Consider the following 57671-nt stretch of genomic DNA (forward strand, 5'->3'; position numbering starts at 1 on the left):
CTCCCTCCATCGCGGGCCGGGGGATTCCGGCCCCTCTGGGGTTGCCTACCCGGATTCGCGCCTCAGGACTCAGCGCAACGCGTTGCGCTGAGTCCTGAGGCTGTTGCAGTGAACATGAGAATCAAGGGCAGAAAATACTTTTGTGTGGTAAAGCGCAATCAGCGCCGAAAGTTTTTGCCGAGTGCCTATAATGAATACCGCATGTTACGTGCATAGAAGGAGGAATGGGAGGAAACGTGGCTGAGAACCTAAGCAACCAGTCTGTACCCGAAGCCGCGGCGCGCGTCGCTGCCGTGGTCAACCGCCTCGTTAACCGAATCGGCTCGAATGCCGAGTCCAGGGAGCGTCTCGCCGAGATCGAGATCCCCGAGGAGCTGCGCGACAACTTGGCGCTGTTCCTGCGCCTGGAGCGCCGTGTGCTTAGCGAGTATGATCCCGAGATCGCGGACCTGTTCGACAAGATCCTGACGGCCGAGATTGTGGCCAATGCCGGAAACCCCGGCGCCCGTGCTGCCGACGAGTCCGTCGACGAGCAGGGCGTGCCCACCGCCGACGAGCCCACCGCCGTGGCGTTTCGCGAGGTCGTCGATCTGATTGACAGTCTGCCGCTCGATAAGCAACAGGTCATCGTTCGCGCCTTTACGAGCTTCTTCCATCTGGCAAACCTGTCGGAGGAGAACTACCGCGTGGCGCAGCTGCGCGAGCGCGAGGCAGGTGCGTCGACCGATACCGAGGTCGATCCCGCCAACGAACTCACCGTCGCCTATCACCAGTTGATAAACGAGATGGGTGTCGAGGGCGCCAACGAGCTGCTCGACAAGCTCGAGTTCCACCCTGTCTTTACCGCACATCCCACCGAGGCCCGTCGTAAGGCCGTCGAGGGCAAGATTCGCCGTATCTCCAACCTGCTGGAGGAGCGTCCGCGCCTGGGCGGCTCCGACCTGGTGGAGAACGAGCGCCATATGCTGCAGGAGATCGACGCCCTGGTGCGTACGAGTCCCATCGCGCTCAAGAAGCCCACGCCGGTCGAGGAAGCCGATACCATCATCGACATCTTCGATAACACACTGTTCGACGTCATCCCCGTCATCTATCGTCGTTTTGACAACTGGGTGCTGGGCGACAAGGCCGGTACCGTGCCGCCGCTGTGCCCGGCGTTCTTCCATCCCGGCAGCTGGATCGGTTCCGACCGCGACGGCAACCCCAACGTTACCGCCAAGGTGAGCCGCGAGGTCGCCGCCAAGTACTTCACGCACATGGTGCTCAAGCTCGAGGACAAGTGCCGCCGCATCGGCCGCAACCTTACGCTCGAGGCCGCCTACAGCAAGCCGTCGGCAGAGCTCATGAACCTGTGGAACCATCAGGTCGAGATGAGCGCTCAGTACACGGCTCGCGCCGAGCTGATTTCCGAGCACGAGCCGCATCGCGCCGTCATGCTCGTCATGGCCGATCGTCTGAACGCCACCGTGCGTCGCATCACCGACACTATGTACCACAGCGCCGATGAGTTCTTGGAGGACCTGCGCGTCGTCCAGCGCTCGCTGGCCGCCTGCGGTGCCGTCCGTGCCGCCTACGGTCCGGTGCAGACCATCATCTGGCAGGTCGAGTCCTTCGGCTTCCATATGGTCGAGATGGAGTTCCGTCAGCACTCCGTGGTGCATGCCCGCGCCCTTAAGGATATCCACGAGAACGGTATCCATGGCGATCTGCAGCCCATGACACGCGAGGTCATCGACACCTTCCGTGCTATCGGCTCCATCCAAAAGCGCTACGGCAAGAAGATGGCGCACCGCTACATCATTTCGTTCACCAAGAGCGCCCAGCATGTGGCCGACGTCTTTGAGCTTGCCCACCTGTCCTTTGCGCACGAGGAGGATGTCCCCGAGCTCGACGTGATCCCGCTGTTCGAGCAGCTCGAGGACCTCGAGGGCTGCGTCGACGTGCTCGATCAGATGCTCACGCTGCCCGTGGTGCAGAAGCGCCTTGCCCAGACCAACCGCCGCATGGAGGTCATGCTGGGCTATTCCGACTCCTCCAAGGATGCCGGTCCTACCACGGCCATGCTCGCGCTGCACTCCGCGCAGGAGCGCATTGCCAAGTGGGCCGAGAAGAACGATATCGACCTGGTGCTCATGCACGGTCGCGGCGGTGCCGTGGGCCGTGGCGGCGGCCCGGCCAACAAGGCCGTGCTGGCGCAGCCCAAGGGTTCGGTCAACTGCTTCTTTAAGCTCACCGAGCAGGGCGAGGTCATCTTTGCCCGTTACGGCAACCGCACGCTGGCTCAGCGCCATGTTGAGTCCGTTGCCGCCGCAACGCTTTTGCAGTCGGCCCCGAGTGTCGAGAAGACCAACACCGAGACCACGCAGAAGTTCTGGGATATGGCCGAGAAGCTCAACGCCGCAAGCCACGAGCGCTATCTGGACCTGCTGAACACCGAGGACTTTACACCGTGGTTCTCGACCGTGACGCCGCTGACCGAGGTCGGTCTGCTGCCGATCGGCTCGCGTCCCGCCAAGCGCGGCTTGGGCGCCAAGTCGCTCGACGACCTGCGTACCATTCCGTGGATCTTTAGCTGGAGCCAGGCGCGCATCAATCTGGCCGCTTGGTACGGCCTGGGCACCGCCTGCGAGCAGCTGGGCGACCTTGACCAGCTCAAGGCTGCCTATCAGGAGTGGCCGTTCTTCCGCACGTTCATCGACAATATTGAGATGTCGATCGCTAAGACCGATCAGCGCATCGCCAAGATGTATCTGCACCTGGGCGATCGCCAGGATCTGTCCAAGAAGGTCTTCACCGAGATGCAGCTCACGCGTAAGTGGGTCCTTGCCATCGTCGGTGACGAGTGGCCGCTGCAGCGCCGCCGCGTGCTCGGCTGCGCCGTTCGCGTGCGTAACCCCTATGTCGACGCCCTGTCCATCGCTCAGGTCCGCGCCCTTCGCGAGGTGCGTATGAACCAGGACGAGATGGCCGAGGAGAAGAAGGCCGAGTACATGAGCCTGATTCTTTCGACTGTGACTGGCGTCTCGGCAGGATTGCAAAACACGGGGTAATCGATAGCCCTGTGGCTCTCACCGGGACCCGACGGGTTTCCCCCTGAATGCGTCCTCGCACTTGAAGCCCCCTTATCCTGCTCCTTCGGAGCTGCGGATAAGGGGGCTTCGTGCTGCGGAATGCATTCAGAGGGAAGCCCGTCGGGTCCCTTCGTCCTCGGTCTTCAGGGATTGGAGCTGATGAGAATAAAGTACGCTTCGCGCCTTACGACTGTTGCGGCCGCGGTCTCGTTTGGGATCGCGGCCGTTTTGTTGTGGGTCAAATATGAACGTTGTGTTAATGAGTCGGTAGACGGTGGTGTTTTTCGGTGAGCGGCGTATCCTTCCAACGGTTTATCTAGTGTGTCAGTTGAAAGGAAGAGGGCGCTCGTCATTGTTTGAATGTGAACTGCCGTTTGACCACAAGACGTTGCATTTGGAGCTCGAGGATAAGAACTTCGCGGGTGTGATGGAAGGTCATCAAAACGAGTTTATGACCACGAAATCGCAGGAGGAGCTAGTAGAGGAGTCGCTTGCCAACCCTTATGGCTCGCCTTCGCTCGAGGAGCTTTGTGCTGGCAAGAAGGATATTGTCATCATTAGCTCCGATCATACGCGTCCCGTTCCCTCGCGTGTGACGATGCCTATTCTGCTGCATCACATCCACTCCGCTGCGCCTGAGGCGCGCGTTCGCATTCTGGTTGCTACGGGTATGCACCGTCCGTCGACGCACGAGGAGCTCGTCAACAAGTATGGCGAGGAGATCGTTGCCAACGAGGAAATCGTCATGCACGTCGCGACTGACGACAGCATGATGAAAAAGATCGGCACCCTGCCTTCTGGTGGCGAGTGCATCATCAGCAAGATTGCTGCCGATTGCGATCTGCTGCTTGCCGAGGGCTTCATTGAGCCGCACTTCTTTGCCGGTTTCTCTGGCAGCCGCAAGTCCGTCCTGCCTGGCATCGCCAGCTACAAGACCATCATGTACAACCACAACGGCCAGTTTGTGAACGATTCCCATTCGCGCGCCGGCAACCTGTGCCACAACCACGTGAGCGAGGACATGTTTGCCGCTGCCGAGATGGCTCACCTTGCCTTTGTGCTCAACGTGGTGCTCAACGGCAAGCACGAGGTCATTGGCTCCTTTGCCGGCGACATCCACAAGGCGCACGAGGCTGGTTGCGAGTTCGTGAAGAGCCTTGCCGGCGTTGAGCCCGTCGAGTGCGAGATTGCCATCACCACCAACGGCGGCTACCCGCTCGACCAGAACATCTACCAGGCTGTGAAGGGCATGTGCGCTGCCGAGGCTACACTTCCCGAGGGCGGCGTGATCATCGATGTCGCCGGTTGTGCCGATGGTCACGGCGGCGAGGGCTTCTATCACAACATCGCCGACAACGATCCGGCGGAGTTTGAGCGCGCCTGCATCGACCGTCCCAAGGACGAGACCCTGCCCGATCAGTGGACGAGCCAGATCTTTGCCCGCATCCTAGCGCATCACCCTGTGATCATGGTCACCGACCTTTGCGATCACCAGATGCTCAAAGATATGCACATGACGCCGGTCAACACTATCGAGGAGGCGCTCAAGCTCGCCTTTGAGATGAAGGGTGCCGATGCCAAGGTGGCCGTCATTCCCGATGGCCTGGGCGTTGTCGTCGCGCAGCACTAGTGCGTGGCCCAAACGAATCGTTTATAACCGACAAGAAAGATAAGGTTTTATGCTTACCAAACTCCTCTGCGAATTCGGTGCGACGGCCCTCATGATCGTCTTTGGCGTGGGCGTGCACTGCGATACCGTGCTCAAGGGCACCAAGTATCAGGGCTCTGGCCACATGTTTGCCATCACCACCTGGTCTTTTGGCATCTCGGTCTGCCTGTTTGTCTTTGGCGGCGCCGTGTGCATGAACCCGGCTATGGTGCTTGCCCAGTGCATCGTGGGCCTGGTGCCGTGGAGCAGCTGCATCCCCTTCATGATTGCCGATATGCTCGGCGGCTTTGTGGGCGCCGTAATCGCTTGGTTTATGTATGCCGATGAGTTCAAGGCTTCCGATGGTGTCGTCGACCCCATTGCCCAGCGCAACATCTTCTCGACCAACCCCACCACCGAGGGCACGAACTATGCTCGTAACTTCTTCTGTGAGGCTATCTGCACCTTCGTGTTCATCAGCGCCATCCTTGCTGCCGCTAGCCGCGCCGGCGAGAACGTTCTGATGCTCGCTATCTGCGTTGGCCTGATCGTTTGGGCCGTTGGCATGGGCATGGGCGGCATCACCGGCTTCGCCATGAACCAGGCACGTGACCTTGGTCCTCGCATGGCCTATCAGGTGCTGCCGATCAAGAACAAGGCTGACAACAACTGGAAGTATGGTCTGCTTGTTCCTGGCATCGCTCCGTTTGTCGGTGCCGCTCTGGCCGCGCTGTTTGTGCATGGTTTCTTGGGCATGTTCTAGTCTGAGGCTACATAGTTGTTCGCTGGCCGCATGGGGTAACTTCCCAGCGCGTCCTCGGACATGAAAGAGCCCCCGCTGCGCACTTCGTGCGGCGGGGGCTCTTTTGTCCTGCGGAATGCGCTGGGAAGTTACCCCATGCGGCCAGCTGCGGGATCTTTGCTGCGCTCGAGCAAGCAACCCAACATATAAATCTGAATTTGGATGGGAGGGGCTTGTTGCTGTTGGGGGCGTTGAAGTGCGAGTGACGCTTTTGGGATGCGTGGCGCCCTGGGTTGGGGCGATGCTTTGGGATGAGCTTCTTACTTAGTTGAAGAGGGGTTTTATGGCTGATAGGTAGTCTTTGGCTACGTCCTCTTTTGGGGCTTGGAAGTTGTGCCAGGCCCACCATTGGACCATTCCTACGAAGCTTGAGGCTATGTGGTGTAGTAGGAAGCTTCGGTCCATGGTGGCGGCGGGGCCGTTTGGGTCGGTAGGGACGGTTTCGGCTGCTCGGGCCATGATGGTCTTGCGTAAGCAGTCGGCGAAGACGCGTGAGCCGGCGCCGGCTACGAGGGCTCGTACGCCCTGACGGCGTTCCCAGAGGTTGTTGAGGATATGCTCGACTTGTACGAGCGGATCATCGAGCGGTGTGCCATCGTCGTCGAGGGCGTGGGTGCAAATGTCGCTCACGAGTTCGGACAGTAGGTCATCTTTGCTCTTGAAGAGGCCGTAGAACGTGGCCCGACCAACATGGGCGCGAGCGATGATGTCGCCGACGGTGATCTTGCCGTAGTCCTCCTCGCGCAGGAGCTCGGAGAATGCTGCGACGATGGCGGTGCGGCTTTTTGCCTTGCGGGCGTCCATGGCTATGCGTCCGCGTGAACGAGCAGGCAACGGAGCGTGCCGGAGCAGCCCTCGTAGGGGCGCTTACCGGCGCCGTAGCCGACGGCCTCGATGCGGTAGCGGACCGGCAGGTGCTCGGACGTGCGCAGTGCGGCGACGATGGCAGCGCCCGTGGGCGTCACGAGCTCGCCGGCGACCGGTGCGGGCGTGAGGGCGATATTGCCCGCCTGGCACAGGTTGACGACAGCGGGGACGGGGATGGGCATAAGGCCGTGGGCACAGTGGATGGTGCCGTGACCCTCGGAGAGCGACTCGACCACGATGTCCTCGATGCCCAGGTCATCGAGGCAGATGGCGACGGAGCAGACGTCGACGATGGAGTCGACGGCGCCCACCTCGTGGAACATGACGGTCTCGGGCGTTTTGCCGTGGGCCTTGGCCTCGGCGGCGGCGAGCGCGGTAAAGATGGCGAGCGCTCGACGCTTGGCGCCATCACTTAGCTGTGAGCAATCGATGATGGCGGTGACGTCCGCCAAAGAACGGTGGTGATGGTGGTGGGCGTGATGGTGACCCTCGTGGCCATGACCGTGGGCCTCATGGTCATGCTCGTGGCAGTGCTCGTGTTCATGCTCGCCATGATCATGATGGTGGTGCTCATGCTCGTGCGTGTGCTCGGTGCCCGCTTCGTTGCCGTAGAGCCAGGCCATGTCGTGGTCGTGGTTCTCGAGCTCCTCTGCCAGCTGAACGTCAAAGTCGCAGGCGTCGATGCCATGCTTGTTTACGCGCGTCACGGCAATCTCAAAGCCGCTGACCGGAAGCGTGGCGAGCTGATCGCGCAGATGCTCCTCGCTGGCGCCCAGGTCGAGCAGGGCCGCGACGGTCATGTCGCCGCTGATGCCCGAGGTGCCGTCGATGATAAGCGTGTGCTGATGGTTTGACATGAAATGCTCCTTAGCGGGCGCAGGACGCGCCGGCGCTCAGATGATTGATAAGACTTGCCTGGTAGGCGGCACCAAAGCCATTGTCGATATTGACGACCGAAACGCCGCTGGCGCAGGAGTTGAGCATGGCGAGCAGCGCGGCTACGCCGCCAAAGCTCGCGCCGTAGCCCACGCTGGTGGGAACGGCGATGACCGGGCAGCTCACCAGACCGCCGATAACGCTCGCCAGGGCGCCCTCCATGCCGGCGATGGCGATGACCACCTCCGCCTGGGCAAGTTCCTCGGCATGTGCGAGCAGGCGGTGCAGGCCGGCGACACCTACGTCGTAGAGGCGGTCGACCTCGTTGCCATAGAATTCGGCCGTCAACGCGGCTTCCTCGGCGACGGGTAAGTCGCTCGTGCCGGCGCAGGCGACGACAACGCGTCCGTTGCCGGTGGGGGAGGGCTTGCCGCCCACGAGGGCGAGCTGTGCGTCCGGGACATATCCCAGGTCGATGCCGTTGCCGAGAAGCTCCGAGGTGCGGGCTGCTTTTTCGCTGTCCAAGCGCGTGACCAGGATGCGCTCCTGGCCAGCATCGCGCAGTGCTTCGATAATGGCGGCAATCTGCTCGGCGGTTTTACCGGCCCCGTAGACAACCTCGCCGGCTCCCTGGCGCACCCCGCGCGAAAGATCGAGCTGTGCAAAACCCAGATCGGCGGTCGGAGCCGTCTGGATACGCGTGAGGGCGTCGGCAGGGGCGACTGCTCCGTCGGCAACATCGCTCAGCAATTGCTCAAGATCTCGCTTATCCATATATGTTCCCTTCGACGGCGCAAAGTCTAACACTCAAAGGGTATGTTTCCGAACACTAAGACAAAATTGTTCGGAAACTATAGGACAGACTGATTCAATTGTTAGACGGATCGGCTAGTCGCGCAGGATGATGTCCATGGCGAGCATCAGGTTGCGCTCGTCGATGGCAAACGGGGCGGCTTCGCGCGTCTTGGGCTTGGCGCAAAACGCGATGCCCGTGCCCGCGGCCTGGATCATGGGGATGTCGTTTGCCCCGTCGCCAATAGCGACCGTGTGGGCCATGTCGACGCCGCACTCAACTGCCCAGTCCAGCAGCTGGATGAGCTTGGACTCCTTGGTCACAATGTCGGCAGCCAACTTACCGGTGAGCTTGCCGTCCACGACCTCCAGACGATTGGCCAGGCAAAAGTCGATACCCGCGGCAGCCACGATCTTATCGGCGACCTCGTGGAAGCCGCCGCTCACCACGCCGACCTTCCAGCCCTTGCTGTGTGCCGAGCGCACAAGCTCCAACGCGCCGGGGGTAAATGTCACGCGCTCAAAGGTGCGCTCGAACACGCTCTCGTCCAAGCCGGCAAGCAGCCCCACGCGCTCCTCGAGCGTCTGCTTAAAGTCGAGCTCGCCGCGCATGGCGCGTTCGGTGATCTGCGCTACCTGCTCGCCCACGCCGGCCTCCTCGCCCAACAGGTCGATGACCTCCTGGTTGATGAGCGTGGAGTCGATATCCATAACGATGAGGCGTGCAGTCATGGCGGGCCTTTCCGAGTGCAGTTGTATTAGGGCACATTGTCGCACGTGGCGCGCGTTGGCGACGGTCACGGTGCGTCAATTGTTTCGTCTCCGTCAAGTCTTTGGGCAAGAGTTACTTTTTCGCGGCACATCGTCGCGGGTGCGATAATATAGAACGCCATGTCTGGCTGCGCGGTTTACGCAGGCTGGGCAAATCTGTACGACGCCGCCCGGAACGACACGGGGCGGCACAGATCCATAAAGGAGGATCACTGGTATGAGCCAGACCCGTCCCATCGATGAGCATTCCATGCACACCCGTACCTGCGGCGAGCTTCGCTTCGAGAACGTGGGCGAAGAGGTCACCCTCACCGGTTGGGTGAGCCGTCGCCGCGACCACGGCGGCCTTATTTTCTGCGACCTTCGCGACCGCGAGGGCATCACGCAGCTCACCTTCGACCCCGAGCACTCCGACGGCGATGCCTTTAAAATCGCCGAGACCATGCGTCCCGAGTGGCCCATCAAGATCCACGGCGTCGTGCGCGCCCGTGGCGAGGAGACCACCAACACCAAGCTCGCGACCGGCGAGATCGAGGTCCTGACCGACCACGCCGAGGTACTCAATACGTCCGTCACCCCGCCGTTCCAGATCGAGGACGGCATCGAGACCAGCGAGGACACCCGTCTGCGCTATCGTTATCTGGACCTCCGTCGTCCCGAGATGATGGCCAACCTCAAACTGCGCTCCGACTTCACCTTTGCCATTCGCGAAGCGCTGCACAACCGTGAGTTCATGGAGGTCGAGACGCCCTCCCTGTTCAAGTCCACGCCCGAGGGCGCCCGCGACTTCATCGTTCCCAGCCGTATTCAGCCGGGCAACTTCTACGCTCTGCCGCAGTCCCCGCAGCTCCTGAAGCAGCTGCTTATGGTCGGTGGCGTCGAGCGCTACTACCAGGTTGCCAAGTGCTTCCGCGACGAGGACCTGCGTGCCGACCGTCAGCCCGAGTTCACCCAGGTCGATATCGAGATGTCCTTCGTGGACCAGAATGATGTCATGAGCGCGCTCGAAGAGGTCTTGGCCGACGCCTTCGGCCGCATGGGTGTCGAGATGCCCACGCCGCTGCGTCGCATGAACTACTGGGAGGCCATGGACACCTATGGCTCCGACAAGCCCGATACCCGCTATGGCATGCACTTGGTCGACCTGACCGACATCTTTGCCAACTCCAAGTTCAAGGTCTTTGCGACTGCTGCAAACGAGGAGGGCTCTGTCGTCAAGGCCATCAACGCCAAGGGCGCCGGTGCCTGGGCACGTGCCAAGATCGATAAGCTTGCCGGCGTGGCCTCCACGTTTGGCGCCAAGGGCCTGGCCTGGATCGCCTTCCGCGAGGACGGCTCCATCAACAGCCCCATCGTCAAGTTCTTCTCGGACGAGGAGATGGCGGCTCTGCGCGAGCGCATGGACGTCGAGCCCGGCGACCTTGTGATGTTCGCCGCCGGTCCGCGCCTGCTCTCTGACGAGATCCTGGGCGGCATGCGCTCCCACATGGCCAACGCGCTCGAGATCAAGCGCGAGGGTCACGATTTCCTGTGGGTCGTCAACTTCCCGCTGTTCCACTGGGACGAGGACCGCAAGGCCTATGCAGCCGAGCACCAGCCGTTCACCCTGCCGACCGAGACCGACATCGCCAAGATCGAGGCCGATCCGCTGGCAGCCGGTTCTTGCACCTACGACTTTGTCATGGACGGCTTTGAGGCTGGCGGCGGCGGTATGCGTATCCACAACGCCGAGATGCAGATGTCCATGCTCAAGCTCCTGGGCTTTACCGAGGAGCGCGCCGAGTCGCAGTTCGGCTTCCTCATGGAGGCGCTCAAGTTTGGTGCGCCCCCGATGGGCGGTTTCGCTCTGGGTCTGGACCGCGTGTGCATGCTGCTCACCGGCTCCGACTCCATCCGCGACGTCATGGCGTTCCCCAAGACGGCCAGCGGCTCCGACCTCATGTCGGGCGCCCCGAGTGCCGTTTCTGGCGCCCAGCTCAAGGACGTCAGCCTGCGCCTGATGTAGGCGAGTGGCTACATATTGCCTGCAACGAGGGAAGGACGCGTGCCTTCCCTCGTTTTTTATGCGCCGAGGTTGTGAGGGCATGGGGTGACCGGACGTCGCGGAAAGCCCTGCCAAGGTTTCTTATAGCGAGTCTCTCTGAACGAGCTGCATGTGCATGACAGTGGTGGTGGGCGCGGCGCCGTTGATCATATCGAGCGCAATGTCTGCGGCCATGCGGCCTTCCTCGCGAAGCGGCTGACGAATGGTCGTCAACGCGGGGACGCTGCGAGCTGCGACCTCGTGGTCATCGAAGCCCACAATCGAAACGTCCTTGGGTACGCTAATTCCCGCTTCGTTGAATGCGGCGATAACGCCGGTTGCGATACGGTCCGATCCGCATAGCACGCCGTCGGCATGTATTTCGCGCGCGAGCAGCCGCCGCGTGGCTTGGTAGCCGTCTCCGCTGCTCCATCCGGTATAGATGACATTTTCATCCGGAAGGCTTTCGCCCAAAATTGCACGGTAGCCGCGAAGGCGGTCGACGACGGCGGGGTTATCCTGCGGCCCCAGCACGGCAACGATGTCCTTGCGTCCGCGATCTTTCATGGCGAGCGCCGCAAAGCGTCCGCCCTCTTCGTCGTCGGAGTAGACCGTCGAGAACACGTCGCGATAGGGATGGCCCTCGAGCTGGCCGCATAACACAGTGGGCACGCCCAGCTCGCGTAGCACCTCGAGCAGCTCACTGCCCTTGTAGGGCGAGACATCGATGACGGCGTCAAACGAGCGGCGCTCAAAATGCTCGCGTGCGCGATTGCGCTCATGCGAGGAAGATGCCTGCAAGATCACGGGTAGGTAAGACGACTCCGAAAGTTCCTCGGTAATACCGCTTAAAAACTCACTGTAGGTGGGATCGCTAAACAGCTCGCTCAAAGGCTCGGTCACGAGCACGGCGATGATTTCCGTGCGCCCGACAGCGAGCGCTCGGCCGCGAGCGTTGGGGACAAAATTGACTTTCTTGGCCGCCGCACGGACGCGCTTTTTGGTTTCTTCGCTAATGCGGGGCGAATCGTTGAGGGCGCGCGATGCCGTGGAGCGCGACACGCCGGCAGCTGCGGCAACCTCGGCAAGCGTAGGTGCGGTGCGAACTGGCTGGGTCATGGCGTCTCCTGGAAAATGCGGTCGATGTTGTCACTGATACGGGCTGGTGCGGATACAGCTTACTATAGTGCACCTGAACAGCGTTCATGATATCCGGAGACCGGTGTCGTTTTGCAACCAAGCCGCAATCGAATACGTCTCGTGTGGCTGAGATATCAGCGGGCGTGGCGGTTGCCTACGAGCTTAAGAACGATGTTTTGCGTTGAGTTTCGATATTCAGGGTGACATAAGTGTCGCGGTTGTACAACCGGTTGCACCGTTAATCCGGCCAAATCGACCGTTCAGCGGACAACCGGTTGCACAGTTTTTTGCATCGCCCGCAAGATAAGGACAACCGGTTGCACAAGAATCACTACGATGACGAAGGAGCATCACCATGGACTCCATTAACGATTGGGAAAACCAAGCGCTCACCCACAGGAACCGCCTGGCACCCCATGCGTACTTTATGGGTTATGAGACCGCCGATCTCGCCGCTACGTACAGCCGCGAGCTGTCGCGCGGGTTTGTCCAGCTGTCTGGCTCGTGGCAGTTCCGCCTCTTTGAGGGGCCTGCTGCCGTCTCCAACGAGGAGCTCTCCACGTACAAGTCCGAGTGGGATCACGTGGAGGTTCCGCACCTGTGGCAGGTAGACGGCTATGGCAACCTTGCCTACACCGACGAGGGTTTCCCGTTTCCGGTGGATCAGCCGTTCGTTCCCTCCGACGACCCCACGGGCGTCTACCAGCGCATCGTCAACCTTCCCGCCGTTCCTGCCGGCGCCCGCGAGATCATTCGCTTCGACGGCATCGAGAGCTATGGCGAGCTGTACGTCAACGGCCAGTTTATCGGCATGACCAAGGGTTCGCGCCTGTCTGCCGAGTTCGACGTGACCGACGCGCTCGTCGAGGGCGACAACCTGTTTGCGGTCAAGGTCCTGCAGTACAGCGATGGCAGCTATATCGAAGATCAGGACATGTGGTGGGCTTCGGGCATTTTCCGCGATGTGTACCTTATGCAGCGTCCCGCCGCGCACCTGGTCGACTTTAGGTTCCGCACGCACCGCGAGGGCGATGCCGCTCTGATCACGCTCGATACGGTGGCCGAGGGCGCTACCCGCGTCGTGTTTACGCTCAGCGATGGCGAGAACGTGGTGGCTACGGGCGAGTGCGTCGACGGCCATGCCGAGTGCAGCGTTGCCGATGCCCACTTCTGGAACCCCGAGGACCCCTTCCTCTATGACCTTACGTTTGAGGTCTACGACGGTGACGAGGTCAGCGAGTACGTTCCGCATCGCCAGGGCCTTGCCGAGGTGACGGTCGAGGGCAATCATATCTACCTCAACGGCACCTACTTTAAGATGCATGGCGTCAACCGCCACGATCACGACGATCACAAGGGTCGCGCTGTGGGCCTCGATCGCATGCGCCGCGACCTGGAGCTCATGAAGCGACACAACATCAACGCGGTGCGCACCTCTCACTATGCCAATGACCCGCGCTTCTACGAGCTGTGCGATGAGTATGGCATCATGCTGGTCGCCGAGACCGATATGGAGAGCCACGGTTTCGAGAATATCGGCAACATCGCTCTGGTCACCGACGACCCGGCATGGGAGTCGGCCTACGTCGACCGCGTCGAGCGCCTGGTGATGCAGGAGCGCAATCACGCCTGCATCATTATGTGGTCGATGGGCAACGAGAGCGGCTACGGCTGCAACATCCGCGCGATGTATGCCAAGGCTCATGAGCTCGACGGTCGTCCGGTTCACTACGAGGAGGACCGCAACGCCGATACCGTCGACGTCATTTCGACGATGTACTCCCGCGTGTCGCAGATGAACGACTTTGGCGAGCATCCGTTCCCCAAGCCGCGCATCAACTGCGAGTACGGTCACTCCATGGGCAACGGCCCCGGAGGCCTGTCCGAGTACCAGGAGGTCTTCGATCGTTGGGATTGCATCCAGGGCCAGTTCATTTGGGAATGGTGCGACCACGGTCTGGCCGCTGTGACCGAGGACGGCGTTGCCTACGATATGTATGGCGGCGACAACGGCGATTACCCCAACAACAGCAACTTCTGCATCGATGGCATGGTGTTCCCTTGGCAGCAGCCGAGCCCGGGCCTCACTGAGTATGGCCAGGTCATCTGCCCGGTTCGCATGGCTTATGACACCGAGGCGGGCGAGCTGACCGTCACGAACAAGCGCTGGTTTACTGCCCTCGAGGATGTCTGCCTGTCGGCGGAGACCCTGGTAGACGGCGATGTAGTGTGCCGCAAGACGCTTATGCCCGGCGCGGTGGCTCCCGGCGAATCCGTCCAGCTGCCACTGGTGATTCGCGAGGCCGCGGTAGGCGAGACCCTGCTGACCGTGCGCGCCTACACCATGGCGGCTCACGCCTGGTGCGAGCCGATGCTCCAGCTGGGCGCAAGCCAGTTTGCCATCGCAAACCATCCGGCGCCGGCCATCGCCGCTCCCGCTCGTCCTGAGCTTACGGTCGAGGAGACCGAGCAGGAGATTCGCATTCACTCCCTCAACGGTGAGCTGACCTTCAGCAAAGTCAACGGTACCGTGAGCGAGTGGAAGGCATCCGGCCGCGACGTCATGGCCTCCGGTCCCCAGGTTGGTTTTTGGCATCCGCTCGTCGACAACCACGCTCAGGAGTATGACTCCCTGTGGAAGGACAACTTCATCGATGTGATGCAGACGTCTACCCGCAAGGTTTCTTGGAAGCAGGACGGCAATGCGGTCGTCGTTACCGTGAGCCAGCGTATCGCTCCTCCCGTCCGCGCGTTCGGCATGCGCGTCGAGCTCGTCTACACCGTGCTTCCGAGCGGTCGCGTCGACCTCAAGGTTTCCGGCGAGTCCTACGGCGATTACTCGGATATCATCCCGCGCATCGGCATCTCCTTCGAGGTCCCCGGTTGCAATCGTGCCGTCGAGTGGTATGGCCACGGCCCGGGCGAGAACTATCCGGACTCGCTGCGCGCCAACCCGGTCGGTCATTATCGCACTACGGTCGACGACATGTTCACGCCCTACGTTATGCCTCAGGACTGCGCCAACCGCGAGGGTACCCGCTGGGTTGCCCTGCGCTCCAGTCACGGTGACGGCGTGTTGGTGACTCGTCCGGCTGACGCCGCCTCCAATCCGTTCTCGTTCTCGGCATGGCCCTATAGCTGCGAGGCAATCGATAACGCCAAGCACGTCTACGACCTTGTCAAGGGCGATACGGTCACGGTCAACATCAACGACCAGCTGCTCGGCCTTGGCTCGAACTCTTGGGGTTCCGAGGTACTCGATTCCTACCGCACCCGTTTTGAGAGCTTCAGCTTTGAGGTGTCCCTGCGACCGCTGACGTCTGCCGATCTGGCTCAGGCGCTGGCACCCATTAAGGAGGCATAAGTCATGCATGTCTTTAACTCGCGCGCCGATTTCGACGCTCAGATGAAGTCCGTCAAGAAGTGGATGCGCACCGGCCAGGCGCTCGATGGTGTTGCCGACCTGCAGCACGACGTGGCGTACTCCATCGGCGACTCGTTGGTGTACTGGTGGGTGAACGCCCACGAGGCAGCTACCGCCGATCTGGTCGGTCACCGTCGCTACCATGCCGTGCTCGCCCCGCTCGACGGCGACCTGACTGTCGAGGTTGCCCCCAAGGCAGGCCTCACCTGCACCCGCGCATACAGCGATATCGACGATCGTGAGCGCTTTGAGGGTACGGGGGAGACCGTGACGATTCCCGCCGGCGGCGTTGCCGTCGTCGAGATCGACGAGGCCTACCGTGTCGTGGCCGATGCCGCGGATCCCCGCGTCGTGGTACTGCACGTGACGGTTGAAGGTTATTCCTTCCCCAACAAGTAGTATTCGTCCGTTTGGACGTTTGCTTCGCGCCGTTAAGGGGGATGGCTTTGTTGACTCCCTTTTCCCCATTCCCCTTAGCAGGTGCGCCGTCCACGATTGCGCTTGCAGTCCGGACGGTTTTAGATGAGATATAACGGATGATTGGGAGGGCTTATGAGCTCTGAAAAACGAGGAACGATTGGTTCGTTCGCTCTGCTGGGCATGACGGTCGCCGCCGTGTTCGGTATCAAGAACATCATCAACAACAACGCGGCCATCGGCTTGGCAGCTGCGCCGTCGTTCTTCTTCGCCACGCTTTTGTACTTTGTCCCCTATACCCTGGTTACCGCTGAGTTCGTCGGCCTCAACAGGGACTCCGAGTCTGGCGTGTACGCATGGGTTAAGACCTCGATGGGTGGTCGCTGGGCGTTCCTGACGGCATTTAGCTACTGGTTCGTTAACCTGTTCTACTTTGCGTCCGTCCTGCCCAACGTCATCATCTACGCGAGCTACGTGTTCTTTGGTGCCAATGCCGAGCTCTCACAGCTGTGGATCACCATTATCGAGATCGTTGTCTTTGCTATCGCCACGTGGGTGTCGACTAAGGGCGCTAAGTGGATCGGATCCATTTCGTCTTTTGGCTCGACAGCGGCTCTCGGCCTGACTGCCGTGTTCATCTTGCTGTCCCTGGCTGCTGCCTTTGGCGGCGTCGAGTTCGCTACGGCTCCTACCCCCGCTAACATGGCTCCCGACATGAGCAACTTCGCAACTATGTGGGGCTTCTTCGGTACGCTTGCCTGGATCATCCAGGGCGTTGGCGGCGCTGAGTCTGTCGGCGTGTTCCTTAACGACCTTAAGGGTGGCGTCAAGGCCTTCGTGCGCACCGTCGTTATCGCCGGCCTGACCATCGGCCTTCTGTATGCAGGCGCTTCGCTGCTGGTCAACCTGTTCATCCCCGAGGGCGGCGTTGCCATCTCCACCGGCATCTTCGACGTGTTCGGTGCTGTCTTTGCCCACTTTGGCATTCCCATGGAAGTGTCCACGCGCGTCATTGGCCTGATCCTTCTCGCTGCCACGCTGGGCTCCCTCATGATGTGGACTTCTGCTCCCATCAAGGTCTTCTTCACCGAGATCCCCAAGGGCGTCTTTGGTAGCAAGATTGTCGAGCTCAACGAGCACGGCATTCCCGCCCGCGCCGCTTGGCTGCAGTTCGCCATCGTCGTCCCCATCCTGATCATCCCGGCCTTGGGCTCTGGTAACCTCGACGACCTGCTCATGATCGTCACCAACATGACGGCTGCCACCGCTCTGCTCCCGCCGCTGCTGATCCTGCTTGCCTACTTTATGCTGCGCAAGAACTTCGACGCTGCTCCCCGTGGCTTCCGCATGGGTTCGCGTACCTTTGGCCTGGCCATTGCTGCATTCCTGCTTGTGGTTTTCTGCTTCGTGCTTATCTGCGGCACCGTTCCGCTCGATCAGCCTTTGTGGCTGACGCTGGTCTACAACGTCGGCGGCGTGGTTGTCTTCCTGGGCCTTGCCGTGATGTGGTACAACCGCTACATCAACCGCCTGCGCGAGACCGATCCCGAGGCCGCCGAGAACGAGCTTCGCCCCTCCGTCCTCGACATGATGGAGTAGCGGTTAGGATTAATCTACGGCTGTGGAATAAATCGATTCCTTTTCCTAAGGAGGGGCCTTACGAGGCCCCTCCTTTTGTGTTTTGGGGCATGGTTTTGGACCCCGTGGTCAAAAAATGCCAAATATGAGTACTGTTGCAAAAGAGGTGTCATATTTTTCGGCCTGTTCTGAGCAAAAACGGGCTCAAAATCAATTTATATAACCCCCTTTAAAGGGCGTTTGACGGCTTTCAACATCTTCGAATCGCTCAAAGTAGGCATTTTGCTCTCGATTTTGCTGCTACTAAATTGGTGACAGTACTCATATTTGCCACTTTTTGCCCCCGAGGTGTTCAGAGGAGCTCTCGACAAGCATCTAACGCTACAATAACTATCACGTGGCTGGGTTTGCCGGCCGAATGTGCGATGCCGCGGGAGGGGACATGGTCGAGTTTACAAAGACGATTAAAGATCCGTTGGGACTGCATGCCCGCCCGGTTGCGCTGCTCTACGACATCATTGCCAAGCACCGTAGCGACGTGTCGGTCAGTATCGGCGAGCGCCATACCGACGGTCGCGATGTGATGGGGCTCATGGCGCTCTACGGCGAATGCGGCGAGGACATCGTGTTCCGCGTTTCGGGCGTGGACGAGGCCTCGTGCGTCACGTCGATCAGAAACCTCTCGCTCTAAAGCGCAACAATGTGACGAAGGGACAGTCCCTTTGTCACATCTTTCTTTGTTGCATATAGGAAACTTTTCCGAAAACTGAATAGGGACCCTTTCCAAAAAGTTAACCACGTGCTAGTTTACTGTAGCGAACATAGACGTGGTTAACTTTTGCTGCGTCGATGTTGAGGACGAACTGACGTTAGGAGCACACTCATGTCTTGCGGACCGCAGATGCCGGCTATGCCGCTTTCGATGGTAAAAGCGGGCGAAACCGTGCACGTGTCTCGTGTAAAGGGCAATGAGGACATGAAGCACCACCTCAAGGACCTCGGCTTTGTCGAGGGCAACGAGGTTCACGTGGTGAGCTCGAGTGGCGCCAATATCATCGTCACCGTGCTCGGTGCGCGCTTTGGCATCGATTCCAAGGTCGCCATGCACATCATGACTGTCGGTTAGTTCGCAGCATCCCATAAAAGCTGAAAGGGGGAAAAGAATATGAAGACGTTGGGTGACGTTAAGGTGGGCGAGAGCTCTACCATCGTCAAGCTTCACGGCGAGGGCGCGCTTCGCCGTCACCTTATGGACCTGGGCCTCATCAAGGGCACTTCGTTCAAGGTCGTTAAGGTTGCACCGCTCGGAGATCCGGTCGAGATCAACGTGCGCGGCTACGAGCTCTCCATCCGCAAGGAGGAGGCTGCCGTCGTCGAGGTCCAGTAAGGGCCGGCGGCACATATTTCTGCAGATAAAGTTAGGTTTTTCTAACTCAATAATGCAGTGTTGAAGCACATTATCCAGCCCGCGCGGAGAAAGCAGCGCGGGCACACAAGGAAGAAGGATTGAATGGCGGATTCTCAGATCCATGTCGCGCTGGCGGGTAACCCCAACTGCGGCAAGACCACGCTTTTCAACCTGATCACCGGCGCCAACGGCTACGTTGGCAACTGGCCCGGCGTCACGGTTGAGAAAAAGGAAGCCAAGCTCCTGAGTGACAAGAACGTCACGATTACGGACCTCCCCGGCATCTACTCGCTTTCCCCCTACAGCCCCGAGGAGCAGTGCTCGCGCGACTACCTCATGAGCGGCGAGCCCGATGTGGTCGTCCAGGTTGTCGACGCCACCAACCTTGAGCGCAACCTGTACCTGGCACTTCAGGTCGTCGAGACCGGCCTGCCCGTGGTCGTCGCCCTCAACATGGCCGATTTGGTCGAGAAGAACGGCGATAAGATCGACACGGACAAGCTTTCCAAGAAGCTCGGCTGCCCGGTCATGATGATCTCGGCCCTTAAAAACAAAGGTATCAAAGAGCTGTTCGAGCAGGTCAAGAAGTCCGCTGCTTCCAAGGGCCAGGTGCCGGAGCACAAGTTCGATTCTTCTATCGAGGACGTTCTGACCCACATCGAGAATAACCTGCCGGCGAGCGTTCCCGCCAACAAGCGTCGCTACTACGCCGTCAAGCTGTTTGAGCGCGATGCGGACGCCTGCAAGCTCATCAACCTCACCAAGGAGAAGGCCGATCGCGTTGAGCAGCTGGTCGCCCAGTGCGAGCAGGATTGCGACGACGATGCCGAGTCCATCATCACCGGCGAGCGCTACGGCGTGATCGCCCACATCATTGACGAGTGCCTCACCAAGGCTCCGGCCAAGATGAGTACCTCCGAGAAGATTGACCGCGTGGTTACCAACCGTATCCTCGGCCTGCCGATCTTTGTGGTCATCATGTTCTGCGTGTACTACATCGCCGTTTCCACCCTGGGCGGCACGGTGACCGACTTCACCAACGACCAGCTCTTCGGTACCGACGGTTGGTACGTGCTCGGTCAGGGTCGCGACGCCTACGATGCGGCCGTCGAGGCCGTGGGTGAGGACGCTGCCGATTCGATCGACCCGGCGCAGTACGGCCCCTATGTCCCGGGTATCACCACCGTGGTGCACGATGCCCTCGTGGCGGGCGGCACCGAGGACGGCGGACTGGTCGATTCGCTGGTCTGCGACGGTATCGTTGGCGGCCTGGGCGCCATCTTCGGCTTCGTCCCGCAGATGTTCCTGCTCTTTGTGATGCTGTCTTTCTTGGAGGACTGCGGCTACATGGCCCGTGTCGCTTTCATCATGGACCGCGTGTTCCGCCGCTTTGGCCTGTCCGGTAAGTCCTTTATCCCCATGCTCGTGTCCTCGGGCTGCGGCGTCCCCGGCGTCATGGCTACCAAGACCATCGAGAACGAGAAGGACCGCCGTATGACGGTCATGACCACCACGTTCATCCCCTGTGGCGCCAAACTGCCGATTATCGCCCTGCTCATGGGTTCCATCATCGGCGATTCTTCCACCACCGCCGCGTGGATCAGCCCGCTCTTCTACTTCCTGGGCGTCTTTGCCGTCATCGCTTCGGGCCTCATGCTCAAGAAGACCAAGCTCTTCGCCGGCCGCCCGACCCCGTTTGTCATGGAGCTCCCCGCTTACCACTTCCCGGCGATCCGCTCTTGGGCTCTGCACGTGTGGGAGCGCTGCTGGGCCTTCATCAAGAAGGCCGGCACGGTCATCTTCGCGTCCACTGTCGTGGTTTGGTTCCTCTCCAACTTTGGTAGCTACAACGGTTCCTTTGGCTTCCTGCCTGCGATGGACGGCATCCCCGAGGAGTTCATGGACTACTCCGTGCTTGCCATGCTCGGCAACCTGGTCGCTTGGATCTTCGCCCCGCTCGGCTTTAGCACCTGGCAGGCAACTGCGCTGACTGTCTCGGGCCTTGTCGCCAAGGAGAACGTCGTCGCCACCGCCGGTTCGCTGCTGTCCGTCGCCGACGCCGCCGAGACCGACCCGAGCCTGTGGACCGCGTTCGCTGGCATGTTCCCGACCATGGGCGCTTGCGTTGCCTTCGGCGCTTTCAACCTGCTGTGCGCTCCGTGCTTTGCCGCCATGGGCACTATCCGCAACCAGATGGACTCCGGCAAGTGGACCGCGATTGCCATCGGCTACGAGTGCGCCTTCGCTTGGGTGATCGGCCTGTTCATCAACCAGTTCTACAACCTGTTTGTGTTGGGCCAGTTTGGTATTTGGACGATTGTAGCCATCGTGCTGCTGGTTGCGATGCTCTTCCAGATCTTCCGTCCCATGCCCAAGCATGCATGGACCGACGAGGACGAGACCAACACTGCTTCCGCCGCAGTTTCCGCTTAAGTCCGAATAAGGATTAGCCCCTTTCCACGAGCCCGGGTGTCCCAGCGACACTCGGGCTTTTTGGTGAGGGAGATGTGGCGTTTCCGCAGATAAAACCGACCAAAATATACCTGTCCCTTTTTGGCAGGTGGAGAATGGGGTAAAGTAAGTGGTGGTTAACTAGAGGAGGCTTGCTATGGCACCTATCGATATTGTTGTACTGGCTGTTATCGGCATTGCGTTTGTCGCAGTGTGTGTGCGCATCTATCGCAAGGGCACCTGCGCCGACTGCGCTCAGGGCGGCGTTTGCACGGGACATTGCTCCAACAAAAAGACCTGCGCTGCACTTAAGGGTGTGGACAAAATCGCCGAAGACTTGGGCCGCGGTATCAAATAAGGCCCGGGCACCCAGGCACCCAAGCGCCTCGCGAGCATCCGTTCGCGGGGCGCTTTGCACATTTGGGGGCGGGCGCGGTGAGTTGAAGACCCATTTTAGGGTATCGTTAACTATATTGTTAACGGCCCGCTCGCGGTCGTCCATGCCGCCGCCGGCGCCAAGCTCGCCGTCGAAGGCATGATTGCCTACTTGTGCCTCTAACTCCATCCCGCCCATCAGTTGCGGTGAAATACGGACTGTTTTTGCTGTCAAAGGCCTTATCTACTCCGTATTCCACCACAACTTTTTGTGGGATTGGCTAGAGACGCTGCATGCGGTACCCGACACCCATGTGCGTCTGAATCATCTTGGGGTGAGAGGGGTCTGCCTCGATCTTCTTGCGCAGGGTGCGCATGAACACGCGCAGGCTCGCCAGATCGCTGTCCCAGCTCGTGCCCCATATCTCGCGGGTGATGAAGGTGTGGGTGAGCACCTTGTCGACGTTTTTCGCCAGAAGGACGAGCAATTTGTACTCGGTTGGGGTGAGCGAGAGCTCGCGTCCGTCTTTCGTCGCGTATCCCGCGGCGTAGTCGATATGCAGCGGACCGTTGTCGAACGTGCTCGCTTCTGTCGACTCGCTCGATGCCATCGAGGAGCGCCTCAAATTCGCACGGACGCGCGCGAGCAACTCATCCACGGAAAAGGGCTTGGTGAGGTAGTCGTCTGCCCCTGCGTCAAGTGCTGCAATCTTGTCGGAATCTTCGGTGCGCGCCGAAATGACGATAATGGGGACTGCCGACCAGCTTCGGATCTTCGTGATGACCTCGATACCGTCGATGTCGGGAAGACCGAGGTCGAGCATGATGAGGCTGGGACCGTGCGACACCGCATCCATGATGGCAGCCTGGCCGTTGCAAACCTTGCTCACGACGTAGCCGTGGAGGTCAAGCGCGGTCGAAACGAGGTTTTGAACGGTCAGGTCATCTTCGACCAGGAGGATGCGTGGCTTAGCGGCATTATTCATGAATCTCGATCTCCTCGGCGGGCAGGGTAAAACGGAAGACGGCCCCATGGGGGTGGTTGTCGCGAACTTCGATGACGCCGCCATGTGCCTCCACGATGGAGCGGCAGAGCGACAGCCCAAGGCCGATGCTTCGACGCGAATCCACGGGCTGCGTATTGCTTGAGGTGAAGAAGCGCTCAAAGATATGAGGCTTGTCGCAGTCTGCCACACCCGGCCCATCGTCTGCGACGTCCACCACGACGAACGCACCCTCGCGACGTGCGCTGATGGTGACAGTCGAGTCCTCGGGCGTGTATTTGAAGGCGTTCATGATGAGATTCGTAAGCACCTGCATGATGAGATGGACGTCGATGCGTACCAGCAGGATGTCGTCAGTGTGCTCGATGGTGACGGCACGTCCATGCGATGCTTGGGCGACATGGCTGAGGGCGGCCTCGATGACCTCGTCGATGAGCTCGGATGTTAAGTTGAGGCGAATGGTGCCGTCCTCGACGCGTGTGATGGCGAGGAGGTTCTCCACGGTATCGATAAGCCAGAGGGAGTCATCGTAGATGGCATCGGCAAGATCGCAGCGTTGTTCGAGGCTAAGCCTCTCGTCGCTCTTCCGAAGGATTGCCGCAGATCCGGATATAGCCGTGAGGGGTGTCCTCAAATCGTGGCCGATGGAGCGCAAAAGGTTGGCGCGCAGCTGCTCGTTTTTCGCCAAGACCGCAGCCTCTTCGCGCTCTTGCGCCGCCCGGTCACTTTCGAGCGCCAAGGCGCATTCACCTACGATAGATAGGACGATCGAATGCTCGAAGGCTTCGATCTCGCGCCCCTCCAGGTCGATGCCGATGACACCGAATACCTTGTCGCCGGTGCGAACCGCGAGGTAGAGACAGCGCGCCTCAGGCAGGGTCCGCGTGCTTGCGCCCGCGCGCTTGTTGTTGGTGTAGGTCCAGGTTGCAACGGCGCGCTCGTAGTCGGTGAGCAGCGACGCGGATCGGTTTTCGGTGCCAGCGGACTCATAGAGCGCCTTGCCGAGCGTGCCGTGTTCGGCGGTGTAGAAGACCACGTCGAGTTTTAGCAGTTTGACGAGTTGGTTCATGGCGACGCGGGCACACTCCTCCGCGCTATGGGCTTGCTGCAAGAGCTGGTTCGTTTCGAGGAGTACGCGCGTTTTGAATGCGTTCTCGGCGGAGGTACGGGCGTTGTCGGCGATGCGCGCAGTTAACTCGCCGGCGACCATAGCGGTAGCGAACATGATGCCGAACGTGACCAGATAGCTTCGGTCGTAGCTGGCGAGCGAAAACAGAGGCGTGACGAAGCAGAAGTTGTAAAGCACTACAGAGAGTACGCTCGATACGATCGTGCAGATACGCCCCGTCGTGGTGACGGCGGTCAGCAGGGCCGTGAGGATATAGAGGGATATGATGCTGGAATCGGCAAATCCCAGATGGCGGAAAGCCGTGCCGATCGCCGTGGCGACAAGAGAGAGGGCCAGCGTGCGAAGCACGTTTCGGCTGCTGGGCGGCTGCAGAGCGAGCGCATGGCGGCGTCCTTTGGGTCGGGAGGGCGGAGTCGACTGGTCTGGAATGATGTAAATGTCGAGGTTCGGGGCGAATGCTATGAGCTGTTCTACGAGAGATTTGCGGCCAAAGAGGGCCTGACGGACGCTGCTGTGCTCGCCCGTGCGCCCCATGACGATCTTCGAAATACCCGACAGGCGCGCGAACTCGGAGATCTGAAACGCGACGTCGTCGCCATAGACGGTTTCCATATGTGCTCCGAGCTGCTCGGCTAGGGCGATATTGGCTGCAAGCTTGGCGCGCTCATCATCGCTCATGGCTTGCGTGCGCGGGCTTTCTACGAACAGGGCGACGAGCTCGCTGCGAAACGCTTTCGCCATGCGTGCGGCGGCACGGACGATGCGGGGATTGGTCGGCGCCGGGGAGACACAGACTAAGATACGCTCCTTGGTGTAGTAGTCACGGTTTCCCAGCACGCGTGCGGCGTCTGTGAGGTGGCCGGTGCGATCGGCGCAGCGGCGCAGCGCGATTTCTCGGAGTGCGGTGAGGTTTTCGACGGTAAAAAAATGCTGTTGCGCTCGGTCGGCTTGTGCGGGACGGTAGACGAGGCCGGCGCGAAGGCGCTCAAGTAGGTCTTCGGGCTCTATGTCGACGAGCTCGACCTGGTCGGCATCATCGAAGATACGGTCGGGGATTCGTTCGCTCACGACAACGCCGGTGATGGATGCAACCATGTCGTTTAGGCTCTCGATATGCTGAACGTTTACGGTCGTATAGACGTCGATGCCCGCATGTAGAAGTTCCTCGACGTCTTGATAGCGTTTGTCGTGGCGAGACCCCGGCGCATTCGTATGGGCGAGCTCGTCGACAAGGATGAGCTGAGGGGCGCGCTCGATAGCCACATCTAGATCGAACTCGCTGAGCGCAATGCCGTTGTGCTCGATGAGTTTACAGGGCACGTTCTCAAGCCCTTGTGCAAGATGGGCAGTTGCCGGACGTTCGTGCGGCTCGATGTATCCCGCGACGACGTCGACACCTCGCCGCTTGGCGGCGTGGGCGGCTTGAAGCATCGCATAGGTTTTGCCTGCGCCAGCAGCGTAGCCAAAGAAAATTTTGAGGTGTCCCCGGCTGGTTCGAGCGTCATCGGCGGCCTCGTCTTTCTCAATTGCCTTGAGGATGAGGTCTGGATTGACGCGAGTGTCCGATGCGTCGCGCTGCATAGCGTAGCCTTTCTGAAGCGTTGTCCATGCGTGCATACGCGGTGAGGACGCCACTGTATGCTCGCGAGGTCGAGTATAGGCGCACTGCAGCCGCAATAGTGCTTTCTACCTGCATCTTTACGGCATCTTAAGGTCGTGAGCCCCAGCCCTCACGCCTCTTTAACACCTAGAAGCGTTTACTGTCCCCAGACGCTTGCGAGGGCAGGCGTCCGAGACATCGGACCGCGCGTGAAAGGGGCGGTAATGGACATCCTCATTCCCATTATCGGAGTCGTCTGCATTGGACTCCTTATCTATTACATCTACATTCTGATGAGGAGTGATTCGTAAACTATGGACGCTGCGATTCAGTACATCTTGTACTTTGCCGTGCTCGTCGTCCTGGCCGTTCCGCTCGGTCGGTTCATGGCCCATATCATGGATGGTGAGCATACGTTCCTGTCGCCTGTGATTGCTCCTGTGGAGCGTGGCGTCTATCGTCTGCTTCGCATCGACGCGGCAGAGCAGATGGGGTGTAGGCGCTATCTGGCAAGCGTGCTGGCCTTTTCGGGGATCGGCCTCGTGGCTCTTGTGGCACTCCAGGCGCTTCAGTCCTTCTTGCCAGGCAATCCCCAGCACCTGCCGGGTGTGCCATGGGACCTGTCGTTCAATACGGCTGCTTCCTTCATAACCAACACCAACTGGCAGTCCTGCTCCGGTGAGACCACCCTGTCCTACTTCGTGCAGTTCATGGGCCTCACCGTGCAGAACTTCGTTTCCGCTGGTACCGGTATCGCGGTCATGTTCGCGCTGATCCGCGGCTTCCGTCAGATCAAGGAGCAGGGTCTGGGTTCCTTCTGGGTCGACCTCACCCGCACCGTCCTGTATGTGCTCATCCCGCTGAACCTCGTGTTCGGCATCTGCCTGGCTGCCGGTGGCGTCATCTCCAACTTCCAGCCGGCTCAGAAGGCTGAGCTCGTAGAGCCCGTCGCTGTCCAGCCTAATGCAGACGGCGGCTGGAGCGTCATCGACGGCGCCCAGATCGAGGGCGACACGGTCAAGGTCGACGGCAAGGTTGTCGAGGGCGCGCGCGTGGTCACCGAGCAGTTCCTGCCCCAGGGGCCCGCGGCTCCTCAGGTCGCCATCAAGCAGTCCGGCACCAACGGCGGCGGCTTCTTCGGTGTGAACTCCGCCCATCCGTATGAGAATCCCAGTGCCTTCACCAACATCATCGAGATGACCAGCCTGCTGCTGATCCCGGCCGCCTGCTGCTTCACCTTCGGTATCGGCGTCAAGAACACCAAGCAGGGCAAGGCCATCTTCGCGGCGATGCTTATCCTGCTCGTGGTCTTTACCGGCATCATCGCCGTTAACGAGCATATGGGTACGCCGCAGCTGGCCGATGGCGGCGCGGTCAACATCGAGATGACCGATGGCCAGGCGGGCGGCAATATGGAGGGCAAGGAGAGCCGCTTTGGCATCGCCTCCTCTTCCACCTGGTCCGCTTTCACGACGGCTGCTTCCAATGGCTCGGTCAACTCCATGCACGACTCCTACACCCCGCTCGGCGGGTTTGTCCAGATGCTCCAGATGGCTCTGGGCGAGGTCGTCTTCGGCGGCGTGGGCTGCGGCCTGTACGGTATGATCGGCTTCGCCATCCTCACAGTGTTCATCGCCGGCCTTATGGTCGGACGCACGCCTGAGTTCCTGGGCAAGAAGATCGAGCCGGGCGAGATGCGCTGGGCAGTTGTCCTGTGCCTGGCAACTCCGTTTGCCATTCTGGTGTGCTCGGCCATCGCCTGCATGGTGCCCGGTCTTGCCGACCAGCTCAACAATGGTGGCGCGCACGGCTTCTCCGAGGTGCTGTATGCCTTCACCTCATGCGGTGGCAACAACGGCTCGGCGTTTGCAGGCATGAACTGCAACAATCCCTGGATCAACGTCATGCTCGGCCTCGAGATGCTGTTTGCCCGCTTCATGCCCATCATCGGTACGCTGGCTATCGCCGGCTCGCTGGCCAAGAAGGGTAGGGTCGCCGAGAGCGCCGGTACCCTGTCTACCACCAACGGCATGTTCGTATTCCTGCTCGTGTTCATCGTTCTGCTGATCGGTGCCCTGAGCTTCTTCCCGGCCCTGGCGCTTGGCCCCGTTGCCGAGTTCTTCCAGATGATTGCGTAAAGGAGGACGCAGATTTATGGCTATGCAAAAAGACATGATGGGCCGCGCGGTCCGCGACTCGTTTGCCAAGTTGGATCCTCGCGTCCAGATTCAAAACCCGGTCATGTTCCTGGTGTGGCTTTCCGCCGTCATGACCTCCGTCCTGGCCGTCGCTTCCATCTTCGGTGTGCAGGACGCGGGTGTGCCCACTTACTATGTGGTCGCCATCGCGGTCATCCTGTGGCTCACCGACCTGTTCTCGAACTTCGCTGAGGCGCTTGCCGAGGGCCGCGGTAAGGCCCAGGCCGATTCCCTGCGTGCGGCCAAGAAGGATGTCGAGGCCCATCGCATCGAGTCCGTTGAGGACAAGGAGCACTTCACCGTCGTTCCCGGCACCGAGCTCACGCGCGGCGACCTGGTGATCGTACGCGCCGGCGAGCAGATTCCGGGAGACGGCGATGTCATCGAGGGTGCCGCCTCGGTTGATGAGTCGGCCATCACCGGCGAGTCTGCACCCGTGGTTCGCGAGGCTGGCGGCGACCGCTCTGCCGTTACCGGTGGTACCACGGTGCTGTCCGACTGGATCATCGTCAAGATCTCCAGCGAGCCCGGCCAGAGCTTCCTGGACAAGATGATCGCGATGGTCGAGGGTGCCGCGCGTAAGAAGACCCCTAACGAGATTGCTCTGGAGATCTTCCTGGTGGCCCTCTCCATCGTCTTTATCCTGGTCACGTTGGCCCTGTATTGTTACTCCTGCTTCTCGTCCGGTCTTAACGACATGGTCAACCCCACGGCCGTGACCACGCTCGTGGCGCTGCTCGTGTGCCTGGCTCCCACTACCATCGGCGCCCTTCTGTCCGCCATCGGCATCGCCGGCATGAGCCGTCTGAACGAGGCCAACGTGCTGGCCATGTCCGGCCGCGCCATCGAGGCCGCCGGCGACGTCGACATCCTCATGCTCGACAAGACCGGCACCATCACCCTGGGTAACCGCCAAGCCGCCGAGTTCATCCCGGTCGACGGCGTCGATCCCGCGGAGCTGGCCGATGCCGCCCAGCTTTCCTCGCTGGCCGACGAGACCCCCGAGGGCCGTTCCATCGTCGTGCTCGCCAAGGAGCAGTTTGGGCTGCGCGGCCGCACACTCGAGGATAAGGGCATGGAGTTCATCCCGTTCACCGCGGCAACGCGTATGTCCGGCGTGAACTACGAGGGCAATGAGATCCGCAAGGGCGCTGCCGATTCCGTGCGCACCTATGTGGAGGCAGCCGGCGGCGTGTTCTCCCAGGAGTGCGACGACGTCGTCGAGCGCATCGCCAAGGCCGGCGGCACCCCGCTGGTCGTGACCAAGAACTGCCGCGTGCTGGGCGTTGTGTACCTCAAGGACATCATCAAGTCCGGCGTTAAGGAGAAGTTCGCCGACCTGCGCAAGATGGGCATCAAGACCATCATGGTGACGGGCGACAACCCGCTCACCGCCGCGGCAATCGCCGCCGAGGCCGGCGTTGACGACTTTCTGGCCGAGGCCACCCCTGAAGGCAAGCTCGAGAAGATCCGCGAGTTCCAGCGTGAGGGCCACCTGGTCGCCATGACCGGCGACGGCACCAACGACGCGCCCGCTCTGGCCCAGGCCGACGTCGCCGTGGCCATGAACACGGGCACCCAGGCTGCCAAGGAGGCCGGCAACATGGTCGACCTCGACTCCAGCCCCACCAAGCTCATCGAGGTCGTGCGTATTGGCAAGCAGCTGCTCATGACCCGCGGTTCGCTCACGACCTTCTCGGTGGCCAACGACGTGGCGAAGTACTTCGCTATCATCCCGGCCCTGTTCTCGCCGATCTACCCGGGCCTTGGCGCGCTCAACATCCTCGGTCTGGCAAGCCCGCTGTCCGCGGTTCTTTCGGCCATCATCTATAACGCGCTCGTTATCGTCGCGCTGATCCCGGCCGCGCTGAAGGGCGTTAAGTATCGCGAGGTCCCGTCCGGACAGCTGCTGACCCACAACCTGCTCGTGTGGGGTCTGGGCGGCATCGTTGCCCCGTTCGTATTCATCAAGCTCATCGACATGCTGCTCGCGTTATGCGGCATTATGTAAGTGGAGGTTTGTATGTTCAAAGGTGTTACATCGCGCGCACTGGGCGTGTTCGCGCTGTTTACCGTTGTCTGCGGCCTGGGCTATACGCTCGTCGTGACCGGCATCGCCCAGGTTGCGTTCCCGTATCAGGCGAACGGTTCGCTCATTACGGTCGACGGCAAGGTTGTGGGTTCCGAACTCATCGGCCAGAACTTTGATGACGAAGCCCACATGTGGGGTCGTATCCAGAACGTGTCAATTGTCGAAGGCGAAGACGGCGAGCTCATGGCGTATGGTGTCCCGTCCAACCTGTCCCCGGCGAGTGAGGAGTATCGGCAGCTGATAGATGCGCGCGTGAAGAAGATCCGCGCCGCCAACCCCGATGCCGATATGGACGCCGTGCCCGTCGATCTGGTGACGTGTTCGGGGTCCGGTCTCGACCCGGAGATCTCTCCGGATGCCGCCGAGTACCAGGTTCCGCGCCTTGCCAAGGCCACGGGCAAAAGTGAGGACGAGGTGCGCGACATCATCGCCGCGTGCACCAAGGGCCGTTTCCTCGGCGTGTTCGGCGAGCCCACGGTCAACGTGCTCAAGGTGAACCTTATGCTGGACGGCGCGCTGTAGGTGAGGAAGTGGCGGATGAGGGCATGACTGACTATCTGAGCCCTCAATTCCACCCCGCCCATCAGTTGCGGTGAAATACGGACTGTTTTGCCTGTCAAAAGCTTCATCTACTCCGTATTCCACCGCAACTTTTTTATGAGGGTCGGGATTGAAGGTGGGGAGTGCGAGCGAGTGCGAATGCGGCGGTTACTGATACGATAGGTACGTTAGCAACTGCCGCCGAGCGGCTCAAACGAAAGGAACCCTGTATGGAGTCCTCCGCCTATCCAATGCTCTTTAGCCCGATCAAGGTCGGTACGACCGAGGTCAAGAACCGCGTCTTTATGCCGCCGGTGTCCACCAACCTGGCCGATCATGGCTATGTGACCGACGACTTGGTCGATCATTACCGTGCCCGCGCCAAGGGCGGCGTGGGCCTGATCATCACCGAGGTCGTGACGGTCGAGCCCACCTATACCTATCTGCCGGGTGACATGTGCTGCTACGACGACACATTTATCCCCGGCTGGGAAAAGCTCGCCGCGGCCGTCCACGAGTATGGCTGCAAGATCATGCCGCAGCTCTTCCACCCCGCCTACATGGCCTTTAACATTCCGGGCACGCCGCGCTTGATCGCTCCGTCCTTTGTGGGCCCGTCCTATGCCCGCGAGGCGCCGCGCCCCATTACGGTCGACGAGATCCACGAGCTCACACATCAGTTTGGCGATGCCGCTGTGCGCATGCAGAAGGCTGGCGTCGATGGCGTCGAGGTCCATGCGGCGCACGCTCACGGCATGCTTGGCGGCTTTTTGACCCCGCTCTACAACAAGCGCACCGACGAGTACGGTGGCTCGCTCGACGCCCGCATGCGCTTCCTGCTCGAGGTCATCGCCGAGATTCGCGAGCGCTGCGGCAAGGACTTCATCATCGACGTCCGTATTTCGGGCGACGAGTACACCGACGGCGGCCTGACCCTCAACGACATGATCTACGTCTCGCGTCGCCTGGAGAAGGCCGGCGTCGACATGATTCACGTGTCGGGCGGCACCACCATCAAGCGCGGCTCTGCGATTCCCGCCGCCGGCACGCAGCAGGCCTCGCACGCCGCCTGCTCGCGCGAGATCAAAAAGCACGTCAACATTCCCGTCGCCACCGTCGGACGCATCAACGAGGCCTGGATTGCCGAGGAGCTAATTGAGGACGGCGCTGCCGACATCTGCATGATGGGCCGTGCCAATCTGTGCGATGCCGAGTTCTGCAACAAGGCTGCTGCCGGTAACGCCGACGACATCCGCCCCTGCATCGGTTGCCTGCGCTGCCTGAACGGCATCATGTTTGGCAAGCGCATCTCCTGCACCGTCAACCCGGACGTGGAGCGCGACGAGGCTGGCTACGAGCCTGCCGCCGAGGCAAAGAACGTGCTCGTTGTGGGTGCTGGTCCTGCGGGTATGGAGGCAGCCTACATTGCCGCCAAGCGCGGTCATAACGTGGTGCTCGTGGATAAACAGGACGAACCGGGTGGCGAGATGCGCATCGCAGCCGTGCCGCCGGCAAAGCAGGAGCTCACCCGCGTGATCAAGTATCAGTACCGTCGCCTGGCCGAGGCCGGCGTCACGTGCGTCTTTGGCACCGAGCTCTCGGCCGAGAACATTCAGCGCGACTACGCGGGCTACGAGGTTGTCCTGGCTTATGGCGCCGAGCCCATCGCTCCGGCCTTCATGCAGGGCTTTAAGCAGGTTATGACGGCCGACGACCTGCTGGGCGGCAAGGCTTTCCCGGGTAAGAAGATCGTCATTGTGGGCGGCGGTACCGTTGGCTGCGAGACGGCCGATTACCTGGCCCCGCTGGTAAACGACCTGTCGCCGGCCAATCGCGATGTCACCGTCATCGAGATGACCAAGACGCTCGCCGCCAACGAGGGCGGCGCCGGTCGTGCGGTGCTTATCACGCGCATGCTCTCCAAGGGTGTCCACGTGCTGACCGAGGCCAAGGTGACCGAGATTACCGAGGACACTATCAGCTACGAGAAGGACGGTGAGATTCACACCATCGCCGATGCCGATACGCTGGTGCTTGCCATGGGCTACCGCCCCAATACCAAGCTGGCCGATGACCTTGCCGCTGCCGGCGTTGCCATCCACGTGCTGGGCGATGCCCAGAAGTGCGGAAACATCCGCGACGCCATTGGCGACGGCTACAAGATTGCCTGCGAGCTCTAATCAATCCCTTGGCGCATGAGGAGGGGCGTCTCTGCGCCATCCGATAGCAAAACAGCGGTGGTGTCCCGGGTTTCGGGATGCCGCCGCTTGCTCTTGTGATCCTGGCGACGCGAGCGCACCCCATTTCACCTCAGCTGAAGGAATGGGGGATGCGATAGTATTACGGGTGATATTCGACAAACCGTGGGCTTCATCCGAGGGCTTTATGGAACAACACCAGCATTATCAGAGCCTGCAAGACCAGGCATACAACGCACTGCGCTCCAAGATCATCTATGCTGAGCTCAGGCCCGGCACGCGCCTTTCGGCGATTGGTCTGGAAAAGGAGACGGGGATCGGGCGCACGCCCATTCGCGAGTCCTTTGTGCGCCTGCGCGAGCAAGAGCTGGTGGAAACGCGTCCCAAGAGCGGCACCTACGTCTCTAAGATCAGCATGGAACACGCCGAGAATGCCTGTTTCTTGCGCGAGAAACTCGAGAGAAGCGTGCTTATTAAATGCTGCTCTGCCGCCACGCCCGAGCAAAAGCATCGGCTCGAGCAGATTCTTGCCGAGTCCGAGTCGCTCGACCATAGCGAGACGCGTCGCTTTTTCGATCTGGACAACCTGTTTCATGAGACGTGTTTTGAGATTGCCGGTCGTCACATGCTGTGGAATTGGATGAAGAGCGTCAACACGCATTTTGAGCGATACAACTGGTTGCGTATGGTGTCGCAGGACCTGGATTGGGAGCCGATTCGTCGACAGCATCGCCGGATTCTCGAGGCCATTAAGAGTGGCGATACCGACGCGGCGAGCTATCTGGCAGAGATACACCTGCACCTGATGCCCGAGGAGCAGGGCCCGGTTATCGCCTTGCATCCCGACTATTTCGAGCTGCCCAAAGACTCGGCTATCTAGCCCATCATCGCATCTGCTCGAGACGCAAAACGATGCTGCTCACCTACAGCGTTTTGCAACCGAAATTATTAAAAATGCCTAAAATGGCTCAGGTTGCCGACAATGGGGAAACGGGGTGCGCTATGGCGCAGATGAGAATCAAGGACATTGCCGCCGAGGCGGGCGTGAGCCCGGCCACGGTTTCGCGCTACCTCAACAACCGCCCCGGGCAGATGACCGAGGAGACCCGCGCCCGCATCGCAGCGGTTATCGAACGCACCGGCTATCGCCCGTGTGCCGCCGCGCGCAATCTGCGCAGCTCGCGCACCAATCTCATCGGCGTGATCCTGGCCGACATTGGCAACCCGTTCTCGAGCGCCGTGCTCGAGGGCCTTTCCGCCAGCGCCGCTGCGCGCGGCTGCTCGCTTATGACGGCCATTAGCGGCAATGACCCCGCCAAGGAGGCCGAATCGCTCACCAGACTTATCGATGCCGGTGTGGACGGCCTGATCGTCAACACCTGCGGCGGCAACGACGAGGCAATCGCCGCGGCAGCGGGACGCTTGCCCGTCGTGCTGCTCGACCGCGATGTTGCCGACGGTGGCATCGATCTGGTGACCTCCAACAACCGTGAGCTGGTCGCCGGCCTGGTAGACACCTTGGCTGTCGCGGGCAGCGAGCGCCTGTGCCTGCTCACCGAGGCAAGCGACGACAGCCCTGTGCGTCGCGAGCGTGCCGAGGCCTTTGCCGACGAGCTTGCGCGACGCGGCCTTGCGGGTGAGGTCGTCACCCTGGCCGATGGTGGCGTCGAGGGTGTCAGTCGCCTGGACGAGACCATCCGCGGCTATGCGGGTAAAAAGCTCGGCCTCATTGCCGTCAACGGCTTGGTTTTCCTGCGCCTGACCGAGGCGCTGGCCCAGCTGGGGCCCTCGTTGCCGGCGGGTCTCAAGATTGCAACGTTTGACGACTATCCCTGGAACCACGTCCTCTTTGGCGGTGTGACCACGGCAGCGCAGGACACTCTTACCATTGCCGAGCGCGTAGTCGAGCGCCTGTCCGAGCGTATCGACATCGTTACCACTACGGTGGGCGATGCCGCAAAGCTCGCCCCCAAGCGCATCGAGATCCCCGGTCACATCGAACACCTCGCTTCGACCTCGCGCTAGTCTGTGTGATAATATATAGACAATGTCATACAGGAGGTATCCATGGCTGCGTCTGTGCTGAGTGTGCGAGTGGACTCGTCAATTAAAGATTCATTTGCCGAGCTGTGCGAAGAACTTGGCATGACTTCGTCTGTTGCGGTCAATATGTTTATGAGACAGATGCTGCGCGAGCGCTCACTGCCGTTTGTTCCTTCACTCGGTAAAAGCTCTGCGAGCGAAAGCGTCGCGGCGGGCATTTTGGATACTGCCCAGATTGAGTCCGCCGTCCGCGAGGCAGCCAGCTCGATTCCCGCCATCAAAACCGTGATTCTTTTTGGTTCGTATGCCCGTGGCGAAGCGCGTGCCGATAGCGATATCGACTTACGTCTCGAAGTTGATCGCGAGCAGGGCTTTGGTCTTTTCGCGTTGTCGGCGTTTGGTGAGGCGGTGCGCAAAGAAACTGGGAGGCAGGTTGATCTTGTCTCGAGCGACCATCTTGATGCCGATCTTGCCGCGGTAATCGAGCGCGAAGGAGTGATCCTTTATGATCGCGCGTAAGTCAGACGGCCTCCGCGCCCAAGAGGTCTTGGACGCCATCTCTGAAACGAACGAGCGCATCAAGGCTTTTGATATCACCGAGGACCAGTTTCTGCATGCGAATGACGTGCGGACGAGGGCGTTGGCGGACTCCCTTTTGATGTGCGCGCTTAGGGTGACGGAAGAAGCGGGCAAGTTGTCGGAACGCTCGCAGCGGCTTCATCCCGAAATTGAGTGGCGTGGAATTATCGGCATGAGAAATTACCTCGCGCATGATTACGGCAATGTCGACCGATCGGTTGTTTGGGATGCGGTGACGATGGAGTTCCCAGCGCTGGAACGAGCGTGTAGGCAAATTGTTTCCGAATCTGAACGCTAGCCATTCGTTCGTGACCGCCTGCTCGCGCACGTTTTTTGAGCGCTTGATACGCTTTAACCCTGCGGAAACATTTTTCTGCGATAGTATCTGCGGTATAGACCAGTCGAAACCCGCCCGAAAGAAAGGGGAGCGACATGAACCAGCAGAACATCGATTACGTACTCCGCTCCGTAGAACAGCGTGACATCCGCTTTGTGCGTCTGTGGTTTGTCGACATTCTCGGCCGCCTCAAAAACTTTGCCATTAGCCCCGAGGACCTCGAGGTCGCATTTGAGGAGGGCATTGGCTTTGACGGCTCGGCCATCGAGGGCTTTGCCACGCCCGAGGAAGCCGACATGCTGGCGTTCCCTGATGCCTCGACCTTCCAGATTTTGCCGTGGCGTCCGAGCCACAACGGCGTCGCCCGTGTGTTCTGCGACGTGTGCACTCCCGATCGCGAGCCCTTCGCCGGCGACCCGCGCGCTGCGCTGCGCCGCATGTTCCATAAGGCCGAGAAGGCCGGCTACCTGCTCAACGTTGGTGCCGAGCTGGAGTACTACTATTTCCCCGACGAGCGCACGCCCGAGCCGCTCGACAACGTGGGCTACTTCGATCTTTCGGTGAGCGACGCCGCGCGCGACCTGCGTCGCAACACGGTCCTTACGCTCGAGAAGATGTCCGTGCCCGTGGAGTACACCTTCCACGCCGCCGGTCGCTCGCAGCACGGCATGAGCCTGCGCCACGCCGAGGCCCTGAGCATGTCCGACGCCATTACCACGGCCAAGCTCATCATTAAACAGCAAGCTTACGAGAGCGGTTGCCACGCCTCCTTTATGCCCAAGCCGTTGGCGGGCGAGGACGGCAGCGCCATGTTTTTGCATCAGTCGCTGTTCGACCACGACGGCAACAACGTCTTTTGGGGCGAGGCCGACGAGAGGTACCATCTCTCCGACGTCGCCAAGCACTACATGGCCGGTATCTTGGCGCACGCGCGCGAGATCAGCGCCATCACCAACCCCACCGTCAACTCGTACAAGCGCATCACCACGGGTGGCGACTCCGTGCCGCAGTACGCCACGTGGGGCCTGCGCAACCGCGCGAGTATGGTCCGTATCCCGGTCTACAAGCCCGGCAAGCCGCTGTCCACGCGCATCGAGCTGCGCAGTCCCGACCCCATGGCCAACCCGTACCTGGTCAACGCCGTCACGCTGGCGGCTGGTCTGGACGGCATCGAGCGCAAGCTGGAACTCCCGCCCGAGGCCACGGCCGAGACGCTCAAGCTTACCGACCGTCAGATGGTCGAGGCCGGCTACGCGCCGCTGCCGCGCTCGCTCAAAGAGGCGCTCGACGTGTTTGAGGACTCGCAGTTTATGAAGGATGCTCTCGGCGAGCACATCCACAGCTTCTTCCTCAAAAAGAAGCGCGACGAGTGGCATAAGTTTGAGTCTACGATCACCGAGTGGGAGATCAAGCACTACCTGGCGAACTCCTAATCGCGCTGGCTTGTTCCAGTACGATTGAGCTCATTTCTTTGGAGGCCGATATGTCCGAAAAGAGTGCCCTGTTCATGGCGCGCACGACGCGCTTCCACGAGTTTGCCCGCAGCTTGACGACTACCCTGGGTGTCGAGGTGAGCCTGGCAACCCCTGATTCGCCAACTGCGGCGCACGACTTTGACCTGCTGATCCTCGATTCCGACGGCATCCGCAGCGACCGCATCGATCAGATTGCCAAGTGGCTTGACGATCGCGGCGGTGTCCCCATGTTGGTGATCGTCGACGATGAGGCGCTCGGTACCCTGCGCCTGCCGAATCACGCGCATGCCGACTTTGTGTGCCCCACGGCGACGCCCAACGAGCTTAAGGCTCGCGCGCAGCGCCTGATGGGCGAGGAGGAGACCGTCACCGCCGACGATGTGCTCAACATCGATAACCTCGAGATTAACCTGGCTACCTACCAGGTGACACTCGATAACGAGCCCATCGACCTGACGCTGATGGAGTACTCGCTGCTGAGCTTTTTGGCGACGCACCCCAACCGCGCCTACAGCCGTGAGGTGCTGCTGCACCGCGTGTGGGGCTTTGAGTACTGCGGCGGCACGCGTACCGTCGACGTGCACATTCGACGCATCCGCTCCAAGGTGGGCCCGCAGATTGCAGCGCACATCACCACCGTCCGCGGCGTGGGATATCTGTTTAAGGACTAGATTTCCACCACAAAGGGGACAGGCACCTTTGTGGTGGTTTTGCCGCAGGTGCGGGTTCCCTTCGAGTTTGCAGCAGAACTTAAGCCTTCCTAAAAGATTGCGTTCTCGTACACGTACGCCCGCATATTGGGGTACAACTCAACGTGAACAATGATGGCCCGCCACATGTTTGGCGGGCCTTTGGTTATTTGACGAAAGGATCGCAGCTATGAGCGAGAACGATTCCCAGCGTCCCCAGGACGCGGGCAACGCCGGCGAGACTCAGCAGCAGCCGCGCGTGCAGGTGGAGTCGACGCCTGCCGACAGCAACATTCCCTACGTGCAGGCCTACGATACGCAGACCGGCAAGCCGCTGGGCGGCCAACAGGTCGTGAACAAGCACACGGTGGTCAAGACCAAGACCAAAAAGCTACCGATCTTTATTACAGCGCTTGCCGGCTGCGCCTGCGGCGCCCTGCTGGTCATCGCGCTCATTATGAGTGGCACGCTCGATATCGGTGGCGGCAAGAATGCCGTGACGGCGGGCGCTTCGGGTTCGTCGACGCAAAAGATCACGATCGACTCCGAGGACACCACGCTGGCCGAGGCCGTTTCTGCCAAGGCCCTGCCCTCCGTGGTTTCCATCACCGCCACTTCGAGCGGTGGCCAGAATGGTTCGCTTTCGCAGTCTGCCGACGAGTCGGACAACTCGGGCAGCGTCGGTTCGGGCGTGGTGCTCGATACCGAGGGCCATATCCTCACCAACAACCACGTGGTCGATGGCTATGACCAGTACGTGGTGACCATGGACGACGGCACCACCTACGAGGCCGAGTTCGTGGGCAACGACGCTTCGAGCGACCTGGCCGTCATCAAGCTCAAGGACGCCGACGCCTCCAAGCTCACGCCGATTGAGATCGGTGATTCCTCCAAGCTCAACGTGGGCGAGTGGGTCATGGCGATCGGCTCGCCCTTCGGCAACGAACAGTCTGTCTCCACCGGTATCGTCTCGGCGCTGTATCGCTCCACGGCCATGAGCTCTACCGGCGGCAACACCATCTATGCCAACATGATCCAGACCGATGCCGCCATCAACCCGGGCAACTCCGGCGGTGCGCTCGTCAACGACAACGGTGAGCTTGTGGGTATCAACTCGCTTATCGAGAGCTACTCGGGCTCCAGCTCGGGCGTGGGTTTTGCCATTCCGGTTAACTACGCCAAAAACATTGCCGACCAGATCATCGACGGTAAGACGCCGGTGCATCCGTACATGGGCGCTACGCTTTCGAGCGTCAATGCGCTTAACGCCCGCACCAACAAGTTGAGCACCGATAGCGGCGCGTATGTGGCGAGCGTCGTTGAGGATGGTCCTGCCGCCAAGGCCGGCATTCAGGAGGGCGACGTCATCACCAAGCTGGGCGACGATGAGATTTCGAGCGCCGACGGCCTGATCATCGCGCTGCGCAGCCACGAGGTGGGCGAGAAGGTCGAGATCACGCTCATGCGCGGCAAGGAAGAGAAGAAGGTCACGGTTGAGCTGGGCTCCGACGAGGAGCTGCAGAACCAGCAGCAGAACGACAGCGCGACCGACACCGGCAACGACGGTATTACCGACGAGCAGCTGCGCCAGTACCTGGAGGAGCTGCTGGGCCAGCAGGGCCAGGGTCAGGGCAACGGTCAGGGTTTCTAACGAGCTGTATCGCACATATCGAAGCCAGAGGGGCTGTTCCGCCAGCGCGGGACAGCCCCTCTTTTCGCGATGATCCCTTGGAGACGGAGGAAAACGGATCATTTAGAACTGGCAAGGGCATGGTTTAATCGCGCGATCCACCCCAGTCTGGCGGCTGCCGATTCGGTGCGGTTCGAAAGGGTTATTCGGCGCCATGGTGACCGGTGGTACTCTTGTATCCGTTTGAAATCGAACGAAGGAGTGCCGCTATGGAGCAATCGAGCCTGTTTGGTGACGGTGTGGACATCGATACCGAAACGCCCGCGAGCGCGGATGCCGACGCACTGACCGACGCCCGTGCCCAGGCGGCAGCGCGCGCGGCCGAGCTGCGCCACGAGCTCGATTACCACGCCTATCGCTACTACATGCTCGATGCGCCCGAGATCACGGATGCCGCATTCGACAAAATGCTCGTTGAGCTCCAGCAGATCGAGGCGACCTACCCCGATTTGGTAACGCCCGACAGCTACACCCAACGCGTGGGCGGCTACGTGAGCGAGCAGTTTACGCCGGTCACGCACATGGCGCGCATGTATTCCATGGACGATGCCATGGACCTGGACGAACTCGACGCGTGGCTCCAGCGCGCCGAGGATGCGCTCGGCGCCGGCAGCGTTACCTATACCTGCGAGCTTAAGATCGACGGCCTGGGCGTGGCCCTTACCTACCAAAACGGCACCTTCGTGCGCGCGGCCACACGCGGCGACGGCACCACGGGCGAGGACGTGTCGCTCAACGTGCGAACCATCAAGGATGTGCCCATGCACCTGTCCGAGCCGGCGCTCGCCCACATGGGCGCCGACCGCGAGCGCACCATTGAGGTGCGCGGCGAGGTCTATATGCCCAAGGGCAGCTTTGTTCGTCTGAACGACGAGGCCGATGCCGAGGGGCGCGACCCCTTCGCCAACCCGCGCAACGCCGCCGCCGGCAGCCTGCGCCAAAAGGACCCCAAGGTCACGGCGCGCCGCGACCTGGCTACCTTTATCTACGCCATTGCCGATACCGATCCGCTGCACGTCCACAGCCAGCGCGAGTTCCTGGACTGGCTGCGTAGCGCCGGCTTTAGCGTCAACCCCAACGTTGCCCGTTGCGCCACGCCGGCCGAGGTCCACGAGTTCTGCGCCCAGGCCCTCGAGCATCGCGGTGACCTGGACTACGACATCGACGGCGTGGTCGTAAAGGTCGACAGCTTCCAGCAGCAGCTCGACCTGGGCTTTACTGCCCGCGCACCGCGCTGGGCCATTGCCTTTAAGTTCCCACCCGAGGAAAAGCAGACCGTCCTGCGCGAAATTCGCATCCAGGTGGGTCGCACCGGTGTGCTCACGCCGGTCGCCGAGTTCGACCCGGTGACGGTTGCCGGCTCCACCATCGCGCGCGCCACGCTGCACAACATCGACGAGATCCGTCGCAAAAACGTGCGCGAGGGCGACACCATCATCGTGCACAAGGCGGGCGACGTGATTCCCGAGGTCGTGGGCCCGGTGCTCGACAAGCGCCCGGCCGATTCGGTTGACTGGCACATGCCCGAGGTCTGCCCCGTGTGCGGTAGCCCCGTGGTTCACGAGGATGGCGAGGTTGCCTACCGCTGCGTGTCCATCGACTGCCCCGCACAGCTCAAGGAGCGTTTGCTCCACTGGGTGAGCCGCGGCTGCATGGACGTCGATGGCCTGGGCGACGAGATCGTCGACAAGATGATCGCCGCCGGGCTGATCCACGATGTCGCAGACTTCTACCAGCTCACGGTCGACGACATCGCCGGCCTGGACACGGGTCGCGTGTATGCCAGCTCCAACAGCAAAAAGGGCGTCAAGAAAGGCGACCCCATTCCGGTAGGCCTCAAGACGGCCGAGAAAATCATCGCCGAGCTCAACAAGTCCAAGAGCCAGCCGCTCGGTCGCGTGCTGTTTGCCCTGGGCATCCGCCACGTGGGCAAGAGCATGGGCGAGGTCATCGCCGAGCGATTCCTGTCGATCGACAAGCTCATCTTGGCGAGCGAAGAGGACATCGCCGAGTGCGAGGGCATCGGTCCCAAGATTGCGGCGAGCGTCAAGCAGTTCCTGGCCGTGCCCGAGAACCTTGCCGTGCTGGAGCGCCTGCGTCAGGCGGGTCTGTCGCTCGAGGTCGACCTGGGCGCCGCGCACGCGCAAGCCGCAGCCGATGCGGGCGTGGCGGGCGAGCTCGCTGACGCACAGCCGCTTGCGGGTCTGACCTTCGTGCTCACCGGCACGCTCGTCAACCGCACCCGCGACGAGGCGGGTGCGGCGCTTAAAGTGCTCGGCGCCAAGGTCTCGGGCAGTGTTTCAAAGAAGACGAGCTATCTGGTCGCCGGCCCCAAAGCGGGCTCCAAGCTTACCAAGGCCGAGCAGCTGGGCGTACCCGTGCTGGACGAGGACGCACTCGAGCAGATCCTTGCGACCGGTGAGGTGCCCCAGGCTTAGTGCATCGATAACCAAATTGAAAAACCGCCCGGAAGGCATTGAACTGCCTCCCATTTCTTGTGTCCAAGAAATGGGAGGCAGTTCAATGCCTTCCGGGCGGTTCTTACTTTGCTGGGGCAACCGGCACCGTGATCTGCGTCACGTAGGTTGCCGGGTCGTCGCTGATGATGTCATCGATCAGGGCAATCTCGCGCGAAGGCCCGGCGGGCGCCAGGTTGTGCTCGCGCATATAGCTGAGCAGCCGCTCGTAGCGCGGGGCTGCTTGTCCGTGCGTGCCGCGGAAGCTTATGGTTAGGCAGCGCGCGGCGGGCCGCACCTCGACGTCGCCCAAGTAATCATCGGTGTCATCGAGCAGCAGGAAGACCTCGTCGTAGCCATCAAAGTCGCCGGCGGCAAGGCGTTCGGGCGCGATCCCGACGCCCAAGTTGCCCAGAAAGACAAAGGTCTCGTGCTGACCCTTCTGCAGCTGACGAATCTGCCATTCCAGCGCATATGCGTCGGTAGGGTTGACGCGTTCGCTCAGCACGGCGCAGTGAAGCTCGGGCGCATCGATTGTGCAAATGGTATCGAGCTCGGTGTTTAGGGCATCGTGCAGCAGGGCAAGTCGGTTATCGATCTTGCGCGACACGCGCTCCAGCTCGCTGCGCTTGCGCTCGATGAGCTCCTGCTGCTGAGCCAGCTGCCGCTGCATGAGGTTCACATCGCGCGTTGTCACAAACTCGCGGATTTGTGCGAGCGGCAAGTTGAGAACACGCAGGTGGCTGATGGTGTTGAGGGTGGAGAGCTGCCGCGATCCGTAGTAGCGGTACCCACTCGTCGGATCGACATATGCCGGTTCCAATAGCCCCATCTGTTCGTAATGGCGCAGTGTGCCCACGCTCAAATTGAGCAAGCGCGCCACCTCGCCAATGCGGAGCAGGCCCTCGGTGTGTTCGCTTGGCATGTCGGTCACAGGACCGCTCCTTTCGGTAAAACAGGGGAGAGGCGCTAGGCCTGCGTTGCCCCGCTACGCCATCAGCTTGTCAAAAGTTCCGCGGCGGTTGAGCACGGTAAATGCAATCACGCAGATGGCCGCCGACAGAATCGACCCGCACGGCGAGGCGATACCCATGGGGAACAGCGTGTCGGAATAGGCGTTCGACAGCAGCCATGCGCCGGGTACGCGAATGAGCGCCACGGCCAGCACGTTGTGCGCAAAGCCGATGTAGCTCTTGCCGTATGCAGCGAAAAAGCCGCTAAAGCAAATGTGGATGCCGGCAAAAATCGCGTCGAAAATATAGCTGCGCATATAGCCGGTGCCGGCGGCGACCACCGCGGGGTCCTTGGCAAAAAAGCCGATAAACGCCGGCGCCACCAGCCACATCAGCACCGTGATGAGGCAGCCGTACACCACCGAGACGGTCATGGCATCCTTGAGCACCTGACGCGCGCGGTCGCCCTTGCCCGCGCCGGCGTTTTGCGCCGTGAGCGCGCTGACGGTGGCGCCCATGGAGCTTGGCACAATGAACAAAAAGCTGATCATCTTCTCGACCAGGCCTACGGCGGCGGCGTCGACCAGACCGCGGTGGTTGGCGATGACGGTAATAAACATAAACGCCACCTGGATGCAGCCGTCCTGCACGGCCACGGGCACGCCGATCTTAAGAATGCTACCGAGCACCTCGGACTGGGGGCGCAGGTCGCTGCGCTTAACGTGGATGTTCGTGCGGCGGCTCTTGAGCCACACGAGCGCGAGGGCAACGCTGGCCGTCTGCGCGGTCACTGTGCCGAGCGCCGCGCCCACGGGGCCGAGCCCCATGTGGCCGATAAACAGAAAATCGAGCGCGATGTTGATGATGCATGCCACGCCAATCACGTACATGGGCGAGCGCGAATCGCCTAGGCCGCGAAAGATGGCCGAGAGGATGTTGTACGCGGCGATAAAGGGAATGCCGATAAAGCAAATGCGCAGGTAGGCGGCGGTGCCTTCGACCGCCTCGGCCGGCGTGCCAATGAGTGCCACAATCTGCGGGCACAGTGCGAGCAAGGCAGCGGCCAGCACCACCGAGACACCCATAAAGAGCGTGATGGTGTTGCCGATGGCGGTCTCGGCGCGATCGAAGCGGCGCGAGCCCACGGCGTGGCCGACGATGACCGTCGTTCCCATGGCCAGGCCCACGAGCGTCACGGTAATGATATAGAGCGTCTGCGCGCCATTGCCCACGGCGGTGATGCCGGCGGCGCCGCTAAACTGCCCCATCATGTACAGGTCGGCCATGCCGTAGAGCATCTGCAAAAAGTACGAGAGCATATAAGGCAGGGCAAAGACCGCGATGGTCTTAAGGACATTGCCGCGTGTGAGGTCGTGTTCCATGGGCGGGGCGCTTTCTGGCTTGGGTCGTTTACGTACCAGTGTAGTGAAAACCCTACAACGATTGTAGAGTCAAGGTTCATGTTGGCGGCGGGGCGAAAAAGTCACGCTCGCGTTCATTTCCAATTGAATACGGGCGCGTGCCCTGTGAGCATGGCGTCTGCACTAGCCTTGCAGAAATCGATTTCGCATCACTTGACACCGCCGCACGGCGCGCCATAATACGTGGGTTTGCGAACAACGTTTGATGGGGGATGAATCTGCGTGCGCAATCTCAAGATTTTGTTTTCCTATCTGGGGGCATACCGCCGCGATGCCATGCTCGGCGTGCTCTTTGTGACGGCCGAGACGGCGCTCGAGCTGTTTATCCCGGTCATCATGGCAAATATCATCGATGTGGGCGTGCCCGCGGGCGACATCAACTACATGCTGTTGCAGGGCACGTATATGTTGGTATGCGCCGCATGTTCGCTGGTACTTGGCTTGGGCTATGCACGCACGTCTGCTCGCGTCGCCTCGGGGCTGGGCGCTAACCTGCGCGAGGCCGAGTATCGCAAGATCCAGACGCTCGCTTTTGGCAATCTGGACAACTACGACGCCAGCTCGCTTGTCACGCGCATGACCACCGATATCACCGTCATCCAAAACGCTATCGGCAACGGCTTTCGCCCCATGGTGCGCGGTCCCGTGACGCTCATCGTCGGCTTGGTCTATGCGTTGGTGCTGTCGCGTCCACTCGCTACGGTATTCGCGATTATTCTGCCGGTGCTGGCGATCGTACTGGGCGTTATCACCTATCGCGTCAGTCCGCTCTACCGCCAGCTACAGACCTCGATGGACCATCTCAACGGTGTGGTGCAGGAGGACCTCACCGCCGTGCGCGCCGTCAAGGCGTACGTGCGTGCCGAGCACGAGGAGGCCAAGTTCGATGCCGTCAATACTGAGCTCGCGCGCACCGCGACGAAGACCTTTGGCAACGCCGTGCTCAACCTGCCGGTGTTTCAGCTGTCGATGTACGTGGCTGCGCTCTCGATTCTATGGATTGGCGGCCGCATGATCATCGAAGGTCGCTTGGGCGTGGGCTCGCTCACGGGCTTTATGAGCTATGTGCTGCTGATCATGAACTCGCTCATGATGATTTCCAACGTGTTTTTGCTGCTCACGCGCGCACTTGCCAGCGTGGAACGCATCTCGCGGGTGCTCGACGAGCGTTCACTTATCCAGGCGCCCGACGCTGCCGCTGCCGTGCGCGAGGTGGCCGACGGAAGCATCGAGTTTCGCGACGTGTCGTTTAAGTACCGCGCGGATGCTGCCGAGGATGTGCTCGAGCATATTGACCTTTGCATTGAGGCGGGCTCCACGGTGGGCGTGCTCGGCGGCACGGGCTCGGGCAAGAGTTCGCTTGTGCAGCTGATCGCGCGCCTGTACGACGCCACCGAAGGCGCCGTACTCGTGGGCGGGCGCGATGTGCGCGATTACGACCTGGTTGCCCTGCGCGACGCCGTGGGTATCGTGCTGCAAAAGAACGTGCTGTTTACGGGTACCGTGCGCGAGAACCTGCAGTGGGGCAATCCGCAGGCGTCGGACGATGAGCTCCTCGCGGCCTGCCGGGCGGCATGCGTGGACGAGTTCCTGGATCGCATTGGCGGCCTTGACGGCTATCTGGGCCAGGGCGGCGCCGGTGTTTCGGGTGGCCAGAAGCAACGCCTGTGCATCGCGCGCACGTTGCTCAAGCATCCGCGCGTGCTCATTTTTGATGACTCCACCAGCGCGGTCGATATGGCGACCGACGCTAAGATTCGCGAGCACATCGCTCGGATTCCCGATACGACCGTGCTCATCATCGCCCAGCGCATCGCGAGCGTCATGGATGCCGATCGCATTGTGGTGTTGGACGACGGTCGTGTCCACGGCGTGGGCACGCACGAGGAACTGCTGGCGGGTGACAACATCTACCAGGAGATTTACGCCTCGCAGATGGAGTTTGCGGGGAACGCGGACGCCGGTGACGGCAGCGACGATGGCTGCGCGAATGATCCGTTTTCCTCCGTCCCCAGCGGATCCACCTTGGAAGGGGACGAGCGCCATGCCTAAGACCGCAGCCCAAGCGCGCCCGGCCGACCTCAAGCGCACGGTGCGCCGTCTGCTCTCCTACATGGGGCATGCCAAGTTCTCGCTGCTGGCGGTGGGCGTGCTCGCCTCCGTTGCCGCCATCGCGAGCCTCGCCGGCACCTACATGGTGCGCCCCATCGTTAACGGTTTGGCCACGGGCGGGGAGGAACTGCTCGCCAAGCAAGTCATCCTGACGGCGATCATCTACGCCGCGGGTGTGCTCTCGGCCCTGGGCTACTCACAGATCATGGTGCGCGCGGCCCAACGCGTGGTGTCCGATATTCGCCGCGACCTGTTCGCGCACATCCAGAAGCTGCCGCTCAGCTATTTTGACGGCACGCGCTCGGGCGACATCATGAGCTTTTTCACTAACGACGTCGACACCGTCTCCGAAGCGCTCAACAACAGCTTTGCCAACGTGATTCAGGCCGCCATTCAGGTTGTGGGCACTACGGCCATGCTCATCATCCTTAACTGGCAGCTCACGATTATTACGCTCGTGTGCGATGCGGCCATTGTGCTGTATGCGCGCTACTCGGGCGCGCGCTCTAAGCGTTTCTTTGCCGCCCAGCAGGCATCGCTTGGCGACCTGGACGGATATATCGAAGAGATGGTCTCGGGCCAAAAGGTCATCAAGGTCTTTAACCGCGAGGCAGCGAATATCGCCGGCTTCACCTGCCGTAACGACGAGCTCCGCCGCACCGGCACCGCCGCCGTGAGCTATGCCAACTCCATGGTGCCCATGACCGTCGTAATTGGCTACGTCAACTACGCCATCGTCGCCGTGGCGGGCGGCACGCTCTGCATCAAGGGGCTCGCCGACGTGGGCGCGCTTGCAAGTTACCTGGTCTTTGTGCGCCAGGCGGCCATGCCCATCAACCAGTTTACGCAGCTGGGCAACTTCTTGCTCAATGCGTTGGCCGGCGCCGAGCGCCTGTTTGCCGCCATGGACCTTAAGCCCGAGGTGGACGAGGGCTGCGTGGAGCTGGTGCAGACGGGCGACGCCACGTGGGCGTGGAAGATTCCCGAGGGCCAGGGCGTGGGCGTCTACGGGCATCTGCATGACGTGGCTGCCGTTGATGAGTCGGGCCGCGCGGTGGCTGCCGATGGTACCGAGCTCACGTGCGGCTTGGTTCCGCTTGCCGGCGACGTGCGCTTCCATGCCGTGGACTTTTCCTACGTGCCGGGCACCCGCGTGCTTACGGACCTCAACTTGTTTGCCAAGCCGGGGCAAAAGATTGCGTTTGTGGGCTCGACGGGCGCCGGAAAGACGACCATCACCAACCTCATCAACCGTTTTTACGAGGTCGATGACGGCGAGATCACGTACGACGGCATCGACGTCAAGCACATTGCCAAGGCCAGCCTGCGCGGATCGCTCGGCATTGTGCTGCAGGACACGCACCTGTTTAGCGGCACCATTGCGCAGAACATCCGCTTTGGCAAGCTCAACGCGACCGACGAGGAGGTGCGCGCCGCCGCCGAGGCCGCCTGCGCCGACTCGTTTATCCGTCGCCTGCCTAGAGGGTACGATACGCCGGTCACGGCCGATGGCGCCAACCTGTCGCAGGGCCAGCGCCAGCTGCTCGCCATCGCGCGCGTGGCCGTTGCCGATCCGCCGGTGCTCATCCTGGACGAGGCCACGAGCTCTATCGACACGCGCACCGAAAAGCTCATCGAGCGCGGCATGGACCGCATCATGCGCGGACGCACCACGTTTATGATCGCGCACCGCCTGTCCACCGTCCGCGACGCCGACGCCATCATGGTCCTCGAACACGGCCGCATCATCGAGCGCGGCACGCACGAAGAGCTGCTCGCCCAGCACGGCGAGTACTGGCAGCTGGCACATGGCTTAAAAGAGCTGGATTAACCCGTTCGAGCACGATGCTTTGACCCCTCCGTGCCCCTCACCTCGCCTCAAACCATCACAACATTCGACGTTTTTTGCCAAAAACGGGAAAAGCATCGAATGTTGCGATGGTTTTTCTACCACTCGATCGGGCGGAATCGCTTTCTTGCGCACGAAGGTGTGCGGACCCGTGGGCAGGGGAATAAGGTTGGTTATCCGACTCCATTGGAGGGCTCATGGACCTGCCGATCGTCCTGTCCCATAAGACTGCCTGGCTGTACCACAACGTGGCGCGCCCGTCCGAGCCGCTCTCGCGAGCAAGCAGCCTATACGATGAGGACTCGCTTGCCAACGAGGCTGAGCCGACCGCGAACCTGCCCAAATTGGGGCTCGATGCCAAGGGGCTGAGGGCTTCAACGGCCGTCGGGATTGTTACCGACTATCTGGTTGCGCTTGGTATTCCACGAGAAGAGCTCGATCATATCGATACGCTCGTCAACTTCGATTTTGAGCGCTCGACGCCGGCTGGATTTAGGTGCCACGTGTTTGGGGCGCCGGTGTCTCCAGGCCATCTTATCGAGGTGGCGGAGGGCCTTCTGGTGGTTGATGAGGCCATGTGCTTTGTCCAGGCGGGTTCGTGGATGAGCGAGCCCGAACAGCTGGAATATGGCTACGAAATCTGTGCCCGATACCATTTGAATCATCTGTCGACGGACGATTATGTCGAGATGGGACAGAGGTATACCGTTGCCGACTTGATTGCCTATTGCAATGAGAACCGATCTCGTCAGGGGGCTATACGCGCGGCCGCCGTGCTCAAGCGCGTGCACGATGGCGCGCGATCGCCCATGGAGACGGCCACCGCAATCATGGTCGTAGCAAAACGTTCCCAGGGAGGGCTGGGATACACCAAGATCGAGCTCAACCATCGGGTCGATGTTCCCAACGAGTTCAAGTATCTCGCTAAGGCCGGGTATTTCGAGATTGACGTATATGCGCCTGCGAGCGGTACGGGAATTGAATACAACGGCTCGGACCATCTTGATAAACAGCGCAGCGCGTCGGATGCGGAGCGTATGACTGTGCTGAGCGCGCTGGGCTTTAAGATGATCGTCCTCACCGGGACTCAGTTTGCCCATCAGCTGCAATTGCACCGGGCGATGAACGCCATCGCGCTTGCGATAGGCCTTAAGTGCGACCGAAGCGAAGCGTTCCAAAAGCGGCAGAACGACCTGCGAGAATTCGTGATTCGGCACTGGGACGGCGGCCTTTAGGGGCGCTTTGGCCCTTCTGCGGGGTGCCGTGGGCAGGCAAACCATCACAACATTCGACGTTTTTTGCCAAAATCGGGAAAAGCATCGAATGTTGTGATGGTTTGTATGCTGAGGATGGGCTTGGGAAGTCCGTTTTGCTCGAAGCGACCTGTCCTGTCGTACGGGTGTCGGCATGATTCTCTCGTGGGATATTATGTTTTCCGAAGAATAAAACGCCGCGTGAGGGGAGGGCTGCGTGGACGGGCGCATGCAACATGACGGCTTTGGCCGCGACATTAACTACCTGCGTATTGCCGTTACCGACAAGTGCAATTTCCGCTGCATTTACTGCATGCCGGCCGATGGCGTGGCGCCCCGCGCGCACGACGAGCTGCTCAGTGCCGAGGAAATCGCCCGCTTTGTGCGCCTGGTGGCGGGGGAAGGCATTCGCCGCGTGCGCCTGACGGGTGGTGAGCCGCTGGTCAGCCGCCGTATCATCCCGCTCATTCGCGACATCCGCGCGATTTCGCGGATCGAGGATATCTCGATTACCACCAACGGCGCCCTGCTGCCCAAGTTGGCACCGCAGCTCAAAGATGCCGGGCTTAACCGCGTCAACATTTCGCTCGACACGCTCGACCCTACGCTGTTTGGAAAGATCACGCGCCTGGGTCGGCTCGAGCAGACCATGGCTGGCATCGACGCGGCGCTGGCTTGGGGCTTTGAGCCCGTTAAAGTCAACTGCGTTGTGGTGCGCCGGCTCAACCAGGATGTGGCTGCCCTTGCGCGGCTGACCGTCGACCGCCCCATCCACCTGCGCTTTATCGAATACATGCCCATCGGCGACGAGCGCACCAGCTCGCATTGCACTGTGGACCCGCATGCGCCTGCGCTCAATCCCGAGCTGTGGGACGCGAGCGATACTGTGCCGAGTGACGAGCTGCGGGCGCGCATCAATGCCGGGGCCGCCGCGACGGGGCTGGGCGAGCTCGAGCCACTCGACATTAACGACGCTCCTGTCGGCGCGGGCCCTGCGCGCTATTGGCGCTTTCCGGGCGCGACGGGAACGGTCGGCTTTATTAGCGCCATGTCCAATCATTTTTGCGCGAATTGCAACCGTCTGCGCCTGACGGCCGATGGCAACGTGCGTCCGTGCCTGTTCAGCGATGCCGAGTATTCGGTGCGCGACGCCCTGCGCCGTGGTGATGATATGCAGGTACTTTCGATTTGGCGCGATGCCGTGGCCCACAAACCGCAGGAACACGCGATAATTGAGGGCACGCAACGATTTATGTCCCAAATCGGAGGATGATCATATGGCCAAGAGCAGGTACGCCGATGCCACCAAGGCCGCTCGCAGGGCCGCGATGTCTGCCCACAAAGTCACGGCTGCGGCGAATGCTGGCAATGCCGACGCGTCCGCACAGCCGACTGCCAGCGCTGTCGCCGAGCCCGCCCGTGACGCCCGTCGCGACGAGCTGACGCACGTGGACGCCAAGGGCGAGGTACGTATGGTCGACGTGTCCGACAAGGCCGAGACCCATCGCATTGCCATCGCCGAGGGCACCATCCTCATGCACCCCGAGACGCAGGCCATGGTGCTGCAAGATCGCGCCAAAAAGGGCGACGTGCTTGCCTGTGCGCGTGTGGCAGGCATTATGGCTATCAAGCGAACGAGCGATATCATTCCCATGTGCCATCCGCTGCTCATTACCAAGAGCAAGTGCGACATTGCGCCCGTCGCTCCGGCGGGGACGCCGGCCGAAGACGTGCCCGAGGGCTGGGCGCCGGCGCGCGTGGACGGGCAGGTTGGCTTTCACGTACTGGTTACGGCCGGCGTGACGGGCAAGACGGGTATCGAGATGGAGGCCCTGACCGGCGCGAGTGCCGCGTGCTTAACGATCTATGACATGTGCAAGGCAGTCGATCGCGGCATGGAGATCGTCGACGTGCGCCTGCTGCACAAGGAGGGCGGCCGCTCGGTCGTGTGGGACCGCGCAGAGCGTCAGGCTGCTGCTGTCGAAGCCGTGGGTGCCGCGGGCGACGCACCCGCGAGCGCACCCGTCGCCGTCGCGCCCGCAGCTCCGACACCGGCCGTCCCCGCAATCGCGTTTATCGGCTACCAAAACTCGGGCAAGACCACGCTCGTCGAGAAGGTCATTGCCGAGCTCACCCGCCGCGGCCTGCGCGTGGGTTCGCTCAAGCATCACGGGCATCACGGCTTTGATATCGACGTGCCCGCTAAGGATACGTGGCGCCATCACCAGGCCGGATCCAAACACGTGGGCCTCATCTGCGCCACGCGCTGGGCGGAGTACTCCGACACGCGCGAGGAGGACGAGATGCCCGCGCGCGAGCTGCTGTCGCGCTACAACGATGTCGACGTGGTGATCATCGAGGGTTACAAGACCGAGGGCTTCGACAACATCGTGGTCGCGCGCTCCGGTGTCGACCGTCTGCGCGGCACGAGCTCGCTCGACCTGGTCGACGGTCACACGCTGGCCCTTGCCTGCAACGAGGCCCTGGCGCGCCAGGCCTTCGACGCCGGCTTCGCGACCCGAGCCATCAACATCAACGACGCCCGAGCCATCTGTGACCTCATCCAAGATCATCTGGCCTAAAACCTGCCAAAAAGGGACAGGTTTATTTTGGCAGGTTTTATCTGGGTAAACGTCATTTCCACCACAAAGGGGCCAGGCACCTTTGTGGCGGATTTTACTTTAGTAGATGTGTGGGACATGCTTTACAATCTACCAAGTAGTTCATACTGAGCGAAAAACGGAGAGAAGGGTCCTTATGCGTCCTTAATGTTTCATGCGGATAGATTGATTTGACAGACGGTGGCGAATACCCACCGTGCGCATTCGTATGAAACAAGGAGTCTTCATGCTCGCCTCTCTTTTCTCAAAGCCTCAATCATCGCTGTCCGCGCAGGCCAAGCGCCTGGTGGCGATGCGCTTTCTCATCTACACCGGCTTTCAGACCAGCTACTTTATCGGCGTCATCGGAACGCTCACCTATGCGGATGGCGCTTCGGTTGTTGCGACGTCACTGGCTGTCCTCTTTATGAACGTCTTTGTGATTCTGGGGTCCTTTGCGGGTGGTGCGGCGCTCGACGCCTGGGGCCCACGTCGCCATTTCTTGTTGAGCATCGTCGGCACGCTGGCGACGGGCGCGGCAATTATCGCCTTTGGCAGCGCGACCGGAACAGTCCTTGCCGGCGCGGTACTCCTGGGCTTTGTGATGGGATTCGCCCAGCCCATCGCCACGTCCTATCCGGCGTATCTCACCGACGACCCCGTCGAGCTCAAAGACATCAACTCCGCCATAACTATGTTCTCCAACGTGAGCATTATCGTCGGCCCCACACTGGGCGGCTTTGTCGCGGCGGCTGCGTCGTCGCGCGCGGTGTTCGTGCTTATGATGCTCTTTACCGTGCTGGCGCTCGTCGTCGGTTGGGGCTTTAGGCCGCAGGCCAGCCATGTCGCCGAGCATGCGGATGCCGATTCGGCAGAGGAAGGGGAGCGTGCGGGACAAAGCTCCAACCCCAGCACGTCCGCCCACGCCACCTTCGCGACCAGCATCAAGACGGTCTTCACCGACAGCGTTCTCGCCCTGCTGTTTTGCATCATTTTTCTTTCGAACTTTGGCTATGGAGCCTTCGACCCGCTCGAATCGTTCTTCTACCGCGATGTCCTGCACGTCGGTGTTGAGTGGATGGGCTGGCTCTCGTCGGCCTGCGGTGTCGGCGCGGTGCTGGGTGCCGTGCTCGCGCTCCGCTTGCCGCCGCACTTGGTCAACCTTAAAACGCTGCTCGTGGCGCTTATGTCCGTGGGCCTGGGAAGTTTGCTCTATGTGGGAACACCGTACGTGGGTGTAGCCCTCGTCGGCCAGATTGTCCTGGGCGTGGCGTGGGGTGTCGTCAACCCGCTCCACAACACCATTGTGCAAACGACGGCTCCGCTCGAGCAGCTTGGTCGCGTCAATTCGGTCATGGGCTTTGGCAATATGTTTGCCGGCGTGGCGCCGCTGGCGATTGCCCCGTGGCTGGCGGCGACGTTTGGTGTGCAGCGGACGCTCGTGGGGGCGGGCATGGTCGTAACGGCGGTTCCCGCGGCGTTGCTGCTGTTTGGTCGCTGGCATTTTGATCGTGCTGCAAGGCAGTAATAACCATCACAGCATTCGATGAAAATCGCGATTTAGCCGAATAATGTCGAATGTTGTGATGGTTTGGCCCGCAAACGTCACTTCCACCACAAAGGGGCCAGGCACCTTTGTGGTGGTTTTTGCTTTGACGGGCCGCGCCTGTGCCTTGGTATACCATGTACGCCGTTCACGAATACACCCCACACCGCCGCACGACCCAGAAAGGCCCCCATGGACACCACCTTCAGCCACATCAAAGCCGTGTTCTGCGATATCGACGGTACGCTGCTCACGAGCCAGCACGCGGTGTCCCCGCGCACCGTGGCGGCGATCCGCGCCCTGCGCGAGCGCGGCGTGCTCTTTGGCCTGTGCACCGGGCGCGACGCCCACGCGACCGAGGCCATGTACGAGCTCTGGGGCATCGAAGGCCTGGTGGACGTGCTGGTAGGCTGCGGTGGTGCCGAGGTCATCGACCGCGCGCACGACATCAACGAGCTGAGCTATCCGCTGCCGGGCGAGACCATCGCGCGCATCTGCAAGCACATGGCGGACCTTCCGGCAACGCCCGTCTGCCCCCGAGACGGCGTGTTCTACGTGCCCGAGAGCAACGCGTGCGTCGAGCACCTGTCGCGCGTCGACGGCGTGCCCTACCAGGTGGTCGATTTTGCCGAGTTTTTGCGCGAGCCGCAGCCCAAGGTGATGTTTACCATGGCGCCCGAGGTAATGCCGCGGGCGATTGAGCGGGCGTCGACGTTTGCCGATGACACTGTTAAGGCGGCGGCTCTGCAAACCACGCAGCGGCTCTACGAGTTCATGGATCCGCACGTGTCCAAGACGCGCGGCCTTGTGCGCGTGGCAGAGCTCAACGACATGAAGCTCCAGGACATTTGCGTGTTTGGCGATGCCGATAACGACACCTGCATGGTGGCCGACGCCGGCGTGGGCGTGGCCATGGCAAACGGCAGCGATGCCACCCGTGCCGCCGCCGACTTTGTAACCGCCAGCAACGACAAAGACGGCATTGCGATCTTTATCGAGGAACATCTGCTGTAGCGCCGGGGGGCAGCCACAAAGAGGGCAGAGCGCCTTTGTGGTGGTTTTCCAAGCGTCCCAACAGTCGATTGTTGGGACGCTTTTTTGTAGCGAGGAGATTTGCGGCCGGTAACATGCGATGCCATTCAAGTGTCGATGTATGAACATATCGGCACACGCTAGTTGTGCAGTAATTGACCAATTAGCTCATAACTAATATTTCCAGGTAGATATACTGCCATTCACGGCGCAATTTTGACCGTTCACAGATTGAGCGGGTTAAAACAAAGTGTTGTACAAACAATGATAAAGTGTCATTTATCTAGATTTGCTAACGAGTTTACCAGCGTCTTTCCGAAATTTAACCCTCGAAAAACAATGCATAGTTTGAATAATTGTCAAGAAGTTAAGGCAACGTAAAGCAAAACTGACATTGTTAGGCTTGCGTTGTTTAAACAAAGAGTAATAATATGCATATCGAGCGCGAGCAATTATAGGTTGCGCGCCCAAGTTTGATGGTGAAAGAGCAAGATCGCGGTCTCTTGGGGAGGAGACATCGATGAAAGCGAATTCGGATAAATCTAAGCAGAGTAATAAAGCGACGCGCCGTGTGCTGGCAGGCGTTTTGTGCGGATCCTCCGTTTTGAGCCTGGTACTGTCGCTCGTCATGCCTCCGATCTCGCAGGCCATTGCCAACGATGCCCAGACGGTTTCTACCGAGGAAACTGTGATGGGGGGGGGTTCCTCAAGTGAGTCTACTGATGTAGGCAACACCAACAACGGGGATACCGAAAACCAGAATAGTGACGATGCTGCGGGCGACGACGAAATCCAGCAGGAGGAGCAGCCCAAGGACGAGTCGCAGGCAGAAGAAAATGAAGCGATCGACGATGGCGCTGGTTCGTCAGCCGAGGAGGCTGTGGCGAGCGAAGAGACAGCCACGGACATCAAGAATGCCGGTGACTTGCAGGGAAAGCTTCTAGGCGTTGAGGAAAATCAAACCGCCAGCTTTACGCTTGCGGCTGATATTGACTTTCCTGGTGAAATCACACTTAACAAAGGCGGCAGCAATATCACCCTTGACCTAAGTGGTCATAAGATTAAGCACTCGAGCGCCGACAAGCCGTTATTCAATGTTGCCGGTGGTGCGTCACTTACAATTAGGGATTCTGCACAGGTGGGTGAGACGGTCAGCGAGGGCCAGCAGCTAGCTGATCAGGGGCAGAGCCTGAATGCCGATAATTATGACAAGAATGCCGCCAATTATGGCAAGAATGCCGAACTGACTTACGATAACGATAACATTCCATCTAATCTTACCTACTACGTGACCGAATCGTCCCCGAGCGGAACAGGCACAACCGAGACACTTGTCAAACATGACGTTGAGATTAAAGGCGCCATCGTGGCGTGCGGCGGCAACGCAAATCTAAAGCTCATCAATCTATATAACAACAACGGCAAGGGCGGCACGTTTAACCTTGTGAGCGGCGTGATCACGCAAAAACAAGGCGGCAGCGTTAGCAGCTTGGTCTATGCCGAGAACGGCTCTACCGTCAACATGCGCGGCGGCTATGTGTGTGGAGCTTCTGGCTCGGGTGCGGGCGGCGGAATTGAAATACACGGTAATTCGACCCTCGAGGTTTCCGGTGGCGTAATTGCCGGCAACAGTGCTCCTAGTGGCGGTGGTGTGTATGCTAAAGACTCCACGGTCAACATAACTAATGGCGTAATCTCCGGCAACAGCACGCTTGCTACTGGTGTTGGTTTCGGCGGCGGCATCATGGCCGAAGGCGGCAGCGTTACTGTTTCTGGTGGCTACATTACTAACAATAAATATGCCAATTACTGTGGTAACGATGGTAATGGCGATCATGGCGGTGCTGGACTTGCCGCTAAAAACGGTACTCATGTCACCATTTCTGGTGGCCAGATTACGGGCAACTATTCTGAGGAAGCTGGCGGTGGCGTCTATGTGACCGACATCGGACACCAAGGGGGGAGAACGGCATGGCTCAACATTACGGGGGGAACTATTGCCTCTAACGTGAGTTTTCGCTCTGAGGGTGCCGGCATTCGCGTGGGCCAGATGGTTGACGCGATGATAAAAGGAGCGTCAAATTCAAATCCAGTCTATATCACTAATAACCACTGCATGTCTCGCTTTGACTGGGGTGGAGGCGGCATCTTCGTCCAGGGCGATTCTAAGGTCGCGTCTAATGCTGGTAGGCTATTTGTCTATAACTCCTATATAAGCAGCAATGAGGCCGGTGGCTACGGTGGCGGCGTTGCGGTTTGCCCGACGGGTAAGACTTTGGTGACAGGCACCGACGGCACGGCGATTTTCGGTAATACTTCTGCCGGAAATGAGCAAAACGCGAACGATTACGAATCCGTGAGTAATACAGGCAATAACGGCACCCCCCATCTTTCCGGCGGTGGTCACGGTAAGGACCAGGACTCCGACGCCTACAATGCCGAAGTGTTTCGCGAAAACGGCCACGCGGACTTCTTCCTTGCGGCGGAGGGTCATACGACTCCGATCGCGGCGGTGATTGGCAAAATGCTTGGCGGCGGCGATGCTAAGTATCGGGGAAGCTTAGAGCTTCAGAAAGCCATTACTGTCCCCGCTAACGGTGGCGTGCAGGTATATAACAGCATCGGCCTGAGTTCGAATGTTAAGGCTCAAGACCCCGAGGCGATCAATGCGCGAAAGGCTGCGCTAGAGGCGGGCGCGACGTTTATCACGGGCAATTATTCCTGGAACCATGGCGGCGGCATCATGTCGAACGGCGACCTGTACATGGGCGCGCCTGAGGACACGTATGTCTATCCGAGCCTCAAGCTCAAGGCGACCAAGAAGCTGGAAGGCCGCAAGCTCAATGATGGGGAGTTCTCCTTTACGGTGTATCGCAAGGATTCAGACGACCCTTTGGCTGGCACGACAGCTGGCACGACATTCAATCGCGACGTTTGCACCGAGGTTGGAACAGCAGCAAATGATGCAGAAGGCAGCATTACGTTTGACCTTGGTGAACAATTCGCATCGAGTGGCGCGGGTAACGAAATCACATACTACTTGGTCGAAGATCCCGGTGGTGATTCTGGCATCACGTACGACTCCAGCGTGTATAAGATTGTGGTGACGGCCGAAGATACCAAGACCTTGCTCATGTCTGTTCCGAGTAAAGAAAACTCAAGCCAACTGAAGGATCTTTACATCCATAACTACACGATTAAAAACGTCGGTGTAACCAAGTACGAATTCCGC

Annotated in this window: 41 protein-coding genes (1 of these 41 running past the window's edge); 32 read left to right on the plus strand and 9 right to left on the minus strand. The window is 60.6% G+C overall.

Annotated features, from left to right (window positions below; all coding sequences use genetic code 11):
* Positions 1-317 precede the first annotated feature (317 nt).
* The 3 genes from AAAT03_RS06200 (at position 318) to larD (ending at position 5482) form a co-directional block, all read left to right on the plus strand.
* The gene (locus AAAT03_RS06200) at positions 318-3050 is read left to right on the plus strand and encodes a phosphoenolpyruvate carboxylase (RefSeq protein WP_349102914.1); all 2733 of its coding nucleotides are present in this window, start codon (positions 318-320) and stop codon (positions 3048-3050) included.
* 373 nt (positions 3051-3423) lie between these two features.
* Positions 3424-4701, plus strand: a complete 1278-nt coding sequence (gene larA / locus AAAT03_RS06205; RefSeq protein ID WP_349102867.1) for a nickel-dependent lactate racemase — start codon at positions 3424-3426, stop codon at positions 4699-4701.
* Positions 4702-4750: 49 nt separating this feature from the next.
* Positions 4751-5482 carry a D/L-lactic acid transporter LarD gene (gene larD / locus AAAT03_RS06210; protein ID WP_349102868.1) on the plus strand — a complete coding sequence of 244 codons (732 nt, stop codon included), beginning with the start codon at positions 4751-4753 and terminating at the stop codon, positions 5480-5482.
* Positions 5483-5785: 303 nt separating this feature from the next.
* On the opposite strand, the gene AAAT03_RS06215 is transcribed toward larD, so the two are convergent.
* The 4 genes from AAAT03_RS06215 to serB form a co-directional block, all read right to left on the minus strand.
* Positions 5786-6325, minus strand: coding sequence for a TetR/AcrR family transcriptional regulator (locus AAAT03_RS06215; protein WP_349102870.1), 540 nt, complete (start codon positions 6323-6325; stop codon positions 5786-5788).
* 2 nt (positions 6326-6327) lie between these two features.
* Positions 6328-7245 (minus strand): LarC family nickel insertion protein, encoded by a 918-nt coding sequence (locus AAAT03_RS06220; RefSeq protein WP_349102871.1) that lies wholly within the window; start codon positions 7243-7245, stop codon positions 6328-6330.
* Positions 7246-7255: 10 nt separating this feature from the next.
* Positions 7256-8038, minus strand: a complete 783-nt coding sequence (gene larB / locus AAAT03_RS06225; RefSeq protein ID WP_349102872.1) for a nickel pincer cofactor biosynthesis protein LarB — start codon at positions 8036-8038, stop codon at positions 7256-7258.
* 114 nt (positions 8039-8152) lie between these two features.
* On the minus strand, positions 8153-8788 hold the full coding sequence (gene serB / locus AAAT03_RS06230) for a phosphoserine phosphatase SerB (RefSeq protein WP_349102873.1): 636 nt from the start codon (positions 8786-8788) through the stop codon (positions 8153-8155).
* A 256-nt stretch (positions 8789-9044) separates the two neighbouring features.
* Between serB and aspS the strand changes: the two genes are divergently transcribed.
* Positions 9045-10832, plus strand: a complete 1788-nt coding sequence (gene aspS / locus AAAT03_RS06235; protein ID WP_117583379.1) for an aspartate--tRNA ligase — start codon at positions 9045-9047, stop codon at positions 10830-10832.
* Between the two features lie 120 nt (positions 10833-10952).
* On the opposite strand, the gene AAAT03_RS06240 is transcribed toward aspS, so the two are convergent.
* Positions 10953-11969, minus strand: coding sequence for a LacI family DNA-binding transcriptional regulator (locus AAAT03_RS06240; RefSeq protein WP_349102875.1), 1017 nt, complete (start codon positions 11967-11969; stop codon positions 10953-10955).
* A gap of 376 nt (positions 11970-12345) precedes the next feature.
* Here AAAT03_RS06240 and AAAT03_RS06245 point away from each other — a divergent pair, with 376 nt between their 5' ends.
* The 8 genes from AAAT03_RS06245 (at position 12346) to AAAT03_RS06280 (ending at position 21626) form a co-directional block, all read left to right on the plus strand.
* Positions 12346-15354, plus strand: a complete 3009-nt coding sequence (locus AAAT03_RS06245) for a glycoside hydrolase family 2 TIM barrel-domain containing protein (protein WP_349102876.1) — start codon at positions 12346-12348, stop codon at positions 15352-15354.
* 3 nt (positions 15355-15357) lie between these two features.
* Positions 15358-15813: a hypothetical protein gene (locus AAAT03_RS06250; RefSeq protein WP_349102877.1), complete on the plus strand. Its 456-nt coding sequence runs from the start codon at positions 15358-15360 to the stop codon at positions 15811-15813.
* A gap of 153 nt (positions 15814-15966) precedes the next feature.
* Positions 15967-17430 (plus strand): amino acid permease, encoded by a 1464-nt coding sequence (locus tag AAAT03_RS06255; RefSeq protein WP_349102878.1) that lies wholly within the window; start codon positions 15967-15969, stop codon positions 17428-17430.
* Between the two features lie 421 nt (positions 17431-17851).
* Complete coding sequence (locus AAAT03_RS06260) at positions 17852-18100, plus strand: HPr family phosphocarrier protein (RefSeq protein ID WP_158571684.1); 249 nt, start codon at positions 17852-17854, stop codon at positions 18098-18100.
* A gap of 192 nt (positions 18101-18292) precedes the next feature.
* A complete protein-coding gene (locus AAAT03_RS06265) occupies positions 18293-18535 on the plus strand; it encodes a FeoA family protein (RefSeq protein ID WP_233540901.1) in 243 nt (80 codons plus the stop codon).
* A gap of 39 nt (positions 18536-18574) precedes the next feature.
* The gene (locus AAAT03_RS06270; RefSeq protein ID WP_006234774.1) at positions 18575-18796 is read left to right on the plus strand and encodes a FeoA family protein; all 222 of its coding nucleotides are present in this window, start codon (positions 18575-18577) and stop codon (positions 18794-18796) included.
* Between the two features lie 123 nt (positions 18797-18919).
* Positions 18920-21250 carry a ferrous iron transporter B gene (locus AAAT03_RS06275; protein ID WP_349102879.1) on the plus strand — a complete coding sequence of 777 codons (2331 nt, stop codon included), beginning with the start codon at positions 18920-18922 and terminating at the stop codon, positions 21248-21250.
* Between the two features lie 175 nt (positions 21251-21425).
* Positions 21426-21626, plus strand: a complete 201-nt coding sequence (locus AAAT03_RS06280; protein WP_035136858.1) for a hypothetical protein — start codon at positions 21426-21428, stop codon at positions 21624-21626.
* 298 nt (positions 21627-21924) lie between these two features.
* Here the strand turns inward: AAAT03_RS06280 and AAAT03_RS06285 are convergent, their stop codons facing one another.
* On the minus strand, positions 21925-22629 hold the full coding sequence (locus AAAT03_RS06285; RefSeq protein ID WP_117583373.1) for a response regulator transcription factor: 705 nt from the start codon (positions 22627-22629) through the stop codon (positions 21925-21927).
* Positions 22622-25357, minus strand: a complete 2736-nt coding sequence (locus tag AAAT03_RS06290; protein WP_349102880.1) for a sensor histidine kinase KdpD — start codon at positions 25355-25357, stop codon at positions 22622-22624. Before AAAT03_RS06290 ends, AAAT03_RS06285 begins: the two co-directional genes overlap by 8 nt.
* 333 nt (positions 25358-25690) lie before the next feature.
* Here AAAT03_RS06290 and kdpA point away from each other — a divergent pair, with 333 nt between their 5' ends.
* The 12 genes from kdpA (at position 25691) to ligA (ending at position 41655) form a co-directional block, all read left to right on the plus strand.
* Positions 25691-27514 carry a potassium-transporting ATPase subunit KdpA gene (gene kdpA, locus AAAT03_RS06295; RefSeq protein WP_349102881.1) on the plus strand — a complete coding sequence of 608 codons (1824 nt, stop codon included), beginning with the start codon at positions 25691-25693 and terminating at the stop codon, positions 27512-27514.
* Positions 27515-27530: 16 nt separating this feature from the next.
* Positions 27531-29585, plus strand: a complete 2055-nt coding sequence (gene kdpB, locus AAAT03_RS06300) for a potassium-transporting ATPase subunit KdpB (RefSeq protein ID WP_148331707.1) — start codon at positions 27531-27533, stop codon at positions 29583-29585.
* A gap of 12 nt (positions 29586-29597) precedes the next feature.
* Complete coding sequence (gene kdpC, locus AAAT03_RS06305; protein ID WP_148331706.1) at positions 29598-30188, plus strand: potassium-transporting ATPase subunit KdpC; 591 nt, start codon at positions 29598-29600, stop codon at positions 30186-30188.
* Positions 30189-30436: 248 nt separating this feature from the next.
* Complete coding sequence (locus AAAT03_RS06310) at positions 30437-32386, plus strand: NAD(P)/FAD-dependent oxidoreductase (RefSeq protein WP_148331705.1); 1950 nt, start codon at positions 30437-30439, stop codon at positions 32384-32386.
* 205 nt (positions 32387-32591) lie between these two features.
* Complete coding sequence (locus AAAT03_RS06315) at positions 32592-33284, plus strand: GntR family transcriptional regulator (RefSeq protein WP_349102882.1); 693 nt, start codon at positions 32592-32594, stop codon at positions 33282-33284.
* A gap of 122 nt (positions 33285-33406) precedes the next feature.
* The gene (locus AAAT03_RS06320) at positions 33407-34429 is read left to right on the plus strand and encodes a LacI family DNA-binding transcriptional regulator (protein WP_349102883.1); all 1023 of its coding nucleotides are present in this window, start codon (positions 33407-33409) and stop codon (positions 34427-34429) included.
* Between the two features lie 42 nt (positions 34430-34471).
* Positions 34472-34966 carry a type II toxin-antitoxin system RelB/DinJ family antitoxin gene (locus AAAT03_RS06325; RefSeq protein ID WP_349102884.1) on the plus strand — a complete coding sequence of 165 codons (495 nt, stop codon included), beginning with the start codon at positions 34472-34474 and terminating at the stop codon, positions 34964-34966.
* Positions 34953-35324 carry a HepT-like ribonuclease domain-containing protein gene (locus tag AAAT03_RS06330; RefSeq protein ID WP_118258530.1) on the plus strand — a complete coding sequence of 124 codons (372 nt, stop codon included), beginning with the start codon at positions 34953-34955 and terminating at the stop codon, positions 35322-35324. Before AAAT03_RS06325 ends, AAAT03_RS06330 begins: the two co-directional genes overlap by 14 nt.
* Before the next feature lie 134 nt (positions 35325-35458).
* The gene (locus AAAT03_RS06335) at positions 35459-36796 is read left to right on the plus strand and encodes a glutamine synthetase family protein (RefSeq protein ID WP_118266199.1); all 1338 of its coding nucleotides are present in this window, start codon (positions 35459-35461) and stop codon (positions 36794-36796) included.
* 50 nt (positions 36797-36846) lie between these two features.
* The gene (locus AAAT03_RS06340; protein ID WP_006234733.1) at positions 36847-37509 is read left to right on the plus strand and encodes a response regulator transcription factor; all 663 of its coding nucleotides are present in this window, start codon (positions 36847-36849) and stop codon (positions 37507-37509) included.
* 208 nt (positions 37510-37717) lie between these two features.
* Positions 37718-39178, plus strand: coding sequence for a trypsin-like peptidase domain-containing protein (locus AAAT03_RS06345; RefSeq protein WP_349102885.1), 1461 nt, complete (start codon positions 37718-37720; stop codon positions 39176-39178).
* A gap of 248 nt (positions 39179-39426) precedes the next feature.
* Positions 39427-41655, plus strand: a complete 2229-nt coding sequence (gene ligA, locus AAAT03_RS06350) for an NAD-dependent DNA ligase LigA (protein WP_349102886.1) — start codon at positions 39427-39429, stop codon at positions 41653-41655.
* Positions 41656-41758: 103 nt separating this feature from the next.
* Here the strand turns inward: ligA and AAAT03_RS06355 are convergent, their stop codons facing one another.
* Both AAAT03_RS06355 and AAAT03_RS06360 read right to left on the minus strand, forming a co-directional pair.
* Complete coding sequence (locus AAAT03_RS06355) at positions 41759-42598, minus strand: MerR family transcriptional regulator (RefSeq protein WP_349102915.1); 840 nt, start codon at positions 42596-42598, stop codon at positions 41759-41761.
* A gap of 63 nt (positions 42599-42661) precedes the next feature.
* Entirely contained in the window at positions 42662-44008 is a 1347-nt protein-coding gene (locus AAAT03_RS06360) for an MATE family efflux transporter (protein WP_349102887.1), read from the minus strand.
* Positions 44009-44269: 261 nt separating this feature from the next.
* Between AAAT03_RS06360 and AAAT03_RS06365 the strand changes: the two genes are divergently transcribed.
* The 8 genes from AAAT03_RS06365 to AAAT03_RS06400 form a co-directional block, all read left to right on the plus strand.
* Complete coding sequence (locus tag AAAT03_RS06365) at positions 44270-46099, plus strand: ABC transporter ATP-binding protein (RefSeq protein WP_349102888.1); 1830 nt, start codon at positions 44270-44272, stop codon at positions 46097-46099.
* Positions 46092-47990 carry an ABC transporter ATP-binding protein gene (locus AAAT03_RS06370; RefSeq protein ID WP_349102889.1) on the plus strand — a complete coding sequence of 633 codons (1899 nt, stop codon included), beginning with the start codon at positions 46092-46094 and terminating at the stop codon, positions 47988-47990. Before AAAT03_RS06365 ends, AAAT03_RS06370 begins: the two co-directional genes overlap by 8 nt.
* A 215-nt stretch (positions 47991-48205) precedes the next feature.
* Positions 48206-49243 carry a hypothetical protein gene (locus tag AAAT03_RS06375; RefSeq protein WP_349102891.1) on the plus strand — a complete coding sequence of 346 codons (1038 nt, stop codon included), beginning with the start codon at positions 48206-48208 and terminating at the stop codon, positions 49241-49243.
* 235 nt (positions 49244-49478) lie between these two features.
* Complete coding sequence (gene moaA / locus AAAT03_RS06380) at positions 49479-50534, plus strand: GTP 3',8-cyclase MoaA (protein ID WP_349102892.1); 1056 nt, start codon at positions 49479-49481, stop codon at positions 50532-50534.
* 4 nt (positions 50535-50538) lie between these two features.
* The gene (gene mobB, locus AAAT03_RS06385; protein ID WP_349102894.1) at positions 50539-51843 is read left to right on the plus strand and encodes a molybdopterin-guanine dinucleotide biosynthesis protein B; all 1305 of its coding nucleotides are present in this window, start codon (positions 50539-50541) and stop codon (positions 51841-51843) included.
* Between the two features lie 265 nt (positions 51844-52108).
* Positions 52109-53389 (plus strand): MFS transporter, encoded by a 1281-nt coding sequence (locus AAAT03_RS06390; protein ID WP_349102895.1) that lies wholly within the window; start codon positions 52109-52111, stop codon positions 53387-53389.
* A 210-nt stretch (positions 53390-53599) separates the two neighbouring features.
* Complete coding sequence (locus AAAT03_RS06395; RefSeq protein WP_349102896.1) at positions 53600-54421, plus strand: HAD family hydrolase; 822 nt, start codon at positions 53600-53602, stop codon at positions 54419-54421.
* Between the two features lie 538 nt (positions 54422-54959).
* Positions 54960-57671, plus strand: the 5' portion of a protein-coding gene (locus AAAT03_RS06400; protein ID WP_349102897.1) for an FctA domain-containing protein. The gene runs 717 nt beyond the window's last position; 2712 of the gene's 3429 nt are visible here — the first part of the coding sequence; its start codon is at positions 54960-54962; the stop codon falls past the right edge of the window.

Origin of the sequence: Collinsella sp. CLA-AA-H167, assembly GCF_040095305.1 — a bacterium.
Lineage (GTDB): Bacteria > Actinomycetota > Coriobacteriia > Coriobacteriales > Coriobacteriaceae > Collinsella.

Bases quoted from the DNA above. Each gene is read 5' to 3' on its own strand.
- larD (WP_349102868.1), top strand. From the start codon at position 4,751: ATGCTTACCAAACTCCTCTGCGAATTCGGTGCGACGGCCCTCATGATC.
- AAAT03_RS06215 (WP_349102870.1), bottom strand. From the start codon at position 6,325: ATGGACGCCCGCAAGGCAAAAAGCCGCACCGCCATCGTCGCAGCATTC.
- AAAT03_RS06220 (WP_349102871.1), bottom strand. From the start codon at position 7,245: ATGTCAAACCATCAGCACACGCTTATCATCGACGGCACCTCGGGCATC.
- larB (WP_349102872.1), bottom strand. From the start codon at position 8,038: ATGGATAAGCGAGATCTTGAGCAATTGCTGAGCGATGTTGCCGACGGA.
- serB (WP_349102873.1), bottom strand. From the start codon at position 8,788: ATGACTGCACGCCTCATCGTTATGGATATCGACTCCACGCTCATCAAC.
- aspS (WP_117583379.1), top strand. From the start codon at position 9,045: ATGAGCCAGACCCGTCCCATCGATGAGCATTCCATGCACACCCGTACC.
- AAAT03_RS06240 (WP_349102875.1), bottom strand. From the start codon at position 11,969: ATGACCCAGCCAGTTCGCACCGCACCTACGCTTGCCGAGGTTGCCGCA.
- AAAT03_RS06245 (WP_349102876.1), top strand. From the start codon at position 12,346: ATGGACTCCATTAACGATTGGGAAAACCAAGCGCTCACCCACAGGAAC.
- AAAT03_RS06250 (WP_349102877.1), top strand. From the start codon at position 15,358: ATGCATGTCTTTAACTCGCGCGCCGATTTCGACGCTCAGATGAAGTCC.
- AAAT03_RS06255 (WP_349102878.1), top strand. From the start codon at position 15,967: ATGAGCTCTGAAAAACGAGGAACGATTGGTTCGTTCGCTCTGCTGGGC.
- AAAT03_RS06260 (WP_158571684.1), top strand. From the start codon at position 17,852: ATGGTCGAGTTTACAAAGACGATTAAAGATCCGTTGGGACTGCATGCC.
- AAAT03_RS06265 (WP_233540901.1), top strand. From the start codon at position 18,293: ATGTCTTGCGGACCGCAGATGCCGGCTATGCCGCTTTCGATGGTAAAA.
- AAAT03_RS06270 (WP_006234774.1), top strand. From the start codon at position 18,575: ATGAAGACGTTGGGTGACGTTAAGGTGGGCGAGAGCTCTACCATCGTC.
- AAAT03_RS06275 (WP_349102879.1), top strand. From the start codon at position 18,920: ATGGCGGATTCTCAGATCCATGTCGCGCTGGCGGGTAACCCCAACTGC.
- AAAT03_RS06280 (WP_035136858.1), top strand. From the start codon at position 21,426: ATGGCACCTATCGATATTGTTGTACTGGCTGTTATCGGCATTGCGTTT.
- AAAT03_RS06285 (WP_117583373.1), bottom strand. From the start codon at position 22,629: ATGAATAATGCCGCTAAGCCACGCATCCTCCTGGTCGAAGATGACCTG.
- AAAT03_RS06290 (WP_349102880.1), bottom strand. From the start codon at position 25,357: ATGCAGCGCGACGCATCGGACACTCGCGTCAATCCAGACCTCATCCTC.
- kdpA (WP_349102881.1), top strand. From the start codon at position 25,691: ATGGACGCTGCGATTCAGTACATCTTGTACTTTGCCGTGCTCGTCGTC.
- kdpB (WP_148331707.1), top strand. From the start codon at position 27,531: ATGGCTATGCAAAAAGACATGATGGGCCGCGCGGTCCGCGACTCGTTT.
- kdpC (WP_148331706.1), top strand. From the start codon at position 29,598: ATGTTCAAAGGTGTTACATCGCGCGCACTGGGCGTGTTCGCGCTGTTT.
- AAAT03_RS06310 (WP_148331705.1), top strand. From the start codon at position 30,437: ATGGAGTCCTCCGCCTATCCAATGCTCTTTAGCCCGATCAAGGTCGGT.
- AAAT03_RS06315 (WP_349102882.1), top strand. From the start codon at position 32,592: ATGGAACAACACCAGCATTATCAGAGCCTGCAAGACCAGGCATACAAC.
- AAAT03_RS06320 (WP_349102883.1), top strand. From the start codon at position 33,407: ATGGCGCAGATGAGAATCAAGGACATTGCCGCCGAGGCGGGCGTGAGC.
- AAAT03_RS06325 (WP_349102884.1), top strand. From the start codon at position 34,472: ATGGCTGCGTCTGTGCTGAGTGTGCGAGTGGACTCGTCAATTAAAGAT.
- AAAT03_RS06330 (WP_118258530.1), top strand. From the start codon at position 34,953: ATGATCGCGCGTAAGTCAGACGGCCTCCGCGCCCAAGAGGTCTTGGAC.
- AAAT03_RS06335 (WP_118266199.1), top strand. From the start codon at position 35,459: ATGAACCAGCAGAACATCGATTACGTACTCCGCTCCGTAGAACAGCGT.
- AAAT03_RS06340 (WP_006234733.1), top strand. From the start codon at position 36,847: ATGTCCGAAAAGAGTGCCCTGTTCATGGCGCGCACGACGCGCTTCCAC.
- AAAT03_RS06345 (WP_349102885.1), top strand. From the start codon at position 37,718: ATGAGCGAGAACGATTCCCAGCGTCCCCAGGACGCGGGCAACGCCGGC.
- ligA (WP_349102886.1), top strand. From the start codon at position 39,427: ATGGAGCAATCGAGCCTGTTTGGTGACGGTGTGGACATCGATACCGAA.
- AAAT03_RS06355 (WP_349102915.1), bottom strand. From the start codon at position 42,598: ATGCCAAGCGAACACACCGAGGGCCTGCTCCGCATTGGCGAGGTGGCG.
- AAAT03_RS06360 (WP_349102887.1), bottom strand. From the start codon at position 44,008: ATGGAACACGACCTCACACGCGGCAATGTCCTTAAGACCATCGCGGTC.
- AAAT03_RS06370 (WP_349102889.1), top strand. From the start codon at position 46,092: ATGCCTAAGACCGCAGCCCAAGCGCGCCCGGCCGACCTCAAGCGCACG.
- AAAT03_RS06375 (WP_349102891.1), top strand. From the start codon at position 48,206: ATGGACCTGCCGATCGTCCTGTCCCATAAGACTGCCTGGCTGTACCAC.
- mobB (WP_349102894.1), top strand. From the start codon at position 50,539: ATGGCCAAGAGCAGGTACGCCGATGCCACCAAGGCCGCTCGCAGGGCC.
- AAAT03_RS06390 (WP_349102895.1), top strand. From the start codon at position 52,109: ATGCTCGCCTCTCTTTTCTCAAAGCCTCAATCATCGCTGTCCGCGCAG.
- AAAT03_RS06395 (WP_349102896.1), top strand. From the start codon at position 53,600: ATGGACACCACCTTCAGCCACATCAAAGCCGTGTTCTGCGATATCGAC.